Origin of the sequence: Brevibacillus panacihumi W25 (genome assembly GCF_000503775.1) — a bacterium.
In the GTDB taxonomy this organism is placed as follows: domain Bacteria; phylum Bacillota; class Bacilli; order Brevibacillales; family Brevibacillaceae; genus Brevibacillus; species Brevibacillus panacihumi_A.
Genome location: NZ_KI629782.1, coordinates 403104 through 460774, shown reverse-complemented (window position 1 = coordinate 460774; position 57671 = coordinate 403104). Strand labels below are relative to the sequence as shown.

General features: G+C 50.2%; 61 protein-coding genes, 1 pseudogene and 1 other annotated feature (2 of these 63 cut by a window edge). Of the genes and pseudogenes, 53 read left to right on the top strand and 9 right to left on the bottom strand.

Annotated features, from left to right (window positions below):
* The 36 genes from deoB to T458_RS31520 form a co-directional block, all read left to right on the top strand.
* Positions 1 to 761, top strand: partial view of a phosphopentomutase gene (gene deoB, locus T458_RS31695; protein WP_023554511.1) — the 3' portion only. It extends 412 nt beyond the left edge of the window; the window shows 761 of its 1173 coding nt (coding positions 413-1173); its start codon lies beyond the left edge, outside the window; it ends in the stop codon at positions 759 to 761.
* Positions 762 to 805: 44 nt separating this feature from the next.
* The gene (locus tag T458_RS31690; protein WP_023554510.1) at positions 806 to 1615 is read left to right on the top strand and encodes a purine-nucleoside phosphorylase; all 810 of its coding nucleotides are present in this window, start codon (positions 806 to 808) and stop codon (positions 1613 to 1615) included.
* Positions 1616 to 1637: 22 nt separating this feature from the next.
* On the top strand, positions 1638 to 2942 hold the full coding sequence (locus tag T458_RS31685) for a pyrimidine-nucleoside phosphorylase (RefSeq protein WP_023554509.1): 1305 nt from the start codon (positions 1638 to 1640) through the stop codon (positions 2940 to 2942).
* Positions 2943 to 3254: 312 nt separating this feature from the next.
* Positions 3255 to 3725 (top strand): Lrp/AsnC family transcriptional regulator, encoded by a 471-nt coding sequence (locus tag T458_RS31680; protein ID WP_023554508.1) that lies wholly within the window; start codon positions 3255 to 3257, stop codon positions 3723 to 3725.
* 114 nt (positions 3726 to 3839) lie between these two features.
* Positions 3840 to 5498, top strand: coding sequence for a peptide ABC transporter substrate-binding protein (locus T458_RS31675; protein WP_023554507.1), 1659 nt, complete (start codon positions 3840 to 3842; stop codon positions 5496 to 5498).
* A 311-nt stretch (positions 5499 to 5809) separates the two neighbouring features.
* Entirely contained in the window at positions 5810 to 6742 is a 933-nt protein-coding gene (locus T458_RS31670) for an ABC transporter permease (protein ID WP_023554506.1), read from the top strand.
* A gap of 3 nt (positions 6743 to 6745) precedes the next feature.
* Positions 6746 to 7663 (top strand): ABC transporter permease, encoded by a 918-nt coding sequence (locus T458_RS31665; RefSeq protein WP_023554505.1) that lies wholly within the window; start codon positions 6746 to 6748, stop codon positions 7661 to 7663.
* A gap of 14 nt (positions 7664 to 7677) precedes the next feature.
* Complete coding sequence (locus T458_RS31660; protein WP_023554504.1) at positions 7678 to 8673, top strand: ABC transporter ATP-binding protein; 996 nt, start codon at positions 7678 to 7680, stop codon at positions 8671 to 8673.
* 16 nt (positions 8674 to 8689) lie between these two features.
* Complete coding sequence (locus T458_RS31655) at positions 8690 to 9649, top strand: ABC transporter ATP-binding protein (RefSeq protein WP_023554503.1); 960 nt, start codon at positions 8690 to 8692, stop codon at positions 9647 to 9649.
* A 314-nt stretch (positions 9650 to 9963) separates the two neighbouring features.
* The gene (locus T458_RS31650; RefSeq protein ID WP_252989771.1) at positions 9964 to 11832 is read left to right on the top strand and encodes a methyl-accepting chemotaxis protein; all 1869 of its coding nucleotides are present in this window, start codon (positions 9964 to 9966) and stop codon (positions 11830 to 11832) included.
* 391 nt (positions 11833 to 12223) lie between these two features.
* Entirely contained in the window at positions 12224 to 13399 is a 1176-nt protein-coding gene (locus T458_RS31645; RefSeq protein WP_023554501.1) for a D-alanyl-D-alanine carboxypeptidase family protein, read from the top strand.
* A 156-nt stretch (positions 13400 to 13555) separates the two neighbouring features.
* Positions 13556 to 13906, top strand: coding sequence for an anti-sigma F factor antagonist (gene spoIIAA / locus T458_RS31640; protein WP_023554500.1), 351 nt, complete (start codon positions 13556 to 13558; stop codon positions 13904 to 13906).
* Positions 13906 to 14355 (top strand): anti-sigma F factor, encoded by a 450-nt coding sequence (gene spoIIAB, locus T458_RS31635; RefSeq protein WP_023554499.1) that lies wholly within the window; start codon positions 13906 to 13908, stop codon positions 14353 to 14355. The genes spoIIAA and spoIIAB overlap by 1 nt, the downstream gene beginning before the upstream one ends.
* Positions 14356 to 14366: 11 nt before the next feature.
* Positions 14367 to 15122: an RNA polymerase sporulation sigma factor SigF gene (sigF, locus tag T458_RS31630; protein ID WP_023554498.1), complete on the top strand. Its 756-nt coding sequence runs from the start codon at positions 14367 to 14369 to the stop codon at positions 15120 to 15122.
* 414 nt (positions 15123 to 15536) lie between these two features.
* A complete protein-coding gene (locus T458_RS31625; RefSeq protein WP_023554496.1) occupies positions 15537 to 16151 on the top strand; it encodes a stage V sporulation protein AA in 615 nt (204 codons plus the stop codon).
* Complete coding sequence (locus T458_RS31620; protein ID WP_427329378.1) at positions 16151 to 16567, top strand: stage V sporulation protein AB; 417 nt, start codon at positions 16151 to 16153, stop codon at positions 16565 to 16567. Before T458_RS31625 ends, T458_RS31620 begins: the two co-directional genes overlap by 1 nt.
* A gap of 98 nt (positions 16568 to 16665) precedes the next feature.
* Positions 16666 to 17151, top strand: coding sequence for a stage V sporulation protein AC (gene spoVAC, locus T458_RS31615; RefSeq protein WP_023554494.1), 486 nt, complete (start codon positions 16666 to 16668; stop codon positions 17149 to 17151).
* A gap of 12 nt (positions 17152 to 17163) precedes the next feature.
* Positions 17164 to 18189, top strand: coding sequence for a stage V sporulation protein AD (spoVAD, locus tag T458_RS31610; RefSeq protein WP_023554493.1), 1026 nt, complete (start codon positions 17164 to 17166; stop codon positions 18187 to 18189).
* Complete coding sequence (gene spoVAE, locus T458_RS31605; protein ID WP_023554492.1) at positions 18189 to 18539, top strand: stage V sporulation protein AE; 351 nt, start codon at positions 18189 to 18191, stop codon at positions 18537 to 18539. The genes spoVAD and spoVAE overlap by 1 nt, the downstream gene beginning before the upstream one ends.
* 31 nt (positions 18540 to 18570) lie before the next feature.
* A complete protein-coding gene (locus tag T458_RS31600; RefSeq protein WP_023554491.1) occupies positions 18571 to 19209 on the top strand; it encodes a stage V sporulation protein SpoVABEA in 639 nt (212 codons plus the stop codon).
* A complete protein-coding gene (locus tag T458_RS31595) occupies positions 19139 to 20608 on the top strand; it encodes a spore germination protein (RefSeq protein WP_023554490.1) in 1470 nt (489 codons plus the stop codon). Before T458_RS31600 ends, T458_RS31595 begins: the two co-directional genes overlap by 71 nt.
* A gap of 243 nt (positions 20609 to 20851) precedes the next feature.
* Entirely contained in the window at positions 20852 to 22174 is a 1323-nt protein-coding gene (lysA, locus tag T458_RS31590) for a diaminopimelate decarboxylase (protein WP_023554489.1), read from the top strand.
* Between the two features lie 139 nt (positions 22175 to 22313).
* Positions 22314 to 22742 carry a peptidylprolyl isomerase gene (locus T458_RS31585; protein ID WP_023554488.1) on the top strand — a complete coding sequence of 143 codons (429 nt, stop codon included), beginning with the start codon at positions 22314 to 22316 and terminating at the stop codon, positions 22740 to 22742.
* Between the two features lie 113 nt (positions 22743 to 22855).
* Positions 22856 to 23524, top strand: coding sequence for a site-2 protease family protein (locus T458_RS31580; protein WP_023554487.1), 669 nt, complete (start codon positions 22856 to 22858; stop codon positions 23522 to 23524).
* Between the two features lie 18 nt (positions 23525 to 23542).
* Positions 23543 to 24313: a segregation/condensation protein A gene (locus tag T458_RS31575; protein WP_023554486.1), complete on the top strand. Its 771-nt coding sequence runs from the start codon at positions 23543 to 23545 to the stop codon at positions 24311 to 24313.
* Positions 24303 to 24887 carry an SMC-Scp complex subunit ScpB gene (gene scpB, locus T458_RS31570; RefSeq protein WP_023554485.1) on the top strand — a complete coding sequence of 195 codons (585 nt, stop codon included), beginning with the start codon at positions 24303 to 24305 and terminating at the stop codon, positions 24885 to 24887. The genes T458_RS31575 and scpB overlap by 11 nt, the downstream gene beginning before the upstream one ends.
* Before the next feature lie 92 nt (positions 24888 to 24979).
* Positions 24980 to 26155 carry a D-alanyl-D-alanine carboxypeptidase family protein gene (locus tag T458_RS31565; RefSeq protein WP_023554484.1) on the top strand — a complete coding sequence of 392 codons (1176 nt, stop codon included), beginning with the start codon at positions 24980 to 24982 and terminating at the stop codon, positions 26153 to 26155.
* Complete coding sequence (locus tag T458_RS31560) at positions 26148 to 26738, top strand: nucleoside recognition domain-containing protein (RefSeq protein WP_023554483.1); 591 nt, start codon at positions 26148 to 26150, stop codon at positions 26736 to 26738. Before T458_RS31565 ends, T458_RS31560 begins: the two co-directional genes overlap by 8 nt.
* 12 nt (positions 26739 to 26750) lie before the next feature.
* The gene (locus tag T458_RS31555; protein ID WP_023554482.1) at positions 26751 to 27284 is read left to right on the top strand and encodes a spore maturation protein; all 534 of its coding nucleotides are present in this window, start codon (positions 26751 to 26753) and stop codon (positions 27282 to 27284) included.
* 103 nt (positions 27285 to 27387) lie between these two features.
* Positions 27388 to 28125 carry a pseudouridine synthase gene (locus T458_RS31550; protein WP_023554481.1) on the top strand — a complete coding sequence of 246 codons (738 nt, stop codon included), beginning with the start codon at positions 27388 to 27390 and terminating at the stop codon, positions 28123 to 28125.
* A gap of 115 nt (positions 28126 to 28240) precedes the next feature.
* A complete protein-coding gene (gene resA / locus T458_RS31545) occupies positions 28241 to 28765 on the top strand; it encodes a thiol-disulfide oxidoreductase ResA (protein WP_023554480.1) in 525 nt (174 codons plus the stop codon).
* A gap of 12 nt (positions 28766 to 28777) precedes the next feature.
* Complete coding sequence (gene resB / locus T458_RS31540; protein WP_023554479.1) at positions 28778 to 30406, top strand: cytochrome c biogenesis protein ResB; 1629 nt, start codon at positions 28778 to 28780, stop codon at positions 30404 to 30406.
* 21 nt (positions 30407 to 30427) lie between these two features.
* Positions 30428 to 31657 (top strand): cytochrome c biogenesis protein CcsA, encoded by a 1230-nt coding sequence (gene ccsA / locus T458_RS31535; RefSeq protein ID WP_023554478.1) that lies wholly within the window; start codon positions 30428 to 30430, stop codon positions 31655 to 31657.
* Between the two features lie 90 nt (positions 31658 to 31747).
* Positions 31748 to 32464, top strand: coding sequence for a response regulator transcription factor (locus T458_RS31530; RefSeq protein ID WP_023554477.1), 717 nt, complete (start codon positions 31748 to 31750; stop codon positions 32462 to 32464).
* Position 32465: 1 nt separating this feature from the next.
* Positions 32466 to 34265 carry an ATP-binding protein gene (locus T458_RS31525; RefSeq protein WP_023554476.1) on the top strand — a complete coding sequence of 600 codons (1800 nt, stop codon included), beginning with the start codon at positions 32466 to 32468 and terminating at the stop codon, positions 34263 to 34265.
* A 15-nt stretch (positions 34266 to 34280) separates the two neighbouring features.
* Positions 34281 to 35414, top strand: a complete 1134-nt coding sequence (locus tag T458_RS31520) for an HAD family hydrolase (RefSeq protein WP_023554475.1) — start codon at positions 34281 to 34283, stop codon at positions 35412 to 35414.
* A gap of 58 nt (positions 35415 to 35472) precedes the next feature.
* Here T458_RS31520 and T458_RS0128270 read toward each other — a convergent pair whose 3' ends face one another.
* The 6 genes from T458_RS0128270 to T458_RS31500 all read right to left on the bottom strand — a co-directional run bounded on the left by T458_RS0128270 (position 35473) and on the right by T458_RS31500 (position 40219).
* A complete protein-coding gene (locus T458_RS0128270) occupies positions 35473 to 35889 on the bottom strand; it encodes a hypothetical protein (RefSeq protein WP_023554474.1) in 417 nt (138 codons plus the stop codon).
* Positions 35890 to 35955: 66 nt separating this feature from the next.
* Positions 35956 to 36213 carry a GNAT family N-acetyltransferase gene (locus T458_RS57865; protein ID WP_354702684.1) on the bottom strand — a complete coding sequence of 86 codons (258 nt, stop codon included), beginning with the start codon at positions 36211 to 36213 and terminating at the stop codon, positions 35956 to 35958.
* Positions 36149 to 36457 (bottom strand): hypothetical protein, encoded by a 309-nt coding sequence (locus tag T458_RS57510; protein ID WP_051410014.1) that lies wholly within the window; start codon positions 36455 to 36457, stop codon positions 36149 to 36151. Before T458_RS57510 ends, T458_RS57865 begins: the two co-directional genes overlap by 65 nt.
* 170 nt (positions 36458 to 36627) lie before the next feature.
* Positions 36628 to 38211 carry a phosphoglycerate dehydrogenase gene (gene serA / locus T458_RS31510; protein WP_023554473.1) on the bottom strand — a complete coding sequence of 528 codons (1584 nt, stop codon included), beginning with the start codon at positions 38209 to 38211 and terminating at the stop codon, positions 36628 to 36630.
* A 233-nt stretch (positions 38212 to 38444) separates the two neighbouring features.
* Positions 38445 to 38690: a binding site (T-box leader), on the bottom strand.
* Between the two features lie 306 nt (positions 38691 to 38996).
* Entirely contained in the window at positions 38997 to 39203 is a 207-nt protein-coding gene (locus tag T458_RS31505) for a ferredoxin (RefSeq protein WP_031305339.1), read from the bottom strand.
* A 98-nt stretch (positions 39204 to 39301) separates the two neighbouring features.
* The gene (locus tag T458_RS31500; RefSeq protein WP_023554471.1) at positions 39302 to 40219 is read right to left on the bottom strand and encodes a hypothetical protein; all 918 of its coding nucleotides are present in this window, start codon (positions 40217 to 40219) and stop codon (positions 39302 to 39304) included.
* A gap of 112 nt (positions 40220 to 40331) precedes the next feature.
* Between T458_RS31500 and T458_RS31495 the strand changes: the two genes are divergently transcribed.
* The 5 genes from T458_RS31495 (at position 40332) to T458_RS31475 (ending at position 45124) form a co-directional block, all read left to right on the top strand.
* A complete protein-coding gene (locus tag T458_RS31495; RefSeq protein WP_023554470.1) occupies positions 40332 to 41456 on the top strand; it encodes a YpbB family protein in 1125 nt (374 codons plus the stop codon).
* Complete coding sequence (locus T458_RS31490; protein ID WP_023554469.1) at positions 41453 to 42967, top strand: RecQ family ATP-dependent DNA helicase; 1515 nt, start codon at positions 41453 to 41455, stop codon at positions 42965 to 42967. The genes T458_RS31495 and T458_RS31490 overlap by 4 nt, the downstream gene beginning before the upstream one ends.
* 16 nt (positions 42968 to 42983) lie before the next feature.
* The gene (locus T458_RS31485; protein WP_023554468.1) at positions 42984 to 43565 is read left to right on the top strand and encodes a CPBP family intramembrane glutamic endopeptidase; all 582 of its coding nucleotides are present in this window, start codon (positions 42984 to 42986) and stop codon (positions 43563 to 43565) included.
* Complete coding sequence (locus tag T458_RS31480; protein WP_023554467.1) at positions 43562 to 44167, top strand: LysM peptidoglycan-binding domain-containing protein; 606 nt, start codon at positions 43562 to 43564, stop codon at positions 44165 to 44167. The genes T458_RS31485 and T458_RS31480 overlap by 4 nt, the downstream gene beginning before the upstream one ends.
* 354 nt (positions 44168 to 44521) lie before the next feature.
* Complete coding sequence (locus tag T458_RS31475) at positions 44522 to 45124, top strand: genetic competence negative regulator (RefSeq protein WP_023554466.1); 603 nt, start codon at positions 44522 to 44524, stop codon at positions 45122 to 45124.
* 67 nt (positions 45125 to 45191) lie between these two features.
* Here the strand turns inward: T458_RS31475 and T458_RS31470 are convergent, their stop codons facing one another.
* The gene (locus tag T458_RS31470; RefSeq protein ID WP_023554465.1) at positions 45192 to 45953 is read right to left on the bottom strand and encodes a PIG-L deacetylase family protein; all 762 of its coding nucleotides are present in this window, start codon (positions 45951 to 45953) and stop codon (positions 45192 to 45194) included.
* A 276-nt stretch (positions 45954 to 46229) separates the two neighbouring features.
* Between T458_RS31470 and T458_RS31465 the strand changes: the two genes are divergently transcribed.
* Positions 46230 to 47462 carry a Glu/Leu/Phe/Val family dehydrogenase gene (locus T458_RS31465; RefSeq protein WP_427329379.1) on the top strand — a complete coding sequence of 411 codons (1233 nt, stop codon included), beginning with the start codon at positions 46230 to 46232 and terminating at the stop codon, positions 47460 to 47462.
* Positions 47463 to 47584: 122 nt separating this feature from the next.
* Here the strand turns inward: T458_RS31465 and T458_RS31460 are convergent, their stop codons facing one another.
* Together T458_RS31460 and T458_RS31455 are read right to left on the bottom strand one after the other, a co-directional pair.
* The gene (locus T458_RS31460; protein ID WP_023554463.1) at positions 47585 to 48379 is read right to left on the bottom strand and encodes a DUF817 domain-containing protein; all 795 of its coding nucleotides are present in this window, start codon (positions 48377 to 48379) and stop codon (positions 47585 to 47587) included.
* A 134-nt stretch (positions 48380 to 48513) separates the two neighbouring features.
* Positions 48514 to 49494, bottom strand: a complete 981-nt coding sequence (locus T458_RS31455; protein WP_023554462.1) for an asparaginase — start codon at positions 49492 to 49494, stop codon at positions 48514 to 48516.
* 84 nt (positions 49495 to 49578) lie between these two features.
* Between T458_RS31455 and prsW the strand changes: the two genes are divergently transcribed.
* From prsW to T458_RS31405, 11 genes and pseudogenes are all read left to right on the top strand, one after another.
* Positions 49579 to 50253, top strand: coding sequence for a glutamic-type intramembrane protease PrsW (gene prsW, locus T458_RS31450; protein WP_023554461.1), 675 nt, complete (start codon positions 49579 to 49581; stop codon positions 50251 to 50253).
* Positions 50254 to 50273: 20 nt separating this feature from the next.
* Positions 50274 to 50444: a hypothetical protein gene (locus tag T458_RS57085; RefSeq protein ID WP_023554460.1), complete on the top strand. Its 171-nt coding sequence runs from the start codon at positions 50274 to 50276 to the stop codon at positions 50442 to 50444.
* A 310-nt stretch (positions 50445 to 50754) separates the two neighbouring features.
* Positions 50755 to 51111, top strand: a pseudogene (locus T458_RS31445) (cell wall hydrolase); the annotation flags it as partial.
* A 33-nt stretch (positions 51112 to 51144) separates the two neighbouring features.
* Positions 51145 to 52521: a germination protein YpeB gene (ypeB, locus tag T458_RS31440; RefSeq protein WP_023554458.1), complete on the top strand. Its 1377-nt coding sequence runs from the start codon at positions 51145 to 51147 to the stop codon at positions 52519 to 52521.
* Positions 52522 to 52619: 98 nt separating this feature from the next.
* Positions 52620 to 53303: a flagellar brake protein gene (locus T458_RS31435; RefSeq protein WP_023554457.1), complete on the top strand. Its 684-nt coding sequence runs from the start codon at positions 52620 to 52622 to the stop codon at positions 53301 to 53303.
* A gap of 21 nt (positions 53304 to 53324) precedes the next feature.
* Positions 53325 to 53507, top strand: a complete 183-nt coding sequence (locus tag T458_RS31430; protein WP_023554456.1) for a hypothetical protein — start codon at positions 53325 to 53327, stop codon at positions 53505 to 53507.
* 128 nt (positions 53508 to 53635) lie between these two features.
* Positions 53636 to 54307 carry a (d)CMP kinase gene (gene cmk / locus T458_RS31425; RefSeq protein ID WP_023554455.1) on the top strand — a complete coding sequence of 224 codons (672 nt, stop codon included), beginning with the start codon at positions 53636 to 53638 and terminating at the stop codon, positions 54305 to 54307.
* Positions 54304 to 54909, top strand: coding sequence for a lysophospholipid acyltransferase family protein (locus T458_RS31420; protein ID WP_023554454.1), 606 nt, complete (start codon positions 54304 to 54306; stop codon positions 54907 to 54909). The genes cmk and T458_RS31420 overlap by 4 nt, the downstream gene beginning before the upstream one ends.
* 176 nt (positions 54910 to 55085) lie before the next feature.
* Positions 55086 to 56258, top strand: a complete 1173-nt coding sequence (gene rpsA, locus T458_RS31415) for a 30S ribosomal protein S1 (RefSeq protein WP_023554453.1) — start codon at positions 55086 to 55088, stop codon at positions 56256 to 56258.
* 74 nt (positions 56259 to 56332) lie between these two features.
* The gene (gene fni / locus T458_RS31410) at positions 56333 to 57385 is read left to right on the top strand and encodes a type 2 isopentenyl-diphosphate Delta-isomerase (RefSeq protein ID WP_023554452.1); all 1053 of its coding nucleotides are present in this window, start codon (positions 56333 to 56335) and stop codon (positions 57383 to 57385) included.
* A 76-nt stretch (positions 57386 to 57461) separates the two neighbouring features.
* Positions 57462 to 57671, top strand: partial view of a YphA family membrane protein gene (locus T458_RS31405; RefSeq protein ID WP_023554451.1) — the beginning only. 429 nt of this gene lie beyond the right edge of the window; 210 of the gene's 639 nt are visible here — the first part of the coding sequence; the start codon lies at positions 57462 to 57464; the stop codon falls past the right edge of the window.

Below are 57671 nucleotides of genomic sequence, written 5' to 3'. Positions count from 1 at the left end.
TGGGCGAAGAACACATGGAGACCGGCAATGTCATCGTCTACACCTCTGCGGACAGCGTATTTCAGATCGCTGCTCACGAGGAGGTCATTCCGTTAGAGGAGTTGTACCGGATTTGCGAGGTAGCCCGAGAATTGACATTGCGTGACGAGTATGCCGTCACACGGGTTATCGCCAGACCGTTTGTCGGGAAGCCGGGCAGCTTCACCCGTACCTCCAACCGCCATGACTACTCGGTCAAACCATTTGCCCCAACCGTCATGAACCGATTGCAAGATGCAGGCCTCGCTTCCATCGCAATCGGCAAAATCAGCGATATCTACGCAGATGAGGGAGTTACCCGGGCCATTCGCACGAAGGACAACATGGATGGGGTCGACCAAATGCTGGCGACCATGAAAGAGGAGTTTACTGGTCTCAGCTTTGTGAATCTCGTCGACTTCGATGCAAAATACGGCCATCGCCGTGATCCGCAGGGCTATGGGCAGGCCTTGATGGAATTTGATGCCCGTGTACCCGAGCTTTTGTCTGCCTTGCAGGAGAATGACCTGTTGATCATTACGGCGGATCACGGGAATGATCCGACGCATCATGGAACGGACCACACCCGTGAGTATGTGCCGCTTCTTGTCTACCACAAGCAGATGGATGCGGGAAGCGACTTGGGCATCCGGCAAACCTTCGCAGATGTCGGTGCGACGATTGCAGACAACTTCGGCGTCGAAGCTCCTGCCATCGGGGAAAGCTTTTTGAAAAAGATCTAGATCGTATTATTCTGCAGACATAATAAAGAAGAGGAGTGTTTCACTTGGCAAATGTTCAGGATGCAGTCGCGTATATTCAACCGAAGGTAACGGAAAAACCAACCATTGGTTTGGTACTGGGCTCCGGCTTGGGAGTATTGGCAGATGAAATCGAAAATCCGGTCGTCATCCCCTACGATGAGATTCCCGGGTTTACCAAGTCGACAGTCGCAGGGCACAAAGGCCAACTGGTGATTGGGAAGCTGCAAGGCAAGCAGGTCGTCGCGATGCAAGGACGTTTCCACTTTTACGAAGGCCATGACTTGGATGCGGTTGTATTTCCGATCCGCGTCATGAAGTTCTTGGGTGTAGAGACCATGGTCATCACCAACGCGGCTGGCGGCATCAACGAGAGCTATGGGGAAGGCAACCTGATGCTGATTGCTGACCACATCAACCTGACTGCGCGCAATCCGTTGATCGGGCCAAATGACGAGACAATGGGAACTCGTTTTCCCGATATGTCAGAAGCCTATTCCAAAGAACTGCGCCAGCTTGCGAAGAACGTGGCAGCCGAGTTGGGCATCAACCTGCAAGAGGGTGTCTACGTAGGTCTCTTGGGACCAAGCTATGAGACTCCGGCGGAAATTCGCATGCTGCGTACTTTGGGAGCAGATGCGGTCGGGATGTCGACCGTTCCGGAAGTAATCGTCGCCCGCCACATGAATGTAAAAGTTCTGGGGATCTCCTGCATCAGCAACATGGCTGCTGGAATTCTGGAACAGCCGCTGTCGCATGAAGAGGTTATGGCGACAACAGAGCGCGTGAAGGCGCAGTTCCTGTCGCTCGTGCAAGGAGTTATTGCGAAGCTGTAAGGAAGAGCGGAGGGATATACCCATGCGTATGGTGGATATCATTGCCAAGAAAAGGGATGGCGGAGAACTGTCGACAGAAGAGATTCGTTTCCTCGTCACGGGTTACACGGACGGAAGCATTCCGGATTACCAGATGTCCGCTTGGGCGATGGCGGTCCTGTTTCGCGGCATGACAGCTCGGGAGACGGGAGATTTGACATTGGCGATGGCGGGTTCCGGGGAGCAGCTTGATCTGAGCTCGCTTCCCGGAATGAAGGTTGACAAGCACAGCACAGGCGGAGTGGGGGACAAGATTACTTTGGTCGTCGCCCCGCTGGTCGCTGCTGCAGGGATACCCGTCGCCAAAATGTCAGGCAGAGGCCTGGGCTATTCAGGCGGGACAATCGACAAGCTGGAATCCTTCACGGGTTTTCAAGTGGAACGCTCACGGGAGCAATTTTTACAGCAGGTTCGCGACATTGGCGTCTCGGTCATCGGTCAATCCGGCAATCTCACGCCTGCTGACAAGAAGCTCTACGCCCTGCGTGACGTCACGGCGACAGTAGAAGCGGTGCCATTGATCGCGAGCTCCATCATGTCCAAAAAAATTGCGGCAGGCGCGGACGCGATCCTGCTCGACGTAAAAGTAGGCAAGGGAGCTTTCATGAAGAGCTTGGAGCAGGCGGAGACACTTGCCCGCGCGATGGTGGAGATCGGCAGCCAGGTGGGACGTAAAACGGTGGCGGTCATCAGCGACATGAACCAGCCGCTTGGCTTCGCTGTGGGCAATGCCCTGGAAGTCAAGGAAGCGATCGAAACCCTGGCAGGCAAAGGTCCCGAAGATCTGACAGAACTGGCTCTGGCGATCGGCTCGCGGATGCTTGTGCTTGGGGGCCTTGTCTCCTCTGTAGAAGAAGGACGCCAGAAGCTTCTAGAAATCATAGCTTCCGGCAAGGCTGTTGACAAACTGGCAGAGATGGTAGAAGCGCAAGGTGGAGTCAAAGACGAGGTATACAGCCCGGAAAAGCTTCCGCAGGCGCAGATTTTGCATGCCATCCTAGCCAAAGAGGACGGCTATGTCGCAGAGATTGATGCAGAGGCGATCGGCCATGCTTCTGTCGTGCTGGGCGCAGGCAGACAGACGAAAGACATGCCGATTGACCTGGCTGTAGGGATTGTCCTGCACAAAAAGCGCGGAGATCAAGTGACGGCGGGGGAGCCTTTGGCTACAATTCACGCCAATCAGGAGACGCTGTTGAGAAGCGCCCTGGAAGCGATGCAAGATGCCTTTTTGATCGCGCAGCAGCCGCCTGAGAAGCAAGCGTTGATCTATAAAATTGTGGAGTAACCACAGAGGTTTTCAAATAAATGAGGGGATTTCTTCGGAAATCCCTCTCATTTGGCATCGGTTGGAAGTATTTTTTCGGAAAAAATATATTGATCAAAATTGGTTTTTCATATTCAATAGAAGTATACTTTTGAGCAGTTTTATAAAATTTTTTTTATTGTTAGGATGCTCTTTATAATATTTTATTATTCTACTTGTCAAATTTCGTTGACACCGCTATCATTTCCGATTACTTTTATTGTAACAAACGAATATGAAAGTTTTTTTCGAATTTCGTAAAAAAAGGATGGAGGTTCTTAAAAATTCGTATCTATGAAAAAGCTGGACCATGTTGACAAGCAGATCCTGCAGATCCTCCAGGAAGATGGCCGCATTCCTTACACTGAAATTGCCCATCAGCTTGGGGTAAGTGAAGGTACGATACGAGCCAGAATCACCCGCCTATTGCAAGACGGTGTTTTTCAGTTCATTATTCATCCAGACCCCGAAAAGTTAGGCTTACACGTGCAGGCAATCATCGGGTTAACCACCAGGCTTGGATCGCAGATAAAAGTTGCTGAAGAGTTGAGCAAATTTTCTGCCGTCCGGTTTGTGGGCTCTTTTAGCGGTAAGCACGACTTGATCATCCAAGCGTGTTTCCATAGCAATGATGAGCTTATCACGTTCGTCAACGAGCGACTCTCTCAAATTGAAGGAATTGTGTCTGCTGATGTTTCACTCGAACTCAAGCAGTACAAGGATTCCTTCTCTTTCGTTCAGGATGACGATGTGACATTGCAATGAAAGGGGTTGATGCCTCCAGGCTGAAGTCACGCTTGTTTCGCGTATTGTTCTTTTTTTCGTTCGCTGTTTTCTGAAAAGAGACAAATAAAGAAAAACGTACTGGGGGTAATTGTGTTGAAAAAGAGCGTATTTGCAGTAGTAAGTTCATTGGCAGTATTGGGAACGGCATTGGCTGGTTGCTCAGGTGGACAACAAACAGCTACACCGCCTGCGCAGCAGCCGGCAGGGAATACAGGTACAACGACAGAGACACCAGCGCCTGCGGCAGAAGCGAAGCCACAAGTACTGCGTTTTAACCTCCACTCCGAGCCGCCGACGGCTGACCCGGGTCTCGCTGAGGATACCACATCCGGAGCGATCATTCTGGCAACCTTCGATGGTCTGACAAGGATCGTAAAAGACAAACCAGAAGTGGCAGCTGCTGAGAGCTACACTGTATCTGACGACCTGCTTACTTACACATTCAAGATCCGTGATCACAAATGGAGCAATGGCGACCCTGTTACTGCACATGACTTTGAATTTGCATGGAAGCGTGTCTTGGATCCAAAAACAGCTTCCAACTATGCATATCAACTGTACTATTTGAAAAATGCAGAAAAAGCGAACAAAGGCGAAGCAAAGCTTGACGAAGTTGGCGTGAAGGCACTCGACGACAAAACGCTGGAAGTGAAGCTGGAAAATCCAACTCCATTCTTCCTGGAGCTGCTCGCATTCCGTACCTACTTCCCAATCAACCAAAAAGTACATGAAGCCAATGAAAAATGGGCAGCTGAAGCAGCAACACACGTAGGTAACGGTCCGTTCAAAATGGAGCTGTGGGAGCACAAAAGCAAAATCACGCTGGTTAAGAACGAGAATTATTGGGACAAAGACAGCGTGAAGCTGGAAAAAATCGAATTCTCGATGGTAGAAGACGAAAATACAGAATTGTCCATGTTTGAAAATGGCGAGTTGGACTGGGCAGGTGCTCCGACAAGCGCCCTGCCGACAGATGCGATCCCTGCATTGAAAGATTCTGGCAAAATGACCACTCAGCCGATCGCTGGTACGTACTGGTACAAATTCAATACAGAAAAAGCGCCATTCAACAACGTGAAGATCCGGAAAGCCTTCACTTATTCGATCGATCGCGTATCGTTGATCGACAATATCCTTCAAGCGGGCCAACTCCCTGCGACTGGAGCAGTTCCTCCATCCATGGCGTTGAACAAAGACGGATACTTCAAAGACAACGATCTCGAGACAGCGAAAAAACTTCTCGAGGAAGGTATGCAAGAGCTGGGAATCACCAGCCTGCCGCCGATCACCTTGTCTTACAATACTTCGGAAGGCCACAAAAAAATTGCCGAAGCGATTCAAGACCAATGGAAGAAAAATCTTGGCGTAGAAGTAAAGCTGGAGAACAAAGAGTGGAAAGTTTACCTCGAAGACATGCACGAAGGGAACTTCCAAATCGGTCGTATGGGATGGCTGGGTGACTTCAACGACCCAATCAACTTCCTCGAGCTGTACAAGGATAAATACGGCGGAAACAACGATACTCGCTGGGAGCATCCGAAGTTCAAGGAACTCCTGAACCAGTCTGCACTGGAAATGGATATGGACAAGCGCAAAAAGATTCTGGCAGATGCAGAGCAAGTGCTCATGGATGAAATGCCGATCGCGCCAATCTACTTCTATACACAAAGCTGGGTGCAAAACGAAAGCGTCAAAGGCGTACAAATTACTGGCCTTGGCGACGTAGACTGGAAATGGGCTTACGTTGAGTAATTGATACAAAGGAATTGAGTTTGGCGAGGATAAGGTATATGGCCTTCCATATACCTTATCTTATGCCGACTCTTCCGATAGAGAATGGGCTAATAAGCCAAATAGAGAGAGAAAGCTTTTCGCAAGAGTTCATTTACGGGTTATTTACACAGCCGATTTTTGCACTGTGTCCATAAACGTCCGCAGTGTAAAGATGGGACGTGAAAGCATACAAAACGGCTGAGATCGTTTTGTGACCGCAAGCGGTCAGGTTTACTTTTATGAAAAACATCTCGACGTTTTTCACAGAAACCGTTAAGGGGGTAAGTTAGTTGATCCGTTATCTTGGTAAGCGTATCATCTTTATGCTCATTTCGCTTTTTCTGATCGTAACGGCCACCTTCTTTATTATGCAGGCAGTACCGGGCGGCCCATTTACATCAGAGAAAAATGTTCCTGAGGAAATTAAAAAAGCACTTGAGGCGAAATACAAGCTTGACCTGCCGCTGCATGAACAGTATCTGAACTATCTGAAAGGGGTAATTACCTGGGATCTGGGGCCTTCCTTTACAGAGAAATCCTCAACTGTTAATCAAATGATTAATCGAGGTTTCCCGGTATCGGCGCACTTGGGGCTTCAAGCGCTCATTATAGCCATTTTCGGCGGAATTATCCTCGGGGTCATAGCGGCGCTCAAACATAATAAATGGCAAGATTACACGGCGATGGTCATAGCAGTTCTCGGCTTATCCGTTCCCGGCTTTATCTTGGCATCATTCCTTCAGTATTTCTTCGCGATTCAATGGGGCCTCTTCCCGATTGCGAAATGGGAAGGCTTTTCCTATACAGTTCTTCCATCCTTGGCCTTGGCTGCATCACCATTGGCGTTTATCGCACGCTTGACTCGTTCCAACATGATTGAGGTACTGGGTCAAGACTACATCAAGACGGCGAAGGCAAAAGGTTTGCATACCGTAACCATTACCGTGAAACACGCGATCCGCAATGCTTTGTTGCCGGTCATTACTTACCTGGGCCCACTCGTTGCCAACATTTTGACAGGGGCATTTGTAATCGAGCGTATCTTCGGGGTTCCTGGTTTGGGACGCGAATTCGTACTCTCCATTACCAACCGTGACTATACAGTCATTATGGGTACGACGGTATTCTACTCGATCATTCTCGTTGTCATGATTCTGATCGTCGATATCGCGTACACCCTTGTAGACCCACGGATCAAGCTGGCAGACGCAGGAAGGGAGTAATGAATGATGCAATTGAGTAAAGAGCATTTTGAGCCAATTTCCGTTGACCTCCGTCAATCAGAAGCCATCAAGCGTCCTAGCCTTTCATTCTGGGCTGACGTATGGCGCCGCCTGAGAATGAACAAGGTTGCGATGGTTTCCATGATTTTCATTATTGCTTTGATTCTTTGCGCGATCTTCGTGCCAATGATGACCAACAATGATTATTTTACGACGAATCTGGCAGGAAAGAACCAAAAACCCTCTGCTGAACACTGGTTTGGTACAGACGACCTCGGCCGCGATATTTTTGTCCGTATCTGGCATGGTGCGAGAATTTCCTTGGAAGTAGGGATTTTTGCCGCTTTGATCGACTTGATTATCGGCGTAATCTGGGGTGGAATTGCAGGATTTTATGGCGGCAAAGTGGATGAGATCATGATGCGTATCGCCGATATTTTGTTTGCCATTCCATATCTTCTCGTTGTTATTTTGCTCATGGTTGTGTTAGAACCAGGGGTGACGACCATTATTATCGCCTTGACCATCACGGGATGGATCGGGATGGCGCGGATCGTTCGCGGGCAGATCTTGCAGCTGAAATCACAGGAATTTGTCCTCGCGGCTCGTTCACTGGGTGCGAATAGCAGTCGTCTCATCTTCAAGCACTTGATTCCTAATGCTCTCGGTCCGATCATCGTTACCTTGAGCTTGACCGTGCCAAATGCGATTTTTGCGGAATCCTTCCTTTCCTTCATTGGTTTGGGGGTTGCAGCACCGATCGCTTCATGGGGCACGATGTCTTCTGAGGGCTTGCCGGCGATGAAGTACTTCCCATGGAGGTTGATGTTCCCGGCAGTGTTTATTTCGATTACGATCTTGGCATTCAACTTGTTCGGTGACGGTCTGCGCGACGCAGTAGACCCACGCCTGCGGAAATAGGAGGGAAGATCATAATGGAACGTATACTTGATGTCAAAGACCTGCATGTCTCCTTCCACACTTATGCGGGAGAAGTAAAAGCTGTTCGCGGTGTTAATTTTCACGTCAATCGCGGAGAAGCGGTTGCGATTGTAGGGGAGTCGGGCTGCGGTAAATCCGTTACGGCACAATCTCTGATGAAATTGATTCCGATGCCTCCGGGAGATATTAAAAAAGGAGAAATCCTTTTCAATGGCGAAAATCTTGTAAACAAATCAAATAAGGAAATGGAAGCGATCCGCGGGAAAGACATCGGGATGATTTTCCAGGACCCGATGACATCTCTCAATCCAACCATGACGATTGGGAACCAGATCACTGAGGGATTGATTAAACACCAGAACATGTCACGCACAGACGCTCGCAACCGGGCGATCGAGCTGCTCGAGCTGGTGGGAATCCCGCAACCCGAAAAGCGTATCGAACAGTATCCGCACGAATTTTCCGGTGGGATGCGGCAACGTGCCATGATCGCGATCGCGCTGGCTTGCTCGCCTAAGCTGTTGATTGCGGATGAGCCGACCACAGCCCTTGATGTGACGATTCAGGCTCAGATTTTGGATTTGATGAAAGACCTGCAGAAAAAAATGGGTACATCCATTATTCTGATTACGCATGATCTGGGTGTTGTCGCCGAAATGTGCGAACGCGTCATCGTCATGTACGCTGGTAAAGTCATTGAAACAGGGACGGTAGATGACATCTTCTACAACCCGCAACACCCGTATACCAAAGGATTGCTTCGTTCGGTGCCGCGTCTGGACCTGAATCGGGATGAGCCGTTGACACCGATCTTCGGTACACCGCCAGATCTCTTGCGTCCACCGACAGGATGCGGATTTACGGCTCGCTGCGAATCTGCGATGCGTGTATGTCAGGAGATGGATCCTGAATTGAACGACGTAAGTTCCACGCAGCGTACAGCTTGCTGGTTGCAGCATCCGCTAGCTCAGAACCGCTCAGGATCGTAAGAGGGAGGGTTATACAGTGGCAAATCAAGATACCTTAATTGAAGTACGCAATCTGAAAAAGTTTTTCACGATTGGCGAAAATACACTCAAAGCTGTGAATGACATCTCCTTTGAGATCAAACGCGGCGAGACTCTCGGTGTGGTAGGGGAGTCCGGTTGTGGCAAATCGACAGCAGGACGTACGCTTCTGCGCTTGTACGATGCTACCGACGGGGATGTCTTGTTCGAAGGCAAAAGCATCATGAAATTGAACAACCAGGAAATGAAGGCGATGCGCCGCAACATGCAGATGATCTTCCAGGATCCGTACGCTTCTTTGAACCCGCGGATGACAGTAGGAGACATCATCGGTGAAGCGCTTGATATCCATGGTCTGGCTACCGGACAAAAGCGCAAAGAGCGCATTCAAGAGCTTCTCTCCCTGGTTAGCCTGAATCCGGAGCATATGAACCGGTTCCCGCATGAGTTTTCCGGTGGTCAACGCCAGCGGATCGGGATTGCCCGCGCGTTGGCTGTAGAACCGAAGTTTATCGTCTGTGACGAGCCGATCTCTGCACTGGATGTATCGGTTCAAGCACAGGTAGTCAACCTGCTTGAACAGCTCCAGGAGAAAATGGGCCTGACCTATATGTTTATTGCCCACGATCTGTCGATGGTGAAATACATCTCCGACCGTGTAGCGGTCATGTATCTCGGCAAAATGGTCGAGCTGGCAGACAGTGAAGCGCTGTATGAAAAACCTCTCCATCCGTACACGCAAGCCTTGCTGTCGGCCATTCCGATTCCAGACCCGGAAGTGGAGCGCAATCGCGAGCGAATCGTGTTGCAGGGAGATGTACCGAGCCCGATGAATCCGCCAAGCGGCTGTCATTTCCGTACACGCTGCCCGAAAGCAATGCCAGAATGCGCTGCAAAAGAGCCAGTCTGGAAGGAAATCGAAAAAGGACATTTTGCGGCCTGCCATTTATACAACTAAGAGACAAATACATGGTGCGGGTTTCCAGTACAGCTCTGACTGGGAACCCGTTTTTTTACCACTACTTTCAGCAAAATATGGGATTACTTAGTGAGGGAGCAGAGAACATGAACCTATTCCGCTTTCAGAATAAAAATAAGAATTTCGTATCTTCCAAAGCAAGGAATCATGACAAGTCTTCCCTATTCGCTCAGACAACAAGTCGTTTCAAAGGTTCCATCGCGAAAAAAATGATGTTATTCGGTCTTATCCTTGTTCTCATCATTCTTGGAGCTATGAACTACATAGCGATTTCATTATCGAAATCTACTTTAATGAACATTACCTCTAATCAATCCATCATGCTGGCAGAGCAGCACGCCCAGAGCATGAATGATTGGATCAATTCGATTCGGATCTCAGCAAAACAGACAGCTGCCAAGCGAATCATGCTGACCGAGATGGAGCCGCTTATCTTGGAGCAATTCCGTCTGTTGGTACAAGAGCACAAAGAGATTAGCAAAATCTATCTGATCGATGTCAGTACCGGGAAAATGCTGTACTCCTTGACCGGGAAAACTGATTTTGATTTTAAGACGATGAAATACTTCCAGGATGCGGTCAACTCATCGGACGCCGTCATGTCCGACGAAGAGATTGTCAAAGGGATCAACAAAAGCTATTTATATGTGGCATCCAAAGTAGGAGAGCATAATAGCAGCGATTCGCGATTGTTGGTCGTCGGTTTCGATATGACCGAATTGATCGTCAAAGCGCAGGGAATATCGTTTATGAAAAACGGGCATGCCATGGTCATCCGCCCGGACGGCTTGGTTGTGGCTCATAAAAAACCAGAATTCAACAACGAATTGGTGCTGCAGGATCGTCCTGAATATGCTGATCTGATGGCAACAGCAAATCAACAGGTTAGCAACAGCTTGATTTATACGGATGAAGGAAAAGAATCCTTTGCAGCACTAGCTCCGATTCCGCTTTTGAACTGGAGCCTTGTGCTCACGACAGGTGTTGAAGAGGTGTACGGCGAGGTCGACACCATGGTTTGGTACTTTATCTTGTTTGCCATTCCGATTGTTGCCGTATCGATGTGGCTCATCTGGTGGTTTTCGAATCGCATCCGATCTTCCCTTTTCGCAGTCGCGCAGGATATGGATCGCATCGGTTCCGGTCATTTTGATGTGAACATCCAGGTGAAGGGCAATGACGAGTTGGCGATGGTCGGTTCGAAAATGAACGAGATGGCAGCGGAATTGCGCAAGCTGATCTCCCTGGTCCAGGGACAAGCTACCCAACTGAACGTGGCTACAGAGGAAATGACGCAATTCGCGGAGGACAATAAAGGCGCTATTCAGGTGATTACGAATAATATCTCCTCGATCGCACAGCGTGTTTCCCAGCAGACGGATGAGGTACAGGCTACGGCTCAGACTGTCTCGGAAATCTCACAAGGTGTACAGCAGGTTGCCATTGCTGCGGAATCGACCTCTGTTGCGACGACTCGGACGTTTGAGCGGGCTCAGGATGGCATGAAGCAGGTCGGTAATGTCATTGGCACGGTCCGGCAGGCCTCCAGTGAGGTAGAACGTACGGCCAAGCAAATGCACAGCCTGCGTGAACGAGCACGGGAAATAACAAGTATTGTCGAGATGATCAGCAGCATCGCTTCCCAGACGAATCTGCTGGCGCTCAATGCAGCGATTGAGGCTGCCAGAGCAGGAGACGCAGGGCGCGGTTTCTCTGTCGTCGCCACAGAGGTGCGGAAGCTGGCGGAGGAAAGCAACCTCTTTTCCGATAAAATTGCCGCCATCGCGCACTCGATCAATGACGAAGCCATGGAAATGAGCAAGCACATGGACGAGATCGTCAGCATGGTCGGCGAAGGCTTGCAGTCCGTAGAGTCCGTCGGTGTCTCCTTCCAGAATATCGTGGCCGACATCCAATCAGCAGCAGAGCAAAGCGAATCGATGACCGCGACTTCCGAAGAGATGGCCGCAGGCAACCAAGTCGTGACTGATTCCATCGAACGCCTGGCCGCCGTATCGGACGAAATCAAGGAGTCCATCAACGGAGTGGTGAAAACCGTGGATGAGCAGCTCCATTCGATCGCAAGGATCAACGAAAATGTGGAGCAATTGAAAAAGATGGCGGACGAACTGACAAATAATGTAAGTCGTTTTGTGATCTAGCATGGTCAACTATTAATGAAGAGTCCCTTCTGCAAAGTATTGCGGAAGGGATTTTTAATGTTACGGGGACCAAGAAGAGCTTGCTGAGGAAAAAGAGGAAAAAAGCGGAAGGCATTTGGGATCTTAACCGAGCCGGAACGGAGAAGGCGGAACACGTTTTTAGCGGACAACCTTGAGCCTCTTCTTCGAAGCGGCTGCTTTTGGCCGCGGTTCCGCCTTTGGAGTGGAGGCGGCCAGGAATGACCCCCAATGAAGATCCCAACCGGCCTGAGGTGTTTTCCTCTTTTTCCTTTCCACCACTACAGCATGGGAACAACCAAACAAAGAAGTTGTGAATATTTTCCTGTCCGGTTGGTGAGAATAAAACCATGAATGGAGGGAAGAGACTGTTATGAAACGGAAAGGGTATCTCGCTCTATGCATCATGATGTTGTTCACCATCTTTTCTCCTCAGGCTTTTGCAGCCAGTGAGAAGCCTGAACCCATGAATTTTGCGCCGAGTGCACGTTCTGCTGTTTTGATTGAAGCCGATACAGGGACCGTTCTATTTGAAAAGAATGCGCACGAGAAGCTGCCGCCTGCCAGCATCACCAAGGTGATGACCTTATTGCTCATCATGGAGGCGATCGAGCGCGGAGAGCTCAAGATGACCGACATGGTGCGGACAAGCGAACGCGCAGCTTCGATGGGAGGATCTCAAATCTTCTTGCAGCCCGGCGAGGAAATGACTGTCGAAGATATGGTCAAAGGAATTGCCATTGCATCCGGCAACGATGCTTCTGTCGCGATGGCGGAGCATCTGGAGGGTACGGAGGAAGCTTTCGTCAAACGGATGAACGAGCGGGCCAAGGAATTGGGCATGAAAAACACTCATTTTGTCAATTCCAATGGTCTTCCTGCAGAGAATCATTACGCCTCTGCCTATGATATTGCCATTATGTCCAAAGAGTTGTTAAAGCATGAACAGATCACCAAATTTACAGGAACGTATCAGGACTATTTACGAAAAGACTCTGAAAATCCGTTCTGGCTGGTCAATACCAATCGTCTCGTCCGCTTTTACCAAGGGGTGGACGGCTTGAAAACAGGCTATACCGGAGAAGCCAAATACTGCTTAACGGCGACAGCCAAGCGAAATAATATGCGCGTCATCTCCGTTGTCATGGGAGAGCCTGACGTGAAGACAAGAAACAACGATGTGACGACGATGTTTAATTACGCGTTCACGCATTACAAAGTCATGCCGATGTACAAAAAAGGAGAGACAGTCGATCAAATTACTGTAGACAAAGGCCAACAACCTCAGTTGAACATCGTAACACCGCATGCCGTCAGCCTGTTGATGAAAAAAGGGGAAGCAGCGGAAGACTTCCAAAAAGAGGTGGTCTTGAACAAAACGGTGAATGCGCCTGTTCAAAAGGATCAGGTAGTTGGCCATATATTTATTCGCTCCAAGGATGGCAATGAAGTAAGCCGCATCGACCTGTATCCGGAGCATGCAGTAAATGAGGCAGGCATGTGGGAGATTCTCAAGCGGACAACGAAGAAGGTGTTGCTTCGTTATTAAGCGGACGACATGACGACAGAAGCGCGAAAAGAATCGAGTTGCCTCGAATGAAGGATTGTGGCTGCTCGATTTTTTTGTTCTTTTGTCGCCTGGCAGGAATTGGTTAAAGAAGAGAAGAATGAGAGAAAGACTACGGGATGAAGGAGAGTGTCAGCTATGAGTTTGCGGATCGCGATGGAGACCCGACAAGATGTCTTGGTCGTCCGTTTGCAAGGAGAATTGGACCATCATACTGCGGAGGAATTGCGCAGCAAGATGGATGAAGCCCTACGTACCTCTTCGATTCGCCATATCGTGCTCAGCCTTGCCGATTTGGCGTTTATGGACAGTTCAGGAATTGGCGTGATCCTTGGCAGATACAAGCAGATTTCAGCCCGTTCGGGTGAAATGTACGTCTGCCGAGTCAATCCCACGATCTATCGGATTTTTGAGATGTCGGGATTGTTCAAGGTGATCAAGTTTCGTGAAAACGAGGCAGAAGCACTGCTGATCCTGGGGGTGGCGTAATGAAGGCGCAACGCAATTTTATGACGGTTTCGTTTGCTGCGGTAAGCCAGAATGAGGCATTTGCCCGCGTAGCAGTAGCTTCATTCATTTCACAATTGGATATCACGATGGATGAACTGGAAGAGATCAAAACAGTCGTTTCTGAAGCAGTAACAAACGCAATCATCCACGGATATGACGAAAATCCAGAGGGTGTGGTACATATTTCCGTGCAGATCAATGATGGGGTTGTCGACGTCGTTGTAGAAGACCAAGGTAAAGGAATTGAGGATGTAGAGCAGGCGATGCAGCCGCTGTACACAACGAAGCCGGAGCTGGAGCGCTCCGGGATGGGCTTTACCATTATGGAGAATTTCATGGACTCTTTGGAAGTGGCGACCGCTGTCGGCAAAGGAACGACTGTACGCCTGACCAAACGCCTGTCGTTTGCCAAAGCATTGCAAAATTAGGGGTAGTGCCAATGGGTGCCGATATTAAAAATGCGAGTCAACCATTTCTGACCAATGACCAAGTAAAAGACTTGATCGCCAAAAGCCAGGAGGGAGACAGCGACGCCCGCGAGCTTTTGGTGAACAGCAATATCAGACTGGTCTGGTCTGTCGTCCAGCGTTTTATCAACCGTGGGTACGAAGCAGATGATTTGTTTCAGATTGGCTGCATCGGCCTGTTGAAAGCCGTCGACAAGTTCGATCTTTCCTACGATGTGCGTTTCTCTACGTATGCTGTGCCGATGATTATCGGAGAAATCCAGCGCTTTCTGAGGGATGATGGCACCGTCAAGGTCAGTCGCTCGCTCAAGGAGACCGCCAACAAGGTTCGTCGTGCCAAGGATGAATTGTACAAGCAATTCGGACGTGCTCCGACGATTTCAGAGGTAGCCGAAGCGGTAGGGATAACTCCTGAGGATGTTGTGTTTGCCCAAGAAGCGAGCCGGACACCTTCTTCCATCCACGAAACCGTGTTCGAAAATGACGGAGATCCGATCACGCTCATCGATCAAATCGCAGATGAGGGCGTTAACAAATGGTTTGAGAAAATCGCATTGAAGGATGCGATCAGCAGACTGAGCGAACGGGAGCAGTTAATCGTGTACTTGCGGTATTACAAGGATCAAACCCAGTCAGAGGTCGCCGAGCGCCTGGGCATTTCCCAGGTGCAGGTCTCGAGGCTGGAGAAGCGCATCCTGCAGACGATCAAAGATCAAATTGAACACTGAAAAACATGAAGAGACACCGACAGCGATCATGCTGGTCTGGTGTCTTTTCTTGTATTTCATACCTAGAGAAACCTACAAAGATAGCAGCAGGGAGAGCAGACAAAGCTGGTTGTGGAAATCGGGGAAAAAGCGAAGGCGTTTTGGGATCTTGACCATGCCGGAACGGAAAAGGCGGAACACGCACTCAGCGGGCAACCTTGAATGACTTTTTCGAAGTCGGCTGCTTTTGGCCGCGGTTCCGCCTTTGGAGTGGGAGGCGGCCAGGAATGACCCCCAGCAAAGATCCCAACCCACTGGAGCGTTTCCCCGTTTTCCTCCCCCACCACTACAGCTCGTCGACCACTACTTGGTATTGGTTTAATAACCTGGCACATACTACAAACGTGAAAGAGATGCTGTACAGGAGGGGATCAGATGCATGACCCGTTGTATTTGCGCCTGCGCAAACGGTTGGCAGTAAAGCCGCAGTCTGTCATTACCTTGGGAGATATCTGCCAGCTATTCTGGGACGGCAAACGGGAGGAAGCAATTTCGCGAATTCCGATTTACAGGGTAAAGCCAGAGGATGGGAACTTGGTGATTATTGACATCATGCAAGTGATCGAAAGGCTTCGTTTTGCTTACCCCGAGGTCGAACTGGAGGTACAGGGGGCATCACAAATCATCGTAGAGGTTTTAAATCCACGCAAAAAAGCCAATCCCGTTCTGGTCACGTTAGTTTGGGTGCTTCTCTTTATCGGAGCGGGACTGGCTATCATGAACTTTCATACCGATGTGAGCATGCCGGAAGTGCATCGGCGAATTTTCTATTTGATTACCGGAGAGAAAAATCAGCACCCGCTCTGGCTGCAGATTCCTTATTCGATCGGGATCGGCTTGGGGATGATTCTGTTTTTCAACCATATCTTTCAGAAAAAAATCAACGAGGAGCCCAGCCCGCTGGAAGTAGAGCTGTTCATGTACCAGCAAAACCTCGATCAGTATTACATCGAGCATGAAAACAAGGAGAATCAACGGACGAAAACATGATGATCCTGGAGCTGCTGTTCGTGGTCGTAGTTGGATTGGGCTGGGGAATCGCAGTGGGAAGCGGTTTTGTCGCTTTTATTACCGTGCTGGACATCATCCCGAGGCTGACGCAACTGACCAATGCCCATCAGCATATTCGCAAGCTGGAGTGGGCATTGGTGAGTGGTGCCCTATTTTTTACCCTGATCGACTTTTTTCCCATCCAAGCTGCTCTCCCGATTTATGTTACCTCTCTCTATGGCTTGTTTGCCGGTATTTTCGTAGGTACCTTGGCTGCCGGTCTCACTGAAGCATTGAATGTCTTCCCGATCATCGCCAAACGCTTGCATATGGATTCAAGCCTGCTCTATTTGCTGATGGCAATGGTCTTGGGCAAAATCACTGGCTCTCTCTTGCAATGGATGCTTCATCTTTGATCTGGTAAATACCGCTATTCATAGGATGAGGGTTAACAGGAAGAATATAGATATGGTGTGTTTGGACCAAGGCAGGAATGGCAAAGGAGTGAACTGGCATGGCGACCAAAACAAAAACAAAACCAATCGGCTCTATGCAGATGACTAAACAGATGTACCAGCAGCAGGCGTCCAAGTACCAGCCAAAACGAAATGTCTTGTTGAATTGCTTTCGCGCATTCTGGGTTGGCGGTACGATCTGTCTTTTGGGACAAGCCCTGCAAAATATGTACATTCACTTTTTTGGCTTTACAGAGAAAACGGCAAGCAACCCCACAGTGGCAACGCTGATCTTCATCGCTGTATTGCTGACCGGCCTGGGGATATACGACAACATCGGCCAGTACGCCGGAGCGGGTTCAGCAGTCCCGGTAACTGGATTTGCCAATTCCATCGCATCGGCTGCCATTGAGCATCGCAGCGAAGGATTTGTGCTCGGGGTGGGCGGCAACATGTTTAAACTGGCAGGCTCAGTGATTGTCTTCGGTGTCGTTGCTGCCTTTCTCGCAGGCATTATCAAGAGCGTGCTCAAGATGATTTTCTGAGGAGGGCTTACGATGGATAGCAAGAAGCAAACAGCGCGGATCAGCCGTCAAACCTGGCACTTTGCAGAAGATGTTCGCGTGCAGGCTTCTGCTGTGTCGGTCGGCCCCAAAGAAGGAGAAGGACCATTGTCCTCCTACTTTGATCAGATCCATGATGATGTATATGTCGGCCAGCAAACCTGGGAGGATGCCGAGCGAAAGCTGATGGAGGATGCGGTCACCATTTTATTGCAAAAGGCATCCATAAAGGAGCAAGATGTGGATGTCATTTTGGCAGGGGATCTGCTGAATCAAAACATCACGACCAACTTTACTGCGGAGAAATTGGAAATTCCCTTAATGGGGATGTACGGCGCGTGTTCCACCTCCATGCTTACATTGGCTACAGCAGCAGCTCTTGTCAACGCGGGCTATGTGAAAAAAGCAATTGCGGCCTGCAGCAGCCACAATGCGACAGCTGAGAGACAATACCGCTACCCGACCGAGTACGGGGGCCAGAAACCGCCGAGTGCGCAATGGACGGTGACAGGAGCGGGTGCAGGATTGGTCGGAATTGGTGGAAAAGGGCCGCGCATTACATACGCCACCATGGGCAAAGTCACGGATATGGGCATTAAAGATCCATTTGACATGGGCTCGGCGATGGCCCCGGCAGCCGTTTCGACGATCCACTCTCATTTCCAGGATACAGGACGTACTCCAAAAGATTACGATTTGATTGTGACAGGGGATCTGGCCGCAGTGGGCTATCCCATCGTGAAAGAATTGATGTTGGCGCAAGGATATGCGATGGAGGATATGTACAATGACTGCGGGCTGATGATTTATTATCCCGAACAAGAGGTGTTCGCAGGGGGAAGCGGTTGTGCCAGCAGTGCGGTCGTTACCTACAGCTACATCATGGATCAAATAAATCGGGGACTGTTGAAGCGCGTTTTGGTCTGCGCAACGGGAGCGTTGCTCAGCCCGATCAGTTATCAGCAAGGAAATTCCATTCCCTGCATCGCGCACGCGGTTGCATTCGAAGGAGGAGCATGATGGAATACGTGATTGCTTTTGCCGTCGGCGGCTTGATTTGCGTCATCGGCCAATTATTGCTGGATGTAGGCAAGCTGACTCCCGCCCACGTGATGAGTACCTTGGTTGTTTCGGGGGTTGTCCTCGACTTTTTTGGTATCTATGACAAGCTGATTGACTTCGCCGGAGCAGGTGCTACCGTTCCGATCACCAGCTTTGGGCATTCACTCTATCACGGTGCGATCAGCGAGGCGCAGACACATGGCCTGATCGGGGTCGTTACCGGGATTTTTGAGGTGACGAGCGCTGGAATTTCGGCAGCGATTGCGTTTGGCTTTCTGGCCTCGCTCGTGTTCAAGCCGAAGGGATAAACGCGATGTAGCGAGGACGGTGATCCAGCATATGGCAGAACCACGAAGAAGAGTTATTCTCGTCACGGATGGCGACCATATTGCCCAGAAAGTAATCGAAGCGGTAGCGAAAGACTTGGGCGGGCGGTGCATCTCGCTGTCTGCAGGCAATCCGACGCCGCTAGATGGCAGCCAGATGGTCGAGCTGATAAAAATGACGCCCCATGATCCTGTACTGGTGATGTTTGACGACAACGGCAATTACGGCAGGGGTAAGGGCGAGCAAGCCATTGAATATTTGGTCAAGCATCCGGAGATCGAGGTGATCGGTGCGATTGCGGTTGCTTCCAATACCCGATGGGTCAGGGGAGCAACCGTCAAATACTCGATTGACAACCACGGGAGATTGGTGGAAGAGGCAGTGGATAAGGATGGGTATGCGGATGTCGATTTGGAGAATCGGATCTATGGCGATACCGTCGATGTTTTGAATTCCTTTCACATCCCCAATCTGATCGGGATTGGAGATATTGGAAAAATGGATGGCCGCGATAGTCTGCGCAAAGGCAGTCCTATTACCAAGAAAGCAGTGCAATGGATACTGGAAAGGAGCAAAGCAAATGACAGAGATCACGGAGAAGCGGCGTCCCATCTCGGAGAATCTGGAGGAAAACAAAACCTATCTCAATGACAAGCTTGGAGTCGGCAGCAGTTTCGACATCGGGGTCCACGATTTTTACGTTGGTGGCACACGCATCTTGATTTATTACATAAATGGCTTTGCTGACAGTCAGAACATCACGCAAATCATGCGTGATTTGAATGATTTGCGTGATCGCCATTTGCGGGATGAATTATTCGATTATCTCTACTATAAGTACATTCCCTTTTTTCAATTGGCCAAAGTAACAACGACAAATGAGTTTTTGGATAAACTGTTGGTCGGTCAAGTAGGGTTAATCATTGACAATTCTTCTGAAGCGATCCTGATGGATGCCAAAGTACTCCCAACCCGGAATCCCGAGGAACCGGACACGGAGCGGATTGTGCGGGGAGCGCATGATGGGTTTACCGAAACGCTGGTGACCAACGCCGTGCTGACCAGAAGACGAATTCGGGATGAGCGGCTCCGCTTTGAGATTATGCAAATCGGCGAACGGAGCAAGACGGATGTTTGCATCTGTTATATCAAGGACATAGCCAATCAGGACTTGGTAGAGACATTGAGGAATCGTCTGCAAAATATCCAAATTGACGGGATTCCGATGGCGGAAAAAACGGTAGAGGAATTTATCATCGGCAAGACGTTGAACCCGTTTCCGATGGTGAGGTATACAGAACGACCCGATGTGGCAGCGGTTCATCTCCTCGAGGGCCACGTGCTGATTTATGTAGACACATCACCAAGCGTGATGATTACCCCTGCCACGTATTTCCACCATGTCCAGCACGCCGAGGAGTACCGCCAGACTCCAGTCGTTGGCGCGTATCTGCGATGGGTACGTTTCTTGGGCATTTTTGCCTCTCTTATCCTCTTGCCGATCTGGTTGCTTTTGGTGATGCATCCAGCCATGATTCCAGAGCAATTGCATTTTCTCGGGATTAAAGACAAGGGGAGCATTCCGTTGTTAGCCCAATTTCTGCTTGCAGAGCTCGGCCTGGATCTGATGAGAATGGCAGCGATTCACACTCCATCCCCGCTGTCTGTCGCGATGGGCTTGCTAGCCGCTATTCTGGTTGGGGACGTTGCGATCAAGGTAGGACTGTTTACTCCTGAAGTGATCCTTTACTTGGCTGTAGCTGCTGTCGGGATGTTCGCGACGCCAAGCTATGAGCTGAGCTTGGCGAATCGACTCGTACGAATTTTCCTCATCCTGATGGTCGGCTTCTTCTCCACGACGGGATTGGTGCTTGGGGTATTGCTGGTATTGATCGGGTTGGCAGTGACGCGTTCGCTCGACACGCCCTATCTGTGGCCTCTGATCCCCTTTGATTACAAAGCGTTCAAGGATGTTGCCATCCGCATGGCAGTTCCCATGAAAAAGAAGCGCCCGAGTATTGTTCGCTCCCAAAATTCCTCCCGTCAATAATATTCTGACAACAGGCTCCAGCCACCCATTGTCAAATGCACAGCCATGTAGTACATTTTATGATAAGCCTGAAGGCATGGTACGGACATAACCGGATGATAGGATCGGTTTTTCAAACGAAATCGCTATGAAATAGAGGAAGTACAAGTTTTCTAGCGGTTTGCCGTTCACAATAGAAAAAGGCATGCGTGTGGCGATCTGGAATGGGTCCGAGTGACCTAGTTGGACTGGGGGAAACGGGTAATGTATTTACATGGGACAAGTAGAGTGAACGAGAAAGGGAATTTGGAGATTGGGGGATGTGATGTCACCCAATTGGCAGCTACCTATGGCACGCCACTGTATGTCTATGATGAAGCACTGATCCGCAGCAAGTGCAGGGCGTATATCGATGCGTTTCGCCAATCGGGATTTGCCTTTCAGGTAGCTTATGCGAGCAAGGCATTTTGCACGATGGCCATGTGCAAGCTGGTCGAAGAAGAAGGCATGTCGTTGGATGTCGTTTCGGGCGGGGAACTGTATACTGCCTTGCAGGCAGGCTTTCCTGCAGAACGAATCCATTTTCATGGAAACAACAAATCTATCGAAGAGATCCATATGGCCCTGGATGCCAAGATTGGTTGCTTCGTAGTAGACAATTTTTATGAGTTGGCTACGCTTGATGAGATTGCCCAAGAGCGAGACGAGAAAGTAGCGGTCTTGCTGCGTGTGACACCAGGGGTAGAGGCCCACACGCATGAGTACATTTCCACCGGACAAGTTGATTCCAAATTCGGCTTCGATGTGCAAAACGGTCAGGCATTGGAAGCAATCAAATACGCGCATGAAAGCAAGCAGCTTCATTTGCTCGGCGTACACAGCCATATCGGATCGCAGATCTTTGAAGCTGAGGGCTTTATCGTTGCGATCAAGCGGTTGATCGAACTGTTGGAAGAGGCGAGAGAGCAGCATGGATTTATCTCCGAGGTCCTCAATGTCGGCGGGGGCTTCGGCATCCGCTATGTAGAAAGCGATACACCGCTTACTGCAGAGACGTATATCAAGGCGATTACGGATACGGTGCGGGATGAGATGACTCAGCGACAGCTTCCTTTGCCAGAGCTGTGGATCGAGCCCGGCCGCAGTATCGTCGGGGATGCAGGGACCACCTTGTATCGCATCGGGTCCCACAAGCATATTCCGAATGTACGCAAATACGTGGCAGTCGATGGAGGGATGACAGACAATCTGCGTCCTGCCCTCTACCAGGCGGTATATGAAGCGGCGATCGCCAACAAAATGAACGCTCCTGCCACTGAGCAGGTGTCCATCGCAGGAAAATGCTGTGAATCCGGTGACATGCTGATCTGGGACGTGATGCTTCCAGAAGCGGACGCAGGCGATATTTTGGCGGTAACCAGTACTGGTGCCTACGGCTACTCCATGTCCAACAACTACAATCGCATTGCCCGTCCTGCTGTCGTGTTTGTGAAGGAAGGGGAAGCGGAGCTGGTCGTAAAGCGGGAGACGTACCAAGACGTCGTCAGCCACGATCTTTTGCCCAAGCGCGCCCAGTTGCAACGGTAGTACCACATACAAAAATCATGAGTGCCTCTGGAGTCGGAAATGACGAAAGGGGCATTTTCAAATTCCCGACAATTGGACGAATGCGTCTCTTGCATGATAGAATAGAATGGTTAACTTTATCAGGTCTGGAGGCTTACATATGAAAAAAGCGCTTATCACCATGGAGAATGGCAATCAAATCGAGCTGGAGCTGTTTGATCAGGAAGCTCCTGGCACCGTTGGCAACTTTGAAAAACTGGCGAATGAAGGTTTCTACAATGGATTGTCCTTCCACCGTGTGATTCCTGGCTTCGTAGCGCAAGGCGGTTGCCCGCATGGTACAGGAACAGGCGGTCCTGGCTACACCATCAAATGCGAGACAAAAGGCAACCCGCACAAGCATCTCCGTGGCGCGCTTTCGATGGCGCACGCTGGAAAAGACACAGGCGGCAGCCAATTCTTTATCTGCTATGATTCCTTCCCGCATCTCGACGGAGTACATACAGTGTTTGGCCGCGTGACTTCCGGCATGGAGCATGTGGATGCAATCAAACAAGGCGACAAAATGAGCACAGTAGTCGTATCGTAATTGTGACTTGTCAAAGACACTGGTGACATCGCGTCGCCAGTGTCTTTTTTAGGCTTGTAAGCCTATCTCCATGCTGTTATCTTAAAAGGTAGACGATTTTCGAGGAGGAGCCAATGGATCTTTTTCACTTTGAGTGGGAGACAGTGCCGTTTCGCTTGATCGCGTTCGTAATTGCCTTCTCCCTTCATGAATACGCCCATGCTTTTGTCGCATGGAAGCTTGGTGACAACACAGCCAAGGACGAGGGGAGACTTACCGTCAACCCGATCCCCCATATTGATCCGTTTGGGTTGATCTTGATTTTGTTCGGACCGTTTGGCTGGGCCAAGCCCGTACCGGTCAATCCGTTGAAATTCCGCGGCAACAAACGTCTTGGGATGGTCTATGTTTCCGTTGCGGGGCCGTTGGTTAACCTTGTGCTGGGCATATTGTTTGCTGTCATTTACCTCTATGTCCTCCAAGCGGGGATGCTCGCGGATACAAGTGACAAGTGGAATTACGCAATTAAATTGACATTGGAATACAGCGTCATTATCAACGCAGCGCTGTTTGTCTTTAACCTGTTGCCCGTCCCTCCGCTCGACGGTTACAAGATCTTGCGGTTTCTCTCCCCTAGGGGATGGGACCGTTTCTATTACAGCTATGAAATCTACGGACCTTGGATCTTGCTTTTGCTGATTTTTATTCCAGGTGTCCGCTCGGTCATATTTGGCATCCCGATGGCCTATGTCATCAATGGGGTGCAGGAGATTGCGTTCTCGATTTTACGTCCTTTCCTTTAACAGAAACGAGGGGTTATCTTGGCATACAGCATCAAACTGGACTCCTTCGAGGGGCCGCTCGACCTGTTGCTTCATCTGATCGACAAGGCGGAAGTGGACATCTACGACATCCCCGTGGCGGAAATCACCGAGCAGTATCTGGCGACGATCGATACCATGCACCAGATGCAGCTGGACGTGGCGAGTGAATTTGTCGTCATGGCTGCGACGCTTCTATCCATCAAAAGCAGAATGCTTCTCCCGAAAAAAGAAGAGCAAGTCTTTCAGCCGTATCTGGATATGGATGTGGAAGAGGTAGACCCGAGAGAGGAACTGGTTCAGCGGCTTCTGGAGTACAAGCGCTACAAGCTCCTTGCCGAACAGCTTCGGGAGATGGAGAGCGGCCGCAGTCAGGTCTTTACCCGGCCTGCAGAAAATCTGACGCCGTATATTCGAGAAGAAGAGAACACCGTGAAGGATGTCACGCTTTACGATCTGATTAGCGCGTTGGAGAAGATGGTAAAAAAAGCAAAGGAAAAAGAGCAGCCACTCACGAAAGTATCGCGGGACGAGATTTCGATCAAGGACCGGATGCAGGAGATCCGCCAGTTCGTCCGGGTTGGCGGCGGGATGGTCCGCTTTTCGCAGCTTTTCTCCAAAGAAGTGACGCGCTCGCAGATTGTCACGACCTTCCTTGCCCTCCTGGAATTGATGAAGGCCAAGGAGATTCAGTGCATTCAGAATCAGCTTTTTACAGATATCATGATTTGTGAGAACAATACGAAAGGGGTCCCCACCGATGGACTATGACAAGCTGAAGGGTGTCATTGAGGGCTTGTTGTTCATCTCGGGCGATGAAGGCCTCGCCGCCAAGGAGATCAGCGAGATCACCCAGGTGCCGGAAGATGAAATCATCGACCTGATCGAGGACATGAAAGCAGATTTTCGCCGTGCTGGTAGAGGCATTCAAATCGTGGAGGTGGCAAAAGCGTATCAATTGACCACTTTGCCGGAGCATGCCGAATACTTTGAACGGCTCGCCAGTTCCCCCAGCCAGTCCACGTTGTCGCAAGCGGCGTTGGAGACGTTGGCCATCATCGCGTACAAGCAGCCGCTCACTCGTACCGAAATCGAGGAGATTCGCGGTGTGAAATGCGAGAAGGCCTTGAATACGCTCATCTCGAAGCAATTGATCCGTGAAGCCGGGAGAGCGGAGGGAATCGGGCGACCGATCCTTTATGCGACAACGAAAGATTTTCTGGAGCATTTTGGATTGCGCGAGCTCTCCGATTTGCCTCCACCGCCTGTCAATCTGGACGTTGAAGAGGCCCGAATGGAGGCTTCCGCATTGTTCGGAAAAGCAGATGAGACGAGAAACGACTAGATGCTGTTGACTTTTTCGTACTAACCCCTGACTCGTCCCCATATACTTGGTACAAACCTTGTGATCTGTACTTTGGAATGGGGAGGATGTGGATGAGGGTGCGGAAACGTTTATGCGGCGTGCTCGTCGTTTTTCTTTTTATACAGCTCCTTTTGCTGCCTGTTGCGGAAGTCAGGGCAAATGCCGGACCTCCTAACATATCCGCAGAGAGTGCCGCTTTGATCGACGTGGCGAGCGGGCGCATACTCTATTCCAAAAATGGCGACAAGAAAATGCGAATTGCCAGTCTGACCAAAACCATGACGGCCATTGTGGCGATTGAAATGGGACAGCTAAAGGACGAGGTAACGGTTCCGCCGGAAGCAGTAGGAGTGGAGGGCTCCTCGATCTATCTGAAAAAGAACGAGAAGCTGACACTGGAAGAGCTGCTTTACGGACTCATGCTGCGCTCGGGGAATGACGCTGCTGTGACCGTAGCGACACATGTAGGGGGATCGGTTCCGGGTTTTGTCTACCTGATGAATGAAAAGGCAGCTCTGATCGGGATGACGCATACCAATTTCACCAATCCACACGGCTTGGATGACAGCAACATGCATTACTCCACTGCCGAGGATATGGCCTTGTTGTCGGCATACGCTCTGAGGAATCCTGTATTTCGGCAGATTGTCTCCACCAAGGTGAAGGACATCTCCTGGGAAGGGGAGGAGTACAATAGGCGTCTTCTCAACAAGAATAAGCTCCTTCATTTGTACAATGGCGCGGATGGGGTAAAGACGGGATATACCAAACTGGCGAAGCGCTGCCTGGCTTCATCGGCGACAAGAGACGGCAGACAACTGGCGGCGATTACATTGAACGCGCCTGATGACTGGAATGATTCGGCCGAGATGCTGGATTGGGGCTTCCGTCATTTCGCCATGAAGGAATTCGTCCAGTACGGGGAAACCATCCAACCAGAGCCTGCGGTCACGTTAAAAGAAGGGGTTCAGCTCGTTACCACGAATGCGTTTCGCTACCCCCTCAAGCCAGAGGAAATTCCTGATGTAACAAAACGGATGGTGATGAGTGAATCAGTCGTGACAGAAAAGATGAATGGGCAAATCATCGGGTTCCTGCAGTTCCATTTCCGGGATCAGATGATCGGTCAGGTTCCATTGAAAGTGCAGGTCGATACCCCGACTTGGGCAAATACCAACGAGGATACAGGGGCTGATTTCTGGCAGCAGTTCTGGAATCTGATGGCAGGAGGGCTGTTCCGTGCTTAACATCATCTGGCTTGTGCTGATCGTGAGCAGCATTATCGTTGCGGCGGTCACTGGGCGCATGGAGGCGATGAATCAGGCAGCCTTTGCGGGTGCGAAAGCAGGTGTCACAGTCTGTTTCGGGCTTCTCAGCGTATTGGCATTCTGGATGGGCATCATGCGTATAGCGGAAAAAACGGGCTTGATGGAGCTAGTCGCACGTGCGTTGTCTCCGGTCATCTCGCTGCTCTTTCCTGACATCCCGAAAGGACATCCGGCAATGGGCTATATCATGTCCAATATGAGCGCGAATCTGCTCGGGCTGGGGAATGCAGCTACACCGATGGGCCTGAAAGCGATGGAGGAACTGCAAAAATTAAATCCTGACAAGCAGCAGGCATCACCGGCGATGTGCACACTGCTTGCGATCAACACAGCGAGCATTACGCTCATTCCTACGACGATGATTGCCATACGGATGCAATACGGATCGGCCAATCCAGTGGAGATTGTCGGGACAACGCTGCTGTCCTCGTTTGCTGCAACGTTTGTCGCCATTGTGATTGACCGTTGGTATCGTTATCGCACGAACAGACGCTACAGGTAAGGGGGGAGCCGCATGTACCAATGGGTGTCCCTGATCTCGCTCTGGGCGATTCCCGTCATGATCGCGTTTGTCCTTTTATATGGTTGGAAAAAGCGGGTTCCGGTCTACGAGACGTTTGTCGAGGGGGCGAAAGGCGGTTTTGGCACGACGATCCGGATTCTGCCTCATCTGATCGCGATGATGGTAGCGGTGACGATGTTTCGTGAATCGGGAGCTTTGGGCTTGCTGCTCGGACTGATCAAGCCGATACTCGACTTCCTCCATTTTCCTGAAGAACTGCTGCCGCTCGCTCTCCTGCGCCCGTTGACGGGTACTGGCTCGCTCGCCATTGCGACGGACTTGATCGCGCAGTATGGTCCGGACTCTTTTTTAGGCCGTTTGGCAGCCACCATGCAAGGGAGCACGGATACGACGCTGTACGTCCTGACGGTTTACTTCGGAGCGGTAGGGATCCGAAATTCCTCGTATGCCTTGAAAGTGGGCCTGTTGTCCGATTTGGCGGGTGTCATCTTTTCGCTTCTCGTGGTTTACCTCGTATTTGGTTGAAAGAAACCGATGTGGGAAAAACTTCCGAACACAGGGGAAGTTTTTCCCTTTTTGTTGTCCACACTGGTAAGAATGGGTATGATGTTGGAGAGGTGATCCAAGAATGGAACGTTTGCAAAAAGTAATGGCACATGCCGGAATCGCCTCTCGTCGCCATTGTGAAGAATTGATCATGCAAGGCAAAGTGCAGGTGAACGGCCAAGTCGTTCGAGAACTGGGAACGAAAGTGGATCCGACCAAAGACAAGATTCTCGTGGAAGGGCGTCCGATTCGTACAGAGCAGCATGTCTATCTGATGTTGAACAAACCCACCGGGGTCATTACGAGTGTCTCCGACCCCCGCGGCAGACGGGTTGTGACGGATTTGCTCAGGGGCTTAAAAGAACGGGTATACCCGGTAGGCAGACTGGATTACAATACCTCCGGACTCTTGCTTTTGACAAATGATGGGGAGTTGGCGAACAAGCTCGCGCATCCCAGCTATGAGATTGACAAGGTGTACCGCGCTTGGGTTAAGGGCGTACCTACTGCAGACAAGCTGGGAATGCTGGCCCGAGGAATCATGCTGGAGGATGGAATGACCTCTCCGGGAGAAGCGAGACTGCTGAAGCGTGATCAGGGAAGGGCTTTGTTGGAGATTACGATTCACGAAGGGCGCAACAGGCAGGTAAGACGCATGTGTGAGGCGATTGGCCATCCGGTCCTGGAACTGGAACGTGTTCGGCTTGGATTTTTGACGCTGGAGGGACTCGCCACGGGTCAGTTTCGTCCTTTGACAAGCGAGGAGGTTTCCAGACTGAAGCAGGGACTGGTGCAAAACCGCAAGCGAAGGGCGCGGTAGAGGTATTCGTTCAAAATCTGTTCATAAGTTATGCGCTGAATAAAATGAAGCAACGCTATAATAGAGAGGTAGTAAGCGGTTTCGATATGAAAAGTAGTAGATGGGAGATCGGGCAATGAACAAAAAGAATCGCATTTATGTACGCGTTGCCATTTTGGGACTGCTGCTGGTAGCGCTTGTTTTTGCTCTTTATTCCAGCTTCGTTAAAGACCCGAATGCTGTAAAGGTAGGGAGTACTGCTCCCAATTTTAGCTTGGAGCAATTGAATGGCCCGGAGATGTCACTTAGTGATTTGAAGGGAAAAGGCGTCGTATTGAACTTTTGGGGCACCTGGTGTGAACCATGTAAAGCCGAAATGCCGGCCTTGCAGCAAAAATACGAGGCTCTCAAAGACAAGGGATTGGTTGTCGTAGGCGTAAATATTGGCGAGGCACCGGTTACGGTTGAGCCGTTTGTCAAGCAAATGGGGGTCAATTTCCCAATTTTGCTGGATCGCAATTCGCAAATTACCAAGCTCTACCGGATCGGACCAATTCCGACTACCTTTTTCGTTTCACCTGACGGAAAGGTGGAAGAAATTTTTATAGGTCAAATGAACGAAGCCATGATTGAGTCCAAAGTGGCGAAAATTTTGCCGTAAGAGAGGATCGATATGGATCAGCGAAAATGTGAATGTGGACATACGAACCCGGTCGGGACGCTGCTCTGCGAATCTTGCGGCAAGCCGTTGGAACTGGATTTGACAGACAAAGCCGCGTTTCCTGACATGCGTTATGAAGGAATGGCTCGCCGCTCGCAGACCTATACGACAACAATAGTGGACCGGATTTGGAATACCTTTTCTTCCGTAAAAGTGGCCATCTGGATCATCGTTGTCATACTGGTTGCGTCAGGAGTGGGGACGATTTTTCCCCAGCAGCAATACATACCGGTGCCCGTGCCGACAGAATTGGATGTAGAGCGGTTCTACACCGATACCTACGGAATTTTGGGGACCATATTCTATCAGTTAGGCTTTCATAATATGTATTCCTCCTGGTGGTTCGTCCTGCTGCTCGTACTGCTCGGCGCATCTTTGATCATCTGCAGCCTGGATCGTGTGATTCCACTGTATAAAGCATTGAACAAACCGCGGCTCAACCAGCACAAATCCTTTTTAAAAGGACAAAAGCTGTACGCGGAAACGAAACAGCCAATGGACCGCAGCGCGGAAGAGATTCTGGCTCAATCAGCAGAAGCCTTGAAGAAAAAGGGCTATTACCTTTTTCAAACTGATCGTGCCTTGCTGGCGGAAAAGGGGCGTTTCAGTCGATGGGGCCCCTACGTGAACCACATCGGATTGATTCTTTTTCTGATCGGCGTGTTAATGCGCAGTCTGCCAGGCTTTCATTTGGACGAGTATGTATGGGTCAGAGAAGGGGAAACGGTCCCCATCCCAGAGACTCCTTACTATGTGAAAAATCTGGGCTTCAAGGTCGAGTATTACTCCGAGGATGAGATGGTGCAGAAGCTGGATCTCAAGGGCGGTGTGATTGCGAAGAGCTACCAGACGGATGCGATCCTGTACCTGAACCGAAACGCAGATACGCCTGGGGCCAAACCGGATTTGGTGGAAGTGCAGAGCGGTCCGATTATCGTGAACCATCCGATGAAGTATGAAGACATCTACCTTTATCAATCCGGTTATCAGGAGATGAAGCTGGGGGCACTCAATTTCACGCTGATTGATCTGAAAAACGGTGATAAAGAAGTAGGCCCGATCAAGCTGGATCTGTACAACCCTCAGGAAGAGATCCAGGTGGCAGACGGCATGAAGGTTCGCATCCTCGACTACTTCCCGGATTTTGCGATGGGGAAAGACGGAAAGCCAATCACTCAAACCAATTTGCCCAAAAATCCGATGTTCGCATTGGAGGTACTCGATGAAAGAGACGCGATCAACGAGAAACTGGTCTACTTGCAAGGGTCGATTCTGACACAAAAGGACAACCCGAGATACGGGTTGAAGATCGAGATGCCGGATCTGGTGGACATCTCCGGATTGAACGTTCGCACGGATAAAGCTTTGCCGCTGATTTTCTTTGGATCGTTTGTCTTCATGATCGGAGTCTCGATGGGCTTTTTCTGGCAGCACCGTCGAATCTGGGTGCAGTTGCAGGAAGGAAATGTGCTGATTGCCGGACATACCAACAAAAACTGGTTTGGCCTGCGCAAGGAAGTACAAGGAATGGTGGAACAGACGAACCTCTCAGTGACTCTGGAGGATAAAACGAAGGCATAAGCTTCTAGGAGGGCGAACAACGTGCAGCTTTACCAAATCAGTGATTTGTTATTGGATATCGCGTTTTTCCTGTACGTGCTCTCGTCCGTAGTATTTATCGTCGCCATGACGGGAAAGAACTGGGCGGGGCGCGACCCCAAGCAACACGAGATGCGCTTTGGCCGAATCGCGTATTGGATGGCAGTGGTTGGCTTTATCGCACAGACGGGCTATGTGATCACGCGCTGGGTCGCTGGAGGACATAGTCCAACCAGCAACATGTTTGAGTTCATGGCATTTTTTGATTACTGCATCATTCTTGCCTACTTGATTATTTACCGAATCTACAAAATGACCGTGATCGGTGCCTTTGTGCTTCCGCTCGGTGTCATCATGCTGGCGTACTCATACGTGTTTCCGAAAGAAATTACGCCCTTGATCCCATCCCTGCAAAGCTATTGGCTGCATATTCACGTGACAACCGCAGCGTTGGGAGAAGGGATCCTGGCGGTAGGCTTTGCTGCCGGACTGATGTACCTGATCCTGACGATTCCGCAGAAGGTAGCGACCAAAAGCACAAGATGGCTGGAGGTTGTACTGGCGGTGGTCCTGATGCTCGTCGGTTTCATCCTTATGGAGTCCACATTTGCCAGAATGGATCAGAGAACGGTTTTTGAATTGACAGAACAAACGACAACACCGACCGGGCAGGTAGCGCCTACCAAAGTGGAGTATACGATGCCGGCGATTGTCGCTCCGGCGAATGCCAAGCTGATCCAGGAAGGTCCGATGTCACCATGGTTTACGGCGCCTGAGTGGATGGAAGGCAAGGACGCTGCCCGCAAGCTGAATACCATGATCTGGTCCGTCTTGTCCGGGCTCGTGCTATACGGCGGCCTGCGCCTGATCTTCCGCAAAAGACTGGCAGCAGCCATCCAGCCTTCCCTGGAAGGAATTGATCCTGAGCTTGTCGATGAGATCAGCTATCGGGCGATCAGTATCGGCTACCCTGTCTTTACGCTGGGAGCATTGATCTTCGCCATGATCTGGGCTCACGAAGCATGGGGCCGCTTCTGGGGCTGGGACCCGAAAGAAGTATGGGCATTGATCGTATGGCTGTTCTACAGCGCCTATCTCCACCTGCGTTTGTCGCGCGGCTGGATCGGTGCAAAATCAGCCTGGATGTCTGTCATCGGATTTGTTATCATTTTAATCACATTAGTCGTTGTGAATCTGGTGATTGCTGGCCTGCACTCTTACGCAGGTGTGTAACATACCAAAAAAGCTGGTTTTACCGCCAGCTTTTTTGGACTATCTCCCGCCTTTCCTAGTAATGAAGATGAAAGACAAGAGGTGTTGGCAATGGAAAAGAAGGCACGTATTCTTGTAGTGGATGATGAGGAACGGATTCGCAGACTGTTAAAAATGTATCTGGAACGGGAAAATTTTGTGATTGAAGAAGCTGACAACGGCGAACAGGCCGTCGAAATGGCGATCGGTGATGATTTTGACATCATTTTGCTGGACCTGATGCTGCCAGGAATGGACGGAATTGAGGTATGCCAGCGAATTCGCGAGTTCAAGGCTACGCCGATTATCATGTTGACAGCCAAGGGTGAAGAGACCAACCGAGTTCACGGCTTTGAAGCCGGGGTGGATGATTACGTGGTCAAGCCATTTAGTCCGCGTGAGGTCATTTACCGGGTCAAGGCGATCCTGCGTCGTTCGTCTGCGACCGCTTATCTGAAGACGGAGACAATAAACAGCCATTCAATCCTCGTGTTTCCTGAACTGACGATTGACCATGATGCGCATAAAGTGATTGCGAGCGGCCAGGAGGTAAGCCTGACACCCAAGGAGTACGAGCTCCTTCATTATTTGGCGCAATCTCCGGACAAGGTATTCACGCGTGAGGAATTGTTGAAGGATGTATGGCACTACGAGTTTTTCGGGGATCTTCGCACCGTCGATACGCATATCAAGCGGTTGCGTGAAAAATTAAATCGCGTGTCTCCACAAGCAGCAGCCATGATTGCTACGGTATGGGGAGTCGGATACAAATTAGAGGTGCCAAAATAAGGTGGACGTCATTTTCCGCAGTGTAGTTGGCAAACTATGGATGACCATCATCGCCCTGTTTGCCTTGGTCTTGACTGTATTTAGTCTCTTGCTGGTGCAATCCTTTGATAACTTTTATCACAATCGCCAGACATCCAATCTGCAGGATTTGGCCATCGGGCTGAGGGATGGACTTGCCCAAAGCGAGGACAAGCAGAGCGCCTTGGAGTTGGCCTCGCGCTTTGGTTTGGTGCATCACACCGGGTTGGTCGTTGTAGATGAGCAGAAGAACATCATCGGCAAAAGCGAAGGCAAACCTCTGCCGCGGATTCCAGTCGATCAATTATTGGCAGAAAAAGGATTGAAGCTGACCGAGGCTATCGAGGGCAAGCATCCGCTGCCGGAACGATTTTCCCTAAGTCTGAGCGAACCGGATCGCAACAATCCTGCTGCCCGCAATGGCACTCTGCCGATTCTGGCTGTTGCTGTGCCGTTGGAGATTTCTTCTGGGCATAAAGGAGCGGTCGTGCTCTATCAGACGATCGAAGATTTTGACGATACGCTCACCGAGGTACGGCTGTTAATCTTTGTCGTCGGCGTCATTGCTTTCACGGCTACGACTTTCTTCGCCTTTTTCCTGTCTTCGCGGATTACCTCGCCGCTGCGGCAAATGAAAGAGACGGCTCATCGCATCGCGGAAGGAGACTTCCATGCGGAGATCCCGATTCGCACGACGGACGAAATCGGGGAGCTAGCAGCCTCTTTGAATACGATGGCGACGAGATTGAATCAGCTAGTCGATGCCTTGTCCAAGGAGAAGGAGCAGCTGGCTAGCGTCTTGCGCAGCATGGTGGACGGGGTGGTTATGATTGACGGGGAAGGAAATGTCGTGGTAGCCAACCCGCCAGCTGAGCATTTCCTGCGCGACTGGAGGTATGAGCATCCGGACGAGCCGTTCCCGCTGTATGGATATTACCAGCAAGTGGTGCGCGGCGGCTATGAGGTGGCGGAGGATATCCCGGTGCAAGGGCGTATCTGGTCGCTGGTCATGGTCCCGTTAATGGATAAGGAACAAATTCGCGGTGCGGTTGCGGTGATACGCGATATGACCCGTGAACGCAAATTGGACAAGATGCGCAATGATTTCGTAGCCAACGTTTCTCACGAATTGCGCACGCCTTTGTCGATGCTGCAAGGATACAGTGAGGCGATCGTCGATGACATGGTGGCGACGCCTGAGGAGCATAAGGAACTGGCGCAAATCATTTACGACGAATCCGTTCGTATGACCAAGCTCGTCAATGAACTGCTCAGTCTGGCGCGCATGGAGGCTGGACATGTGGAACTGTTCAAGGAAAGGGTCGAGCTTCGTCCTTATCTGGAACGAATTCATCGCAAATTCAGCAATCTGGCTCGCGAACAGGACATCTCCCTCTCGCTGGAGGTCACAACGCCGCATCAGCATGCCGATTTCGATCCGGATCGCATGGAACAGGTCTTGACCAACCTGATCGACAATGCGCTGCGTCATACGCCAAGTCATGGAAGCGTCATGATTCGGGCGCGGGGAGAAAAGGTTTTGTGGCTGGAAATCAGCGATACGGGCAGCGGGATTCCTCAGGAGGATCTGCCGTTTGTGTTTGAGCGCTTCTACAAGGCAGACAAGGCGCGCACACGCGGCCGTGCAGGCGGAACCGGACTGGGACTTGCGATTGCCAAGAACATCATCGATGCGCATGGCGGTACGATCAGCGTGCAAAGCAAGCTGGGAGAAGGAACGACATTTACGATTTCGATCTTGGTAGATACAAAAACCAACTAGGAGTGTAGAGAGAAAATGATAAAAACGATCTTGTTCGACGTTGACGGGGTTATGTTGAGTGAAGAGCGGTACTTCGATGCTTCCGCACTGACTGTCTGGGAAATGCTGTACAGCCCGCAATACCTGGGTTTAAAAGGTGATGCTTTTACAGCATCGCCAGTGGAATCGCAAATTCGTACCGAACGTGAACAGGTATTTGCTAAGGATGAAGTGCTGAACTTTATCAAATCCCGCGGAATCAATTCTAACTGGGACATGGTATTTCTCACCTTTTCCTATCAATTGATCCGTCTGGCAGAAGCTCTGAAGCCCAAGCTTGGTTCGGATGCAGTTAACCTGCTTGTCAACCAGATCGGCCGAGAGCAAGTCGACCAGCTCAGAGAATGGGCGAAGGCGCATGCTGCAGATTTTTCGGTCGATTACGCGGCGTTTACGGCTGATTTTGCCAAAGGCTCTGCACAAAAGGCAGAAATGCTCGTCTATCTTAATCAGATCGCAGAGGAGCGCTGCGGTGTTCAGACGCAGATGTTCTCACGCAGCAGTGAGCTGTGGCAGCTTTGCCAGGAGACCTTCCAGGAGTGGTACCTCGGGGATGAACGCGTGGCTGATTCGATTGGCCGCGCTACCAAGCAGCCTGGCAAAACAGGTTTTCTCACGGATGAAATTCCGATTGTCCCGCCTGCCGAGATGATCGAGTTGTTTAAAACACTGAAGGAAAAAGGGTATACACTGGGAATCGGAACGGGTCGTCCGACCATTGAGACGCATGTGCCGTTGCGTGAAATGGGCATCCTGGAGTGGTTTGACCCGAATCGCGTCGTAACTGCTTCGCATGTACTGGAAGTAGAAGAAGAGTTCCCGGCGCTCGCTCCAATGTCCAAGCCCCATCCCATTTCGTATGTAAAAGGGATGTTGGGTCTCGACACACCGAACAGCGAAGCAGTCAAATTCCCGCTCCCGATTTCGAATGGAGAAGAAGTGCTGATCGTCGGGGACTCCCTCGCTGACTTCCTGGCAGCTCGTTCGATCGGATGCAAATTCGCTGCTACGTTGACGGGCTTGTCCGGTCAAGAGGCGCGTGCAAAATTTGAAGAAGTGAAAGCTGATTATATTCTGGATGATGTTCGCGGCATCTTGTCCATTCTGTAAACAGGAAAACTCCGTCGTCTGTGCGCAGAGACGGAGTTTTTTTATTATGAGGATACAATTACTGGAAAATATCGGCAGGTACCTCGACCGGTACTTTGTACAGGACAAAATCACTAGACCACATGTGAGCAGTGATAACAATCCTTTGCTTGTCCTTTTCAAAAAAATATCCGGCGCCTTCCTGCTCCACGAACGACCAGCCGTCCGTTTGCAACAAGTTTTTCAACGATTTGGCCTCGCCGCTTTGAGCGGATTTGGCTCCTATCCAATAGAAGCGTGTATCCGAGTCAGTGGTTATGAGCGGAATCAGCATTTCGTCATCCGCTTGCTTCAACTTCGCTACTACGGAAGATTTATCAGGATGAGAAAAGGGGAGGGCCGGATACAAAAAGGATGGCCTATTGAAATAACTCCACACTCCGATGACCAGTATGATACAAAGGCAACATAAAATTCCGAACAAAATCTTCCGCATGAATGGATTCTCCTCGCCAAGTGAATTTGCGAAAGCGATGATTGGAACCGTAGAGGGAGGACAGCCTCAATTTTTCTCTGCGTCCTGGGATGATGGGAAGACGGAATCCTCTGAGGGATTTGACTCCAATAAAGCAAGATGCACTCCCGGCGCAATTTCGAGTAATCCCACTTGCTGAAATCCAAATGCCTTGTACAAATTCAAGGCAGGCTCATTCGTTGCACCGGTACTGACAGCCACCTTCTGTAATTTGCCGACTTCACTCATAAAATGGTGCAGCAATGCTTTCCCGATCCCCTTGCGGAAGTAATCCGGATGGACCACGAGCCGACAGATGGTTGTAGCCAGCCTGTTCTTCCTCAAAGGAGAGAAACCCAGCCAAATCGTCATCAGCATCAAAATAGCCAAGGAAAGTCTCAGCAGAAGCTTGAATGCTCTCCAGCGTATCCTGCAATGGCGGAATACCGTCGAAATTCATCAAGCGGGCTTCTACCCGGTAAGCAGGGATTTGTACCCGCAGTATGTGAGCGGCCATATCCGGGTTCGTGTTGTCGATCAATCGAATCATACGTTCACAACCTTCTTCCATTGTACTCCGTCCACGATGGCTTGGAGATAGCGTTGCGCACCAAATCATCTCTATTCTAATACGAGCTACAAATCATTTCGTTGCATGGATTGGGAAAAAATGCAACAGAAAGACCCGGCAAAAATGCCGGGTCATGACGAAAGCGACGATTACAGTTCAATTTGCGTTACACTTTTCACTTCAGGCAGCTCGCCCATGGTATCAAGCAGCTCTGCTGTGAGCGGCTTATCGACGGAAAGCATCATAATCGCGTCGCCGCCGATGTCACGACGGCCAACCTGCATGGTTGCGATGTTGACGCCGTTTGTTCCCAAGATGGAACCAACACGGCCGATTACGCCAGGACGGTCGTTGTGGTGAATATAGAGCAGATAGCCTTCAGGGGCTACATCGATCGCGTAGTCGTCGATTTTAACGATGCGGGCGCCATATCCGTTCAGGCGGGTCCCAGCGACCGTACGAGTCTCCTGGGAGGTCTTCAGCGAGACGGTCAGGAGATTGGTGAATCCGCGGTTTTGCGCAGCTTTACGCTCTGTCACGGTGATGTCTCTGACTTTGGCGAGCAGCGGTGCATTCACGTAATTGACTCCTTCACCGAGGCGGAAGGAGAGGACTCCTTTCAGCACAGTGCGGGTGAGTGGCGCTGTATCCACATCGGTCAGTTCGCCACTGTATTTGATTTCGATTTCGGAGACAGAGCCGACTGTCACTTGAGCCAGGAAATGACCCAATTTTTCACCAAGCGTGAAGTACGGCTGTACTTTTTCCATGACATCCGCAGGGATGGAAGGCAGGTTGACGGCATTTTTAAACGGCTGACCACGCAGCACCTTCAGGATTTCTTCGGAAACGTCTACAGCTACGTTTTCCTGGGCCTCTACCGTCGACGCTCCGAGATGCGGCGTATGCACGACCTGCGGCAGGCCGATCAGCGGGTTGTCCACTGGCGGCTCCTCTTCGTATACGTCGAGGGCCACACCTGCTACTTTGCCTGTTGTGATGGCTTCGTATAAAGCTTTTTCATCGATGATTCCGCCGCGAGCGCAGTTGATCAGGCGAACCCCGTCTTTCATTTTGGCGAATTCACGGGAGCTGATGATATGACGCGTTTCTTTTGTCAGCGGAGTATGGACGGTAATGAAATCAGCTTGACGGCAAATCTCGTCGACCGTAGCATTGGTCACACCCATTTTTTGGGCGCGTTCTTCTGTCATGAAAGGATCGTAGCCCATGACGGTCATACCGAAGGCTTTGGCCCGTTTGGCAACTTCAGAACCGATGCGTCCCATCCCGATGATCCCCAGGACTTTTTTGTTTAACTCGACCCCTTGGAAGCTTTTGCGGTCCCACGTACCGTCAGCCAGCTTTTTGTGTGCCTGCGGAATATTGCGGGCTACAGCCATCAGCATGGCGAAGGAGTGCTCTGCCGTCGAGATCGTGTTTCCGTCGGGAGCGTTGATGACAGGAACCCCTGCTTGTGTAGCAGCATTGATGTCGATATTGTCTACACCTACACCGGCGCGTCCGACTGCTTTGAGCTTTTTGCCGGCTGCGAATACATCAGCCGTTACCTGTGTTTGACTGCGCACCAGCAGGGCGTCATAATCCCCGATGATCTCCAATAGATCGGAAGGGGAGAGGTTGGTTTTGCGAACGACTTCTACATCGGACGCATCAAGCAATTGTTGAATACCAAATTCGCTGAGTGGATCTGTAATCAGTACTTTATACATGTGCGATGAGCACCTCCTGGTAGTAGTAGCGAAAGAAAATCTTAGACAGTGCGATCCTTGCTTCCTTTTCGGTCAGGGAAGGAGACAGCAAAGCGCGTGCGACTTGTACAACAAATGATGCGGCTGGTGGTAGTGATTGATCGATGATTAGGCTGTCTCTCCTTTCCGGTCGAATAGAAGTAGGCTATGAATACAAAAAAACCTCCCGTTCTCACACTGCTCCCAACAGAACAGTGAGGGACGAGAGGCTTGCTTCGCGGTGCCACCCTCATTCGCTCTTCCTTTCTCAAAGAAGAGCCTTACCAGGTACATGACCTGTAGAGATAACGGATCAACCGTTCGCGCATACTTCATCCAAAACAGATGGTTCAGCGCAACAACTCGAAAGTGCTTATCTGTGAAGGGAATCACCGATTCGCAGCAACCATCGGCTCTCTGAGGATTTCCGGGACACAGCCTATCTTCGTCATCGTCGTTTCGTATTGGTGTTTCGTATGATGTGCCCTTACGATACCACGCCCGTTGGGAGCACGTCAAGGGGAAAAAAGAGAAAAAATGAACATTATCAAAAAAACTTAATCTATCGTTCGTGAATAATGGATGTTTTTAATAGTTGAAACATGGAAATTGAGCCAAAAACCGAACATTAGAGAAATAGCCGCCCAAAAACAGGAAAAAAACAAAAAGAATGTTCGGCTTTTCGCCATTATACTCCGATTCAAGGTTGTGTTCAATGGAAAAAGAAAAACCTCCCACGCATGGCAGCAATGGGAGGCTTGGTTGTACTACTCAACTTTAATGGAGTCTGTTGGGCATCCTTCAGCAGCGTCACGTACGTCGTCTTGAAGAATATCCGGGATTTCAACGGAGTTTGCATTGTCATCCAGTTTATTGAATGCGAGACCCTCATCGTCGTAATCGAACACATCAGGAGCCGTTGCGCCGCAAGCGCCGCATGCAATACAAGTATCTTTATCAACCCATGTTGTCATCGTGGTTTCACCTCCCATACCAGTGGTACGTCCACTTCATTCACATTGTATGCTCTTGTTGGAAAGATTTCAAGATTGAATCATTCTAAAAATGTACTCTACTTGAAAAGAGGTACCTCGGGAGTCGGTAAGTCGGAATAAATCCGGGAATGCAATTGTTTAAAATCTCCTGGATGGATCGCGTCCGTCGCAAAAAGCAAACGCACCGCAGCATGAACATCGTGGATGCCCAATGCTTGGGCGTCACTTGAGCTGAACAGACTGTCCAAACGCACTGTCAAATCTTCGGGATTGAAAGCGCGCCATTGGTGATCATGCGACAGTGTCACAGCCGTTACATAGTTTCTGTAATGGAAGGGGTATGCCTTCCATTGTTCGATGGTGATTTTCTCGGGCAGCGCTTGCGGCAAAGGTGTTTTTACGACGTACGCTGACTCCCAAGTAGCAAATGACTGGTACACCAATTCCTGTGCTTTCAGCCAGTTTTCATGGAAAGGAGTCATGCGATCGCTGATGTCACCCGGAGTTAGGACATTACTATTCTGATCGGTTCGCACTTGGTCCATACTATCCAAATAAGCCCGGACACTGTTTTTGAATTGCGCCTGAGCCTGCAGCAGCAGGGGAGCAGTTTGCAGGGATACGGTTTTATCCACGGACTTGAGCGTTGCCTCTGCTGTCTGGCTCAATTGCTTCAAAGCTTGCTCCTGGGCTTTTTTATCCATTTGCCCCCATTGGTTCATGACGTCGAAATGAGCTTTCTTCAAGTCGAGCACAGGAGAATACACAGCGTAATAAAAACGAATGAAGTCCTGTTCACTATACAGTTTTTGTTCTTGGAGCAGGCGCTCTTTCTCAGCCTCCTGCTTCTGGGCCTCCAGAGCTTGTGCTTGTGCCGTTTCGATCTTGTTCTTCATATAATGCGCCCCGAAAAAAAATCCACCGATCGTACAAGCAAGTGTTATGATGATCATATAAGCCATCATAAATTCTGATTTTTTTAATCGTTTTGTCATAAAAATCCCCCAGCAATTTTGCAGCGCATGATTGTCGAACCCTGTCTGATTTAGCAGAATGGAGCAAGCCAAGCAGACAGAGAACGCATAGATAAATGAAAAGGAGTACGTAATGATTAGTCGGAGTGTGGAGGCGCAGGAACAGGAGATGCTTTCTGCTGTTGCCCTGAACGCCATGATTCCTCTCGCCAACGAACGAACCCTGCAAGCTGTTTACTACATATTGCGCGGTCGCAAGGCAAGTCAGACCCTGCAGGATGTCCATCTGTACAGCCTTTATCCGTATTATCGGATGTTTCCCCGTTTTTCAAAAGAGAATTGGGATAAAATTGTTTCAAATTTAGTTCAACGTGGCTGCATCCATATCCGTACAGATGCCGGGATGAATGGAAAGTCGACGTTCATGGTTACGACAGAAGGGGTGCGGTACGCGGCAGAGCTGTCCAATCACTATCAATTGGCGCGTTGGCTCACGCCTTTTTCGGCTTCGCTCTTGACATTCAACCTGGACACTTTTTGGAAAAGGCTTCATTTGTTGGTGCAGACGGTCTCGCAGATCGCTGCGGCTCGCATGGATTTTATTCCGGTTGTGACAGATCGGCGGATCCAATCCTGGATAAAGTCACAACTTCGGAGTGGAGAAGAACGCGAAAGATGGCAGGTGCACCTAGGTGACGAACTGTACAAGCTGTGGTCGCCCCATCCCATGCAGGTGCAGCAGATCCTGGTAGGCCAATTGACGGGTGCCGGGCATACGGGAAGGACGTCTGGGCAGCTTGCTGCTGAGATGGATTTGGCGCCATTGCAGTTCCAGCTTATGTTTCGATACGGTCTAGCCTCGTCCGTCGAGCGCTTGCAGCAGGAAAGAGAAGCATTTTCTCTATTGAAGGCTCTCCTCGATGCCGATCACGAGGAGCGGGGAGATGTGCGGTTGAGTGAGAGTGCAGCCAAAACATACGCCTTGATTCAACGTGGCATTCCCAAAGCAGATGTCGCCCGGATAAGGCGGATCAAGGAGAGCACGGTCGAGGACCACCTTGTCGAAATGGCCTTGCGCTGCCCGGAGTGGGACGCATCCGAGTATCTTTCCCCCGAACTGGCTGATGCCATCGTGCGTACTAGTGAGGAGCTCGGGACAGGCCGTCTTCGCCTGATAAAAGACCACCTGGGAGATGAAGTTTCCTACTTGCATATTCGATTGGCCTTAGCACGCTACAGAGGGGAGGCAACATCGTGAGCACCAGCTTGCAGACTCACCTGCAGAGACATTTTGGCTACGAGGCATTTCGTCCTGGACAGGAAGACATCATTCGCGGCGTCCTGGCAGGGGAGAACGTATTGGGCGTGCTGGCTACTGGCGGAGGCAAGTCCGTCACCTATCAGCTTCCTGCCCTGATGCTGCCAGGTATAACGGTCGTAGTCTCCCCCCTGATATCCTTAATGATGGATCAAGTCCAACAGATGCGCGCCCAAAGAAGGATCGCCGCCACTTACTTGAATAGCCTTCTGGAACCGGCTGACATGCGCGCAGTAATGCGTGAAATCGAGAGCGGGATGTACAAGCTGGTCTACATTTCACCCGAAAAATTGCAGCAATCCCATGTTCAGACCCTGCTTAGAAAAGTAGGTGTATCACTAATTGCGATCGACGAAGCGCATTGCATATCCCAGTGGGGGCATGATTTTCGCACCGACTATTTGCGTTTGCCTGAAGTGGTCCAAGCCTTGGGTAATCCTCCGGTCCTGGCCGTGACAGCAACCGCGACAACGGCTGTGCGGGAGGAGATTTGCGACCTGCTGAAGATCAAGCCTGAACATGTCGTGTTGCAATCGCTCAATCGCAAAAATATCGCGATCGACGTTATCCCCGTGATGGAAGAATCAGAACGGCGTGCACAGGTCTTGCACCAAATGGATGAATGGAAGGGCCAAGGAATTGTTTACTGCACCACGCGACAAGCGGTGGAAGTATTGGTGGCAACCTACCAGCTGGAGGGAAAACGCAAGGTACATGCCTACCATGGTGGGATGAACAACATGGAGCGCATGCTGATCCAGCAACAATTCCTGTCAGGCGAACTGGACATGATTGTGGCCACCAACGCCTTTGGCATGGGAATCGACAAGCCGGATATACGCTTCGTCATTCATTATCAGCTTCCTGCCAGCATGGAGGCATACGTCCAGGAAATTGGCCGGGTAGGACGGGACGGGGAAGCTGGGTATGCCGCTTTGTATTACGCGTGGGAAGACGTGCAAATCCATCAGTATATGATAGAACGTGAATACCCGACCCGCAGGCAGATTGACCAGCTTGCAGAACTGTTGCGGCAACAACAGTCCCTGACTACAGAAGCGTTGACTTCGATCGAGCTGACACAGGAGATGGCGGATTTATTGGTGTTTTATGCTCAGCGTGTGAGCGCTCCCTACCGTGACGAAGTGGACCCTGGTACAGAATTGCGTGATCACGCTGACCGGGTATACGCGGAGCTGGAAAGAAGAAAGCTTCTGAAACAGCGAAAGCTTGCGGAGATGATTCGCTTCGCCGAGGAGCGGGAGAACTGCTTGCGAAAGGGCATCAATGGCTATTTTGGAGAGACAGGACATGACTATACACTTCAATGTTGTTCTGTATGCGGTCTTGAACGCAGTTTATACAAGGACAGCAGGCAGTCTATGAACACAGGAAGAAAAGAAACAAGCTGGGATTTGCGGCAGGCGTTGTCTGTTCTTTTGCCGAAATGAGTGAGGAGGATCAACAGTGAAAGACCATGGGCAGGGGATGGATCCGGCTATGCTGCAGCTCAATCTTTGGCTGACGCAGGGCGTGGTTTTGGTCTTGGCAGCCGGAGGGAGTTTGTGGATGCATGGCTTGCAGTCCACACTTGCGTTGTTTTCCCGTCCCAGCCTCGCTGGTATCGGGTGGGCGGTGCTTGTTGCGATCCTCGTGGTAGGAATGAGCATAGGCATGGAACGCTTTTTACCGCAGCGTTGGCAAGACGATGGCAGTATCAATGAACAGTTGTTTGGACAGACGTCTCTTCTGATGACTGTTCTCGTATGCGTGGTGGTGGGGGTTACGGAGGAATGGCTGTTTCGCGGTGTCATTCAATCTTTTGCAGGAAATCTCTGGACGAGTGTCATATTTACATTGGTACATACCCGGTATTTAAGAAAGCCGCTTTTGGTCGCCAGTTTGTTTTTGACAAGTTGGCTTTTGGGAGAACTGTATACTTATGAGGGTAATTTGTGGCTTCCCATAATCGCTCATATTCTGGTTGATTTGACACTTGCCTTCTACTTACAGTCCATTTTAAAACGCAGAAAGGGGGAGGGAGAGTGAACGAGATTCAGGGTGGATTGCCGCCGCGAAATTCGAGAGGCACCCAAAGAAAGTCAGGCAGGGTGTCCTTTAAACGGGTGATACAGGGCGGCTTGATCTTGTTTGGAGCCCTTTTCTTTGGATTGATTGGTTTAGAGCTTTATCACGCCCAGGGAGGAAGCCAGTCAGCCGTTCCCAATCAATCGGTGGATTCAGAGGCAAAGCCTTCCGTGGATTCGGCTGCACAGGAAGAACAACAGCCACCCGCACACAATACCGAGGAGTTGTCCCAAACTCCGGTGACTGACTCTGATCAGGGGGAGGCCCCCGCGACATCTGCCGTAACCACACCCGTAACCGATGCTGTGACAGAAACTACCGCTCTCACCCCATCGGCTGACCAAGCTTCTGCTCCCCAAGAGCAGGCCACTTCTCCTGAGCCAGCTGCCGCTCAACCAAAGACGGTGAAGCATGTTGTGGTAAAAGGAGATACATTGTTCAAGCTTTCACGGCAATATTACGGGAATAACTCAGGAGCTTCCCGAATCGCCAGCTACAATGGCTTGGCTGCAGATGCACAGCTCCGCATCGGGACGGTCGTCACCATTCCGTTGTCTAGGTGATCATCAGGAGAAGAACGAGGACAGGAAATGAATGTTTCCTGGGAAAGCGCAGGTTTTGACAGGAACTAACATTCTTGCAGTAACTCCTTCATGAAATCGACATACAGGGCGAAAGACCGCGAACTGGCACGCAAGGTGTCGCTTCACTATTTTCCGGCTACCAAATGTGATATGATAGGACTACCTCCCAATTTTCTGAACAGCGGACTGCATAACGCTATAATCTGAACTCAAAAGGCACCATCCGTTTTAAAAATGGATACATGCCTCGGGTACACCTCGGAAAATGCGGAGAACTCTTACAGGCTTACCATCATATTTTGTAGTACGACTGGATGGCGAGGAGGGACAGTCATGCGTGTTGAACGCCTTGGTCAAGATAAGATACGCATCTTTTTAACATTTGACGATCTGTCAGAGCGCGGAATAGAGAAAGAAGACATGTGGCGTGACATTCCAAAAGTACATGAACTGTTCAACGACATGATGGAGCAGGCTTATCACGAACTTGGCTTTGAAGTTTCCGGACCTGTCGCCGTTGAAGTGTTTGCCTTGCCAGCTCAGGGGATGGTCGTAATCGTAACTAGAGGAAAAACAGGCTCCAAAGATGGAAAAGAAGAGGAAGAATACGAGGATGAAGAAGTGTATGAACTGGAGGTTACGCTGGAGGAAAGCGACCTCATCATCTACGCCTTCCGCGACTTTGAGCATCTTGTTGAAGCCTCTCATCGAATAAACGCTCTTTTGACCAATGGAGGAACAGCCTACTTCTACAAGGGGAAATATCATCTTGTGCTGGAGGAAGTGGACTTGGATCAGGAGCGATATCACAAATTGATTGCGATCCTTTCTGAGTACGGAGAAGCGACGCCAACTACGGTTTATGTGTTGGAAGAATACGGGAAAGTGGTCGTGGCTGACGATGCAGTCAAAGAAATATGCAGGCACTTTACCTAATGGAACAAATAGATCCGGATAAAAACAGCACCTAGTTCACGAGCTAGGTGCTGTTGCTGTCCGTAGACTACTCATGGAGTGGAAATCCGGCGAAGAAATCAGCCTCTTTGTCTTGCGGATTTGCGGCGTAGCCAGGCAGATTGCTCCATGCCAGGATGTAGTGGTTCTGGGGCGGTACATGGGTTGTGTCTCCGCTGATCGCACCTGGAAAAACCCTTTCGACCGAGAGATGCTGGGTTTTGTGCTCGGCCAATGCCGCAGCCACCTGTTTGACATATGTGGGGCCTTGAATGACGGTCGTAATCGTTTCATATGGATCCGAGAAAATCGGCTTGCCTCCGGTGGGGACTGTATCTGTCGCACGAGTGGCGTAGTAGAGCTTGCGCACGCTGCTTCCCGCGGGGAGTGTTTGGACTGCTTGCGTGGCTGCAGCGCTGATCGCCTGGTGATCAGGATGACCGGAAATGCCGTGTGGAGCAAAAGTGACGACGACATCCGGCTGGTACCGTGCGATTGCTTCGTGTATGCTGGCAACGAGCTCCGCCATCGGAACATCGCTAAGGTGTTTGTCCTCGTACTCCCATGTCTCTACTCGGCTCAAGCCTAGGACATTTGCGGCTCGCAGCAGCTCCTGCTCGCGATAGGCGGGTAACTCGGAAGGCTTGCAAAGGGGAGGATCGCCAGCTTTGCCGGCTTGCCCCTTGGTTGCGGAAATCAAGTAGAGCTGCGTTTTGGTTTCTGCCGCGTATTTGGAGATGGCAATCCCGGAGGTAAAAGTCTCATCGTCGGGATGAGCAAATAAAAATAGAATGCTTCGCTCTTTTTTCATAAAAACCTCCTCGAATTTCTTGCGTATCTCGTTTCATTATGACACAGATTGCGATTGTTGGTCATGAAACAAATAGGTGGGGGGAAGGATAGTATTATCGGAAATATGTTTTGCCCGAATAAAAAACAGCGGAATGGAATTTTTTTATCTTCTCATACGTGAAACAAGCGTGTATACTTAACGATGGATTTACCGACAACATTTCTGAGGTGGTAAGTAATGGGTAATCAAGAAGTGGTAACCGAAAGCACCCAAGGGAAAAAAGAGCAAGAAAGCATGGATTTGCTCAAATCAACCCAAACGGTGATCAAGGAAGCACTGGAGAAACTAGGTTACCAAGATTCGATGTTCGAACTCTTGAAGGAGCCGCTACGCGTTTTGACTGTACGCATTCCGGTTCGCATGGACAATGGCGAAGTCAAAGTTTTTACGGGCTATCGTGCGCAGCATAACGATGCAGTTGGTCCGACCAAGGGAGGCATTCGTTTCCACCCGGCAGTGACAGAGGACGAAGTGAAAGCGCTTTCTATCTGGATGAGCTTGAAGGCTGGTATTGTAGACTTGCCATACGGCGGTGGTAAGGGCGGAATTATCTGCGATCCTCGCGAGATGTCCTTCCGTGAGCTGGAGCGATTGAGCCGTGGCTACGTCCGTGCAATCAGTCAGCTTGTTGGGCCTACAAAAGATATTCCGGCACCAGACGTGTTTACGAACTCGCAGATCATGGCCTGGATGATGGATGAATACAGTGCAATTCGCGAATTTGATTCCCCTGGATTTATCACTGGCAAGCCAATCTCCCTGGGAGGCTCGCATGGTCGTGAAACGGCTACAGCCAAAGGGGTAACCATTTGTATCCGCGAAGCAGCCAAACGACGCGGCATCGACCTCAAAGGTGCGCGTATTGTTGTTCAAGGCTTCGGGAATGCCGGCAGCTACCTTTCGAAATTCATGCATGATGCAGGTGCCAAGGTAGTGGGGATTTCCGATGCGTATGGTGCATTGTACGATCCAAACGGTTTAGATATCGACTATCTGCTGGATCGCCGCGATTCTTTCGGTACGGTGACCAAGCTGTTTACTAACACCATTACCAACAAAGAGCTGCTGGAGCTCGACTGCGATATTCTCGTTCCTGCAGCGATCGAAAATCAGATCACAGGTGCCAACGCGCACGACATCAAAGCAAAGATCGTTGTCGAGGCAGCCAATGGACCGACCACGCTGGAAGCGACCAAAATTTTGACCGAACGCGGCATTCTCCTCGTTCCGGATGTTTTGGCCAGCGCAGGTGGCGTCACCGTATCCTACTTTGAATGGGTACAGAACAACCAAGGTTACTATTGGTCTGAAGAAGAAGTAGAAGAAAAACTGGAAAAAGTAATGGTCCGCTCGTTTGAAAACATCTACTCCCTGTCTCAAACAAGACGAGTAGACATGCGTCTCGCCGCTTACATGGCTGGTGTGCGCAAAATGGCGGAAGCATCCCGTTTCCGCGGTTGGGTCTAAGCGTTTGTACGTAGGATAAAAATATAGATAGCTTTTCTCATTAGCCCATTTTGGCTAAGTGAAAAGCTATCTTTTTTATGTTCGGCGTCAAGGCTGTCATCCAAATGGCTTGCTGGATAAGTCTACAGCATCTTACTGTGGTCAAATGGATTGGACTTTCTTGCCTTTACATGCTTCAACTCCGCAACAATGATGAAGCTGACAATTACCAGTAAAAACCAAGAGTTGATTTTGCTGAGATGAACCAGCTCCCAACCCGATTTTTGATTTGGGTAATACCACGCACCGAAAAAAGTGGCGATATTTTCCGCGATCCAGATAAAAAATCCGATCAAAAAGTAGGCGAGAGGAAGCGGCATGAAAAAGCGTTCATGGGTGACGCGAAAGGTAACCCGCGTGTTCCAGAACACGAGAAAGATCGCAGCCATCAGTACCCAGCGCACATCAATCAGAAAGTGGTGAGTAAAAAAATTGAGGTAGATCGCGCTGCCGAGCGTTACGGCAAACACCGGTTTTGGCCAGCCGGTCAAGCCGACGTCGAGTCGCCGCCAAGCCTGGCAGAGATAACTGGCAACACTGGCGTACATGAATCCGCTGTAGAGCGGCACCCCAAAAATTTTGCTTAGCCCATCCTCCGGGTACGACCACGAGCCCATATGGACTTTGAATAGCTCCAGTGCCAGTCCGATCAAGTGAAAGACCGTGATGACCTTCAGTTCATCCCGCGTCTCCAGGCCGCTTTTTACCATGAAAATTTGAAACAGCAGGCAGAGGACCAAAAGCAGGTCATAGCGGGCCAGACCGGGAATGGTGATGTATTTGGACACCGCAAGCGAAGCGAAAATAAAGACTGGAAAGAGACACGACATAGCCTCCTGGTAGCCAAAATGAAGGAGGAGGCGAACAAAACGGATCACTGGGAGCTCTCGTCTCCCTGTTTCAACCCGTATATGAAGAAACCAGCTACCCTTTTCATGAAAACTCCCCCCAGATTTCATTGCATCATTTTACCACTGAGTTGAACCCCAGAACGATGGCTGGGGATTCTTACCTACATCATCGATTGATCGAACCATTTTTGCAAAGTCTTGGCGTCACGGGTTTGTTGCAGGGCAACAATCAGTTTTATTCTGGCTTTTTGGCCATTGAGTCCGTTGGAGAACACAATACCCATTTCCTTCAATTGGCGACCACCGCCTTCGTAGTCGTAGACATCCTGCACTTGTCCATTGTAGCAGCGGGAGACGAGGACGATTGGAATCCCTCTGTCCAGTACCTGCTGGAGTGTCGGAATAATAGCGGGAGGCAGATTGCCCAAGCCGAAAGCTTCTACGACCAGCCCATCGATCGTTTCCTCCAGCAAAAAGCGTAACCAGCTCGGGTCCATGCCAGCGACAGATTTGATCAGAGGTACATTCGCATCCGCATGGGAAATCGTGTAATGTTCCCGGATCAATGGAGCATGGTGATATTGAACATGCTTTTTTAAAATCGTTCCGATTGGACCGTACTGTGGAGATTGGAAGGTAGCGATATTGCTCGTGTGCGTCTTGGTGACGTGACAGGCAGCGTGGATCTCGTCATTGAAAACGACCAGTACGCCCTTGTCTGCACTTTCTGGATCGACGGCTGTACGCACAGACGAGATGAGATTGACGGGACCGTCTGCCCCTAGCTCATTGCTGCTGCGCATCGCTCCCGTAACCACGATCGGCACAGTATGAGATAAGGTGAGATCAAGAAAATAGGCTGTCTCCTCGAGGGTATCGGTACCATGGGTGATCACCACGCCGTCGAAGTTTCCTTTTGCCAGTTCAGCTTCGATTTCCAGACGGAGAAAATTCATCAAAGAGGGGGTAATATGCGGGCTGGGCAGATTGAGGACGTTTTTCATGGTCACGTCGGCATAGCGCGATAAGAACGGAAGAATCTTGTTGACAGCTTGATCGTCAAGCGGTTTTACGCCCTCCGAATCATCTACAGACATGGCTATCGTGCCGCCAGTATTTAACACGAGTACGTTTTTGGACATGATCTCTTCTCCTGTACCGGGTTTTCATGAATCAGTATTCATGGTACGATGAATAACAGCCTTGTGTAAAGGAGTAATACACGGATGATCGCTTTGATCGGAGCTGCTATAGCCCCCGGTATTGCCATCATGAGTTATTTTTACCTGCGTGACAGTTTTGAACCGGAACCGATATCGATGGTGATTCGCTCCTTCATTTTTGGGATGTTGCTTGTGATTCCCATCATGGTGCTGCAATACATCATGCAAAATGAGTGGTACTGGCGGGATACAATTGTTGCTGAAGTCTTTCAGTCGGCTGTTGTGGAAGAATTTTTCAAATGGATGGTAATCTTTTTTACAGCTTACAAGCATGTGGAATTTGATGAGCCTTATGATGGAATCGTCTATGCGGTTGCGGTTTCTTTGGGCTTCGCTACATTGGAGAACCTGTTTTATCTGATCATCAATGGGACAAACGTCGCTTTTTGGCGCGCTCTGCTGCCGGTTTCCAGCCACGCTTTATTTGCAGTGTGGATGGGTTATTATCTGGGTAAGGCAAAGTTTACTCAGTCCACACAATCCCAACGCTTCTTTCTTTGGATTTCCCTGATGCTTCCTATTTGTTTGCATGCGATTTATAACGCTATTTTTTTAGCCATTCAAAATTGGCTGCTCGCCATCATTCCCTTTATGATTTTCTTGTGGTGGCAGGGTATGAAAAAGGTGCAGCGGGCGCATGAACATGGTTCTAAAAATCTCTTTTCCCGTCCACAATAAACGGGAGGAGGAGACAAGTCGTGCTAAAAACTCAACGAGCCAAAGTGCTGATTCGCTGCAATGTCTGCGGAGAAACATTTACGCTGCGAGGTCGACGAGAGCCTGGGGGACAGGTGGAGACAGGATTCAAGCAATGCCTGTGTGACAATGACAATGAGCAGCAATTTTTCATCCAGGAATGTTATGAATAATAGGCAAGGCAGACACAAAAGTCCGGTGCATCCGTATGCACGGGCTTTTTCCTTTTTTGGCGTCTGAATGGCTGTAAATGTCGTTGCCAGATCTCATGCATAAACCCGCCATCCTCCACTAACACTATGCAAAGATTTCAATACGTGCCAAGGAGGGGCTACCATGCGAAAAATCTGGTTCGTTGGTATTTCATTGGTCGTAGCCGTAGCTGTGCTGTCCGGATTAACCCTTCTGTCGTCCATAGAAAATCAAGTCGTGAACAACGCGGCAAAGAACAAACCTAATCAAGCGAAATTCCACACCTCTCAAGTCTCGGATAACGACCTGCGGCTAATGGCCAATGCCGTGTACGGGGAGTCAAGAGGAGAGCCCTTCGAGGGACAGGTAGCGGTGGCGGCAGTCATCTTGAATCGAGTCAAAAGCTCGTCATTTCCCAATACGCCATCTGCCGTCATTTTTGAGCCGAGAGCGTTTACTGCCGTCGCGGATGGACAGATCTGGCTTGAGCCCAACGAGAGCGCGAGCAAAGCGGTACGCAGCGCACTCAAGGGCTGGGACCCGACCGGTGGATGCACGTATTATTTCAACCCCGCGACGGCGACTTCAAAGTGGATCTGGAGTCGACCGCAAGCCAAGAAAATCGGCAAACACATTTTCTGTCGTTAATCACCAGTATATGAAGAGGAGGAGTGGCAAGGGATGGTATACGGAGCAGTGTCACGCGTTCTTTTTCCCGTCGCGATCGTAGCGTTGGTCGGAGCGGGGATGTGGGGCTATCAGGAACACAACGAGAAAAATTCAATCTTGATCAAAGCGGAGAATTCGTATCAGCGAGCCTTCCACGATTTGACCTACCACGTCGATCAGCTGCATGACGAGTTGGGAAAAGCATTGGTAGTCAACTCTCGAAAGCAAATGACCCCGACTTTGACGAACGTCTGGAGACTGGCTTACGCTGCTCAGTCGGATGTAGGGCAACTGCCCCTGACGTTGATGCCGTTTAATAAAACAGAGGAAATGCTGTCGCGCGTAGCTGATTTTTCCCATCGGGTGGCGGTTCGTGATCTGAATAAAGAGCCACTGACCCAACAGGAATACGGGACCTTGAAAAACCTGCACAAGCATGCGGCTGACATACAAGACCAGCTTCGCAAAGTGCAGGGAAATGTGATTGACAAGCAATTGCGTTGGATGGATGTGGAGACGGCGCTCGCCTCGGATGACAAAAAATCGGACAATACCATTATCGATGGCTTCAAAACGATCGAGAAAAAAGTCCAGGAGTATCCGGAACTGGATTGGGGAGCTGGCATTCAGAGTCTCGACAAGAAAAAACAAATGCGAATCAAGGGCATTGACGGCAAAAAGATCAGTAAGGAAGAAGCAAAAAAGATCGCTCTGGATTTCGTCGGTAAGCAGGAGGGCAAAGGGGTCCGTGTCGATGTAGACGAAAACGGAAAAGGTGAGGAATACTCCGCGTATAGCGTTCGTATTCATACCCCCAATGAGCGAAGCTCGATCAACATGGATGTGACAAAGCGTAGCGGCAAGGTCGTTTGGCTGATGGATGAAAGACAGATCGGGAAAGAGAAAATTTCCATGGAGCAAGCTCGCAAAAGCGGCCAGAAATTTCTTCGGGCCCATGGCTACGGGGATATGGAAGTTTCGGAAGTGGACAACTATCAAGGCTCTGCTGTCTTTACATTCGTTCCCGTGCAAGACGGTGTCCGCATCTATCCTGATTCCGTAGTCGTCGAAGTGGCGCTGGACACTGGGAACGTACATGCTTTCAATTCGACTGAATACCTGTTCAACAACAAAAAACGGACGATTCCAAAGCCGAAAATCAGCAAGGAACAAGCGAGAACGAACGTCAATCCTTCTGTGAAAGTAACAGGACAAAGACTTGCCTTGATCGAAGGCAAGAACGATGGCAATGAGGTTCTTGCCTGGGAGATTACCGGCAACTTCGAAGGCAATACCTACTTGATTTACATCAATGCTGAAACAGGGGACGAGGAAGAAGTAGTCAAAATGGTCACGGGCGGGGGCAATCAACCGCATGCTACTCGATAAAACTTTGGGGGAAGCCTGAAAAAGGGGCTTTCCCTGTTTTCCGTTTGTAGACAAGGGTATATAATGAAAGCATGAGAGGGAAAGGGAGGAACGCTGCAATGATGCTTCCGCGGATTGGACAAACCATAAGACTAAACGTAATAAGTTCCTCTGAAGACATACTCGCTCAGTCCTTTAAGAGCAGGATAACGGACAGCAAGGAAGGAATTGCCTCCATCGAGCTGCCTACCAGCGAGAGCACGGGGAAAACCGAATTACTCGAAGTCGGTACACCTTGTCTCTTATGGTACCTGGGAGAGGATGGGTCGCGGTACGACTTCCAGACTTCCATTGTAGGCAGACAAATCGAGCCGCTTCCAGTCTTGTTGCTCGGTTTGCCGGAGAAAGAGGACATTCGCCGTACACAGAGACGCAATTATTTACGTATCGATACCTCGCTCGATATTGCTGTCAAATTGAACGATCCCATACGTAGCTATCATTTTCTTACTCGAACGGTAGATGTGAGCGGAGGAGGACTTTCGTTTACCTGTAAAGATTCCTACACGATACAAGAAAATGACAAAATCCAGGTGTGGATTTCCCTGCCGAATAAAGCGGGGACCGTGCAGCATGCTTCTGCAGAATTGCAGGTAGTGCGTCAAAAGCCTGCTGAAGAAAAAGGAATGCACCAGTGGGTTTCTGGGAAATTTATACAAATAAGCGAGCCCGATCGTGCGAAAGTAGTGCGGGCCTGCTATGAAAGACAATTGGAATTGCGCAAAAAGGGTGTCATGGAGTGACACCAGACAGGATGGGACATCATGACAAGCCGCTACAACGAGAGATTCCGTCGTTTTTCCCAACGAATCGAGAAGGTCATCATCGCCGGCATCGTGATCTGTTTTATCGTGATGGTGGGCAGCGAACTGCTGTTTCAATTCGACCCAGTTCGCGCGTTTTTGATTGAGACGCAAAGACTGGAAGGGGTTTCAGAAGCTCCGTAAGGTTTGCGCATGTTACCATCCTATGGTACTATGAAAAAGACATATTTGGTAAAGAAGGCTTCGACAGAAGCTTCTCTTGTTTTTCCATGTTCCCTTTATGGACTACAGTACATAGCAGGTGAGAAGGTATGAATATTGCCATTGATGGACCAGCGGGAGCGGGAAAAAGCACGGTGGCGAAAATGGTGGCCGGCAAGCTGGACTACCTGTACATCGACACAGGTTCCATGTACCGCGCCTTGGCATGGGCGGTCCTTGATCAAGGCTTGCCAATCGAAGACGAGTCAGTCGTTTCAAAGCTTTTGAAAGAAAATGACATCCGTTTGCGACGCGTGCAAGGTGAACAGCATGTCTATTGGAACAATACGGACGTAACGGAATGGATTCGCACGCCAAATGTTAGTCAATACGCCTCCGTTGTAGCCAGTTATGCCTCCGTGCGCGAGCAAATGCTGATCCTCCAGCGCAACCTCGCCGTCCAGGGCAAGGTCGTGATGGACGGTCGTGACATCGGGACGCATGTGTTGCCGGATGCCGAGGTGAAAATTTTCCTAACCGCTTCGATTCAAGAGCGGGCAATGAGAAGATGGAAAGAACTGCGCGATAAAGGGTTCGACCCGAATCTGGCCGAGATGGAGCAAGAGATTGCCGAGCGGGATCAACGAGACATGAACAGAGAGGTGGCCCCGTTGCGTCAGGCAGAGGATGCCATCCTCGTCGATACGACAGGCATGACAATCGCTCAGGTGGCGGAACGAATTCTGGAAATCTGCGAGCGAGTGGGAGAGTCGAGCCAGTGAGTTATTATCGTCTATTCCGAGGCTTTTTCCGCACGATATTTTCGCTTGTCTTCCGTTGGCAAGTGATCGGGCGTGAACATATACCTAAGGAAGGCCCAGTGATCCTTTGCGCCAACCATATCTCGCTTTGGGACCCTCCTCTCCTGGGTTCCGGGATTGAGCGGCAGGTCTTTTTCATGGCGAAGGAGGAGCTTTTTCGGATCCCTGTCCTTTCCTTTTTGATCACAAAGTTTGGGGCATTTCCTGTCAAACGTGGAGCTGGGGATCGAGCAGCGATTCGCTCCACTTTAAAATTGTTGGAAGAAGGAAAAATCTTGGGAATTTTTCCAGAAGGCACACGGAGCAAAACAGGAGAGGTTGGCGCCGGGATGCCTGGCGTGGCGATGTTTGCTCTGAGATCGCAGGCAGCGGTAGTGCCCGTAGCGATCATTGGCCCGTATCGCCCGTTTCGGCCGATCAAGATCGTCTACGGCAAACCGATTGACCTGACTTCCTTGCGTGAGGCCAAAGCAGGTTCTGATACGCTGAAGGAAACGACGGATCTGATCATGGCAGAGATCCGCTCTCTTCACGAACAGCATCGTTCCAAGGTCTCGGTATAGAATCTCCAAAGGGAAGAATACTACCTGTACTGGAATGAAATGGCTTCGTCAGCTAACTGAGCTGCCTTCAAGGCGTCAGTTAAAAATATACATGCTCCCGCTTCTTGCAAGATGGTAGGAGAATTCCGCCACTAACGGACAGTTGGGGACTGGATGGTATGAAGGAGGTCTTTATGATGATGGAAGAAACGAATGTTAGCCTAACGGATGCAAACGTAATTTCCGTAGGAGATGTCGTAAAAGCGACAGTGACAAAAGTAGAGGACAAACAAGCGCTTGTAGATGTAGGCTACAAATATGACGGCTTGATCCCGATCAGCGAGCTATCCCCGCTGCACGTGGAGAAGGTTGCCGATGAAGTTGCGGTCGGAGACACATTTGAGGTGAAAGTCATCAAGCTTAATGATGATAAAGAAGAACTCGTTGTCTCCAAGAAGGCCGTAGCAATGGAATCCGCTTGGTCCGATCTAGAGCAAAAAATGCAAAACGGCGAAGTAATCCATGCGGTTGTGAAAGAAATTGTAAAAGGCGGCCTCGTTGTCGATGTGGGTGTACGCGGATTTATCCCGGCTTCCATGGTAGAGCGCCACTTTGTCGAGGACTTTTCCGACTACAAAGGAAAAGAGCTGAGCCTAAAAGTCGTAGAGATGGATAAAGAAAAGAACAAAGTAATCCTCTCCCATAAAGCAGTCCTGGAAGACGAAGTGAAAGTGAAAAAACAATCGATTCTGGATACCATCCAACCGGGTCAAATTCTGGAAGGAACCGTCCAACGCATGACCGATTTCGGCGTTTTCGTTGATATTGGCGGGGTAGACGGACTCGTGCACGTCTCCGAACTGGCTTGGAACCGCGTCGAAAAACCTTCTGACGTCGTAAAAGAAGGCGACAAGGTAACCGTGAAAGTACTAAAGGTCGACAAGGAAAACGAGCGCATCGGGCTGAGCATCAAAGAAACGCAAGCAGGTCCATGGGCCAGCGTAGCGGAAGAATTTAAAGCGGGCTCCATCGTAAATGGAACCGTGAAGCGTCTGGTTTCCTTTGGTGCGTTTGTCGAAGTAGCTCCAGGCATTGAGGGTCTGGTACACATCTCGCAAATCGCAAATCGCCGCGTCAACACTCCTGGAGAAGTGTTGAAGGAAGGCCAAGAGGTGCAGGTAAAGGTTCTGGATGTGGTTCCACAAGAACAACGCATCAGCTTGAGCATTCGCGCAGTGGAAGAAGATCGTGTAGAGCAAGCTGAACGCGCGAGCAAAAAGGAACAGCAACAGTTCCAACAAGAGAACAACCAGCCAATGGGCGTTACTTTGGGCGAACTCTTCGGTGATTTGAAAGACAAGTTCAAGTAAAAAGCAGGAAGTGTGGGGGATGCGCTTAGGCGTATCCCCCTTTTTACAGTAGCGGATAAGGGGGAATCCGATCGATGGATCGTTCGCAACGTAAAATGGATCATATTCAGCATGCGTTGGCTACGAATGAGCAGCAGACAAACAGCTTTGACGAGATTCGTTTTGTCCCAAATAGTTTACCGAATATATATTATGGTAACTTGAACCTTGATGTAAATTTGGCTTCCTTTCGCCTCGCTTCTCCGATCCTCATAAATGCCATGACTGGCGGTGCCGCAGCAACAACGACGATAAATCAGAAACTGGCTATTATTGCAAGGGAAAAAGGCTTGGCCATGGCAGTCGGGTCCCAAATGGCTGCTTTGCGAGATCCTTCCGTCCGTGACAGCTACAGTGTTGTACGAAAAGAGAACCCGCACGGCATTCTATTCGCAAACATCGGGGCGGAAGCTACTGTGGAGCAGGCCCTGGCGGCCGTGGAAATGCTGGAAGCGGATGGTTTGCAGATTCATCTCAATGTGATGCAGGAGCTGTTAATGCCGGAAGGAGATCGGGACTTTACTGGTTATTTGGAGCGAATTCAGCGCATTCGGGACCAGGTGCCCGTTCCGGTTCTTGTCAAAGAAGTGGGTTTCGGCATGGCGAAAGAGACGATCGGGAAGTTGATTGACATAGGGATCCCGATGATTGACATAGGGGGACGGGGCGGCACCAATTTTGCCAAAGTAGAAAATATGCGCAGAAGCACACCGCTTCCCATGTTTGACGATTGGGGTCTTACGACTGTGGAGAGCTTGCTGGAGGCGCGGGACTGGATGGAGCACGGATCATCCTTCATCGCGACAGGAGGCATTCGACATGGCTTGGATGTGGCCAAGGCCCTGGCATTGGGGGCGGATGCGGTCGGGATTGCCGGCGGCTTTTTGCGCATTGTCCAAACCCAATCCATAGAAGACGCGCTACATACCGTTGACGAATGGCACCATCAACTGAGGGTAGCCATGACAGCACTCGGCATCAAGCGGTTGAAGGATTTTTTACACGTTCCGATGATCTTATCCGGACGCAGCTATGACTATGCCCAGCAGCGACAGATAGATGTATCGTCGTTGGCAAATCGCGATTGAGCGATCCAGCAGCCACATGAAAGCCTGCCTGATGAGGCATACTTTGGGGAGACAACCACATCTTGAGGAGATGAACATGAACGAAGGGACAGTTGCGATTCTCATCCAGTGGTGCCTCATTTGTCTCGTCTGGATGGGAAGTATGGATCTTCTTTTACGTGAGCTCAACCTGTCGCGAAGAAGAATGTTGGCTATCCTCGTCGCTTTTCTGGTTTGCTCGTTCGTGAGTTGGACACTCGCTTTTGCACCCGTAGAGATCAGCTTAAGCGGTACCATTTTGCCACTG

Coding starts and splice junctions, on each gene's coding strand:
- T458_RS31685 (WP_023554509.1), top strand. CDS start 1,638: ATGCGTATGGTGGATATCATTGCCAAGAAAAGGGATGGCGGAGAACTG.
- T458_RS31680 (WP_023554508.1), top strand. CDS start 3,255: ATGAAAAAGCTGGACCATGTTGACAAGCAGATCCTGCAGATCCTCCAG.
- T458_RS31665 (WP_023554505.1), top strand. CDS start 6,746: ATGATGCAATTGAGTAAAGAGCATTTTGAGCCAATTTCCGTTGACCTC.
- T458_RS31660 (WP_023554504.1), top strand. CDS start 7,678: ATGGAACGTATACTTGATGTCAAAGACCTGCATGTCTCCTTCCACACT.
- T458_RS31650 (WP_252989771.1), top strand. CDS start 9,964: ATGAACATTACCTCTAATCAATCCATCATGCTGGCAGAGCAGCACGCC.
- T458_RS31645 (WP_023554501.1), top strand. CDS start 12,224: ATGAAACGGAAAGGGTATCTCGCTCTATGCATCATGATGTTGTTCACC.
- spoIIAA (WP_023554500.1), top strand. CDS start 13,556: ATGAGTTTGCGGATCGCGATGGAGACCCGACAAGATGTCTTGGTCGTC.
- spoIIAB (WP_023554499.1), top strand. CDS start 13,906: ATGAAGGCGCAACGCAATTTTATGACGGTTTCGTTTGCTGCGGTAAGC.
- sigF (WP_023554498.1), top strand. CDS start 14,367: ATGGGTGCCGATATTAAAAATGCGAGTCAACCATTTCTGACCAATGAC.
- T458_RS31625 (WP_023554496.1), top strand. CDS start 15,537: ATGCATGACCCGTTGTATTTGCGCCTGCGCAAACGGTTGGCAGTAAAG.
- T458_RS31620 (WP_427329378.1), top strand. CDS start 16,151: ATGATCCTGGAGCTGCTGTTCGTGGTCGTAGTTGGATTGGGCTGGGGA.
- spoVAC (WP_023554494.1), top strand. CDS start 16,666: ATGGCGACCAAAACAAAAACAAAACCAATCGGCTCTATGCAGATGACT.
- spoVAD (WP_023554493.1), top strand. CDS start 17,164: ATGGATAGCAAGAAGCAAACAGCGCGGATCAGCCGTCAAACCTGGCAC.
- spoVAE (WP_023554492.1), top strand. CDS start 18,189: ATGGAATACGTGATTGCTTTTGCCGTCGGCGGCTTGATTTGCGTCATC.
- T458_RS31600 (WP_023554491.1), top strand. CDS start 18,571: ATGGCAGAACCACGAAGAAGAGTTATTCTCGTCACGGATGGCGACCAT.
- T458_RS31595 (WP_023554490.1), top strand. CDS start 19,139: ATGACAGAGATCACGGAGAAGCGGCGTCCCATCTCGGAGAATCTGGAG.
- lysA (WP_023554489.1), top strand. CDS start 20,852: ATGTATTTACATGGGACAAGTAGAGTGAACGAGAAAGGGAATTTGGAG.
- T458_RS31585 (WP_023554488.1), top strand. CDS start 22,314: ATGAAAAAAGCGCTTATCACCATGGAGAATGGCAATCAAATCGAGCTG.
- T458_RS31580 (WP_023554487.1), top strand. CDS start 22,856: ATGGATCTTTTTCACTTTGAGTGGGAGACAGTGCCGTTTCGCTTGATC.
- scpB (WP_023554485.1), top strand. CDS start 24,303: ATGGACTATGACAAGCTGAAGGGTGTCATTGAGGGCTTGTTGTTCATC.
- T458_RS31565 (WP_023554484.1), top strand. CDS start 24,980: ATGAGGGTGCGGAAACGTTTATGCGGCGTGCTCGTCGTTTTTCTTTTT.
- T458_RS31555 (WP_023554482.1), top strand. CDS start 26,751: ATGTACCAATGGGTGTCCCTGATCTCGCTCTGGGCGATTCCCGTCATG.
- T458_RS31550 (WP_023554481.1), top strand. CDS start 27,388: ATGGAACGTTTGCAAAAAGTAATGGCACATGCCGGAATCGCCTCTCGT.
- resA (WP_023554480.1), top strand. CDS start 28,241: ATGAACAAAAAGAATCGCATTTATGTACGCGTTGCCATTTTGGGACTG.
- resB (WP_023554479.1), top strand. CDS start 28,778: ATGGATCAGCGAAAATGTGAATGTGGACATACGAACCCGGTCGGGACG.
- T458_RS31530 (WP_023554477.1), top strand. CDS start 31,748: ATGGAAAAGAAGGCACGTATTCTTGTAGTGGATGATGAGGAACGGATT.
- T458_RS31520 (WP_023554475.1), top strand. CDS start 34,281: ATGATAAAAACGATCTTGTTCGACGTTGACGGGGTTATGTTGAGTGAA.
- T458_RS0128270 (WP_023554474.1), bottom strand. CDS start 35,889: ATGCGGAAGATTTTGTTCGGAATTTTATGTTGCCTTTGTATCATACTG.
- T458_RS57510 (WP_051410014.1), bottom strand. CDS start 36,457: ATGATTCGATTGATCGACAACACGAACCCGGATATGGCCGCTCACATA.
- serA (WP_023554473.1), bottom strand. CDS start 38,211: ATGTATAAAGTACTGATTACAGATCCACTCAGCGAATTTGGTATTCAA.
- T458_RS31505 (WP_031305339.1), bottom strand. CDS start 39,203: ATGACAACATGGGTTGATAAAGATACTTGTATTGCATGCGGCGCTTGC.
- T458_RS31500 (WP_023554471.1), bottom strand. CDS start 40,219: ATGACAAAACGATTAAAAAAATCAGAATTTATGATGGCTTATATGATC.
- T458_RS31495 (WP_023554470.1), top strand. CDS start 40,332: ATGATTAGTCGGAGTGTGGAGGCGCAGGAACAGGAGATGCTTTCTGCT.
- T458_RS31475 (WP_023554466.1), top strand. CDS start 44,522: ATGCGTGTTGAACGCCTTGGTCAAGATAAGATACGCATCTTTTTAACA.
- T458_RS31470 (WP_023554465.1), bottom strand. CDS start 45,953: ATGAAAAAAGAGCGAAGCATTCTATTTTTATTTGCTCATCCCGACGAT.
- T458_RS31465 (WP_427329379.1), top strand. CDS start 46,230: ATGGATTTGCTCAAATCAACCCAAACGGTGATCAAGGAAGCACTGGAG.
- T458_RS31455 (WP_023554462.1), bottom strand. CDS start 49,494: ATGTCCAAAAACGTACTCGTGTTAAATACTGGCGGCACGATAGCCATG.
- prsW (WP_023554461.1), top strand. CDS start 49,579: ATGATCGCTTTGATCGGAGCTGCTATAGCCCCCGGTATTGCCATCATG.
- ypeB (WP_023554458.1), top strand. CDS start 51,145: ATGGTATACGGAGCAGTGTCACGCGTTCTTTTTCCCGTCGCGATCGTA.
- T458_RS31435 (WP_023554457.1), top strand. CDS start 52,620: ATGATGCTTCCGCGGATTGGACAAACCATAAGACTAAACGTAATAAGT.
- T458_RS31430 (WP_023554456.1), top strand. CDS start 53,325: ATGACAAGCCGCTACAACGAGAGATTCCGTCGTTTTTCCCAACGAATC.
- cmk (WP_023554455.1), top strand. CDS start 53,636: ATGAATATTGCCATTGATGGACCAGCGGGAGCGGGAAAAAGCACGGTG.
- rpsA (WP_023554453.1), top strand. CDS start 55,086: ATGATGGAAGAAACGAATGTTAGCCTAACGGATGCAAACGTAATTTCC.
- fni (WP_023554452.1), top strand. CDS start 56,333: ATGGATCGTTCGCAACGTAAAATGGATCATATTCAGCATGCGTTGGCT.